Annotated in this window: 55 protein-coding genes (2 of these 55 running past the window's edge); 37 read left to right on the top strand and 18 right to left on the bottom strand. The window is 44.9% G+C overall.

Annotation, left to right across the window (positions count from 1 at the left end; genetic code table 11):
• The 3 genes from groL to KYS23_RS13930 form a co-directional block, all read right to left on the bottom strand.
• Window positions 1–1,048: the 5' portion of a chaperonin GroEL gene (groL, locus tag KYS23_RS13940; protein WP_159533993.1), read on the bottom strand. Its footprint begins 593 nt before the window's first position; 1,048 of the gene's 1,641 nt are visible here — the first part of the coding sequence; the start codon lies at window positions 1,046–1,048; its stop codon lies off the left edge, out of view.
• Window positions 1,049–1,088: 40 nt separating this feature from the next.
• On the bottom strand, window positions 1,089–1,379 hold the full coding sequence (locus KYS23_RS13935; RefSeq protein WP_013786601.1) for a co-chaperone GroES: 291 nt from the start codon (window positions 1,377–1,379) through the stop codon (window positions 1,089–1,091).
• Window positions 1,380–1,598: 219 nt separating this feature from the next.
• Window positions 1,599–2,129 (bottom strand): FxsA family protein, encoded by a 531-nt coding sequence (locus KYS23_RS13930; RefSeq protein WP_159533995.1) that lies wholly within the window; start codon window positions 2,127–2,129, stop codon window positions 1,599–1,601.
• Window positions 2,130–2,463: 334 nt separating this feature from the next.
• Here KYS23_RS13930 and KYS23_RS13925 point away from each other — a divergent pair, with 334 nt between their 5' ends.
• From KYS23_RS13925 to KYS23_RS13895, 7 genes are all read left to right on the top strand, one after another.
• Window positions 2,464–4,218 carry a protein-disulfide reductase DsbD gene (locus tag KYS23_RS13925; protein ID WP_232370737.1) on the top strand — a complete coding sequence of 585 codons (1,755 nt, stop codon included), beginning with the start codon at window positions 2,464–2,466 and terminating at the stop codon, window positions 4,216–4,218.
• Window positions 4,219–4,267: 49 nt separating this feature from the next.
• The gene (locus KYS23_RS13920; protein WP_232370707.1) at window positions 4,268–5,119 is read left to right on the top strand and encodes a M23 family metallopeptidase; all 852 of its coding nucleotides are present in this window, start codon (window positions 4,268–4,270) and stop codon (window positions 5,117–5,119) included.
• 286 nt (window positions 5,120–5,405) lie between these two features.
• Window positions 5,406–5,852, top strand: coding sequence for a type II 3-dehydroquinate dehydratase (gene aroQ / locus KYS23_RS13915; RefSeq protein ID WP_159534001.1), 447 nt, complete (start codon window positions 5,406–5,408; stop codon window positions 5,850–5,852).
• 9 nt (window positions 5,853–5,861) lie between these two features.
• A complete protein-coding gene (gene accB / locus KYS23_RS13910; RefSeq protein WP_126872091.1) occupies window positions 5,862–6,329 on the top strand; it encodes an acetyl-CoA carboxylase biotin carboxyl carrier protein in 468 nt (155 codons plus the stop codon).
• A gap of 14 nt (window positions 6,330–6,343) precedes the next feature.
• Entirely contained in the window at window positions 6,344–7,687 is a 1,344-nt protein-coding gene (gene accC / locus KYS23_RS13905) for an acetyl-CoA carboxylase biotin carboxylase subunit (RefSeq protein ID WP_129740410.1), read from the top strand.
• A gap of 463 nt (window positions 7,688–8,150) precedes the next feature.
• On the top strand, window positions 8,151–9,089 hold the full coding sequence (locus KYS23_RS13900; RefSeq protein ID WP_218419114.1) for a hypothetical protein: 939 nt from the start codon (window positions 8,151–8,153) through the stop codon (window positions 9,087–9,089).
• Between the two features lie 250 nt (window positions 9,090–9,339).
• A complete protein-coding gene (locus KYS23_RS13895; RefSeq protein WP_218419112.1) occupies window positions 9,340–9,783 on the top strand; it encodes a hypothetical protein in 444 nt (147 codons plus the stop codon).
• Window positions 9,784–9,787: 4 nt separating this feature from the next.
• Here KYS23_RS13895 and KYS23_RS13890 read toward each other — a convergent pair whose 3' ends face one another.
• A complete protein-coding gene (locus KYS23_RS13890) occupies window positions 9,788–10,018 on the bottom strand; it encodes a TIGR03643 family protein (RefSeq protein ID WP_269748502.1) in 231 nt (76 codons plus the stop codon).
• Between the two features lie 287 nt (window positions 10,019–10,305).
• Entirely contained in the window at window positions 10,306–12,438 is a 2,133-nt protein-coding gene (locus KYS23_RS13885) for an exonuclease domain-containing protein (RefSeq protein ID WP_159534007.1), read from the bottom strand.
• 202 nt (window positions 12,439–12,640) lie between these two features.
• Between KYS23_RS13885 and KYS23_RS13880 the strand changes: the two genes are divergently transcribed.
• The 3 genes from KYS23_RS13880 (at window position 12,641) to KYS23_RS13870 (ending at window position 14,059) form a co-directional block, all read left to right on the top strand.
• On the top strand, window positions 12,641–12,832 hold the full coding sequence (locus tag KYS23_RS13880; RefSeq protein ID WP_159534009.1) for a zinc ribbon domain-containing protein: 192 nt from the start codon (window positions 12,641–12,643) through the stop codon (window positions 12,830–12,832).
• Window positions 12,825–13,508 carry a flavin reductase family protein gene (locus KYS23_RS13875; protein ID WP_159534010.1) on the top strand — a complete coding sequence of 228 codons (684 nt, stop codon included), beginning with the start codon at window positions 12,825–12,827 and terminating at the stop codon, window positions 13,506–13,508. The genes KYS23_RS13880 and KYS23_RS13875 overlap by 8 nt, the downstream gene beginning before the upstream one ends.
• A gap of 257 nt (window positions 13,509–13,765) precedes the next feature.
• Entirely contained in the window at window positions 13,766–14,059 is a 294-nt protein-coding gene (locus KYS23_RS13870; protein ID WP_013786614.1) for a high-potential iron-sulfur protein, read from the top strand.
• An 84-nt stretch (window positions 14,060–14,143) separates the two neighbouring features.
• On the opposite strand, the gene KYS23_RS13865 is transcribed toward KYS23_RS13870, so the two are convergent.
• Window positions 14,144–15,793, bottom strand: a complete 1,650-nt coding sequence (locus tag KYS23_RS13865) for an amidase (protein WP_159534012.1) — start codon at window positions 15,791–15,793, stop codon at window positions 14,144–14,146.
• Between the two features lie 261 nt (window positions 15,794–16,054).
• Window positions 16,055–16,747, bottom strand: coding sequence for a substrate-binding periplasmic protein (locus KYS23_RS13860; RefSeq protein WP_332310443.1), 693 nt, complete (start codon window positions 16,745–16,747; stop codon window positions 16,055–16,057).
• Window positions 16,748–17,098: 351 nt separating this feature from the next.
• Here KYS23_RS13860 and prmA point away from each other — a divergent pair, with 351 nt between their 5' ends.
• The 6 genes from prmA (at window position 17,099) to purD (ending at window position 23,973) form a co-directional block, all read left to right on the top strand.
• On the top strand, window positions 17,099–17,980 hold the full coding sequence (gene prmA, locus KYS23_RS13855; protein ID WP_159534016.1) for a 50S ribosomal protein L11 methyltransferase: 882 nt from the start codon (window positions 17,099–17,101) through the stop codon (window positions 17,978–17,980).
• Between the two features lie 235 nt (window positions 17,981–18,215).
• Complete coding sequence (gene dusB / locus KYS23_RS13850) at window positions 18,216–19,214, top strand: tRNA dihydrouridine synthase DusB (RefSeq protein WP_013786628.1); 999 nt, start codon at window positions 18,216–18,218, stop codon at window positions 19,212–19,214.
• 30 nt (window positions 19,215–19,244) lie between these two features.
• Complete coding sequence (fis, locus tag KYS23_RS13845; protein WP_012520109.1) at window positions 19,245–19,538, top strand: DNA-binding transcriptional regulator Fis; 294 nt, start codon at window positions 19,245–19,247, stop codon at window positions 19,536–19,538.
• Window positions 19,539–19,619: 81 nt separating this feature from the next.
• Complete coding sequence (gene purH / locus KYS23_RS13840; RefSeq protein WP_159534018.1) at window positions 19,620–21,218, top strand: bifunctional phosphoribosylaminoimidazolecarboxamide formyltransferase/IMP cyclohydrolase; 1,599 nt, start codon at window positions 19,620–19,622, stop codon at window positions 21,216–21,218.
• 605 nt (window positions 21,219–21,823) lie between these two features.
• On the top strand, window positions 21,824–22,639 hold the full coding sequence (locus tag KYS23_RS13835; protein ID WP_218419110.1) for a class I SAM-dependent methyltransferase: 816 nt from the start codon (window positions 21,824–21,826) through the stop codon (window positions 22,637–22,639).
• Window positions 22,640–22,680: 41 nt separating this feature from the next.
• The gene (purD, locus tag KYS23_RS13830) at window positions 22,681–23,973 is read left to right on the top strand and encodes a phosphoribosylamine--glycine ligase (protein ID WP_159534022.1); all 1,293 of its coding nucleotides are present in this window, start codon (window positions 22,681–22,683) and stop codon (window positions 23,971–23,973) included.
• A gap of 140 nt (window positions 23,974–24,113) precedes the next feature.
• Here purD and KYS23_RS13825 read toward each other — a convergent pair whose 3' ends face one another.
• Window positions 24,114–24,860 (bottom strand): sugar-binding protein, encoded by a 747-nt coding sequence (locus KYS23_RS13825; protein WP_159534024.1) that lies wholly within the window; start codon window positions 24,858–24,860, stop codon window positions 24,114–24,116.
• A 90-nt stretch (window positions 24,861–24,950) separates the two neighbouring features.
• Here KYS23_RS13825 and KYS23_RS13820 point away from each other — a divergent pair, with 90 nt between their 5' ends.
• Window positions 24,951–25,922: an ion transporter gene (locus KYS23_RS13820; RefSeq protein ID WP_159534026.1), complete on the top strand. Its 972-nt coding sequence runs from the start codon at window positions 24,951–24,953 to the stop codon at window positions 25,920–25,922.
• A gap of 13 nt (window positions 25,923–25,935) precedes the next feature.
• Here the strand turns inward: KYS23_RS13820 and KYS23_RS13815 are convergent, their stop codons facing one another.
• Window positions 25,936–28,596 (bottom strand): DUF2339 domain-containing protein, encoded by a 2,661-nt coding sequence (locus KYS23_RS13815; RefSeq protein WP_218419108.1) that lies wholly within the window; start codon window positions 28,594–28,596, stop codon window positions 25,936–25,938.
• Between the two features lie 150 nt (window positions 28,597–28,746).
• On the opposite strand from KYS23_RS13815, the gene KYS23_RS13810 reads away from it, so the two are divergent.
• From KYS23_RS13810 to envZ, 4 genes are all read left to right on the top strand, one after another.
• Entirely contained in the window at window positions 28,747–29,655 is a 909-nt protein-coding gene (locus tag KYS23_RS13810; protein ID WP_159534032.1) for a phosphoribulokinase, read from the top strand.
• Window positions 29,656–29,793: 138 nt separating this feature from the next.
• Window positions 29,794–30,891: a DUF2855 family protein gene (locus KYS23_RS13805; protein ID WP_218419107.1), complete on the top strand. Its 1,098-nt coding sequence runs from the start codon at window positions 29,794–29,796 to the stop codon at window positions 30,889–30,891.
• Between the two features lie 111 nt (window positions 30,892–31,002).
• Window positions 31,003–31,725 carry an osmolarity response regulator transcription factor OmpR gene (gene ompR / locus KYS23_RS13800; RefSeq protein ID WP_159534036.1) on the top strand — a complete coding sequence of 241 codons (723 nt, stop codon included), beginning with the start codon at window positions 31,003–31,005 and terminating at the stop codon, window positions 31,723–31,725.
• 44 nt (window positions 31,726–31,769) lie between these two features.
• Window positions 31,770–33,086 carry a two-component system sensor histidine kinase EnvZ gene (gene envZ / locus KYS23_RS13795; RefSeq protein ID WP_159534038.1) on the top strand — a complete coding sequence of 439 codons (1,317 nt, stop codon included), beginning with the start codon at window positions 31,770–31,772 and terminating at the stop codon, window positions 33,084–33,086.
• Here envZ and KYS23_RS13790 read toward each other — a convergent pair.
• Window positions 33,077–34,252 (bottom strand): MFS transporter, encoded by a 1,176-nt coding sequence (locus KYS23_RS13790; protein ID WP_159534040.1) that lies wholly within the window; start codon window positions 34,250–34,252, stop codon window positions 33,077–33,079. The genes envZ and KYS23_RS13790 overlap by 10 nt on opposite strands.
• Before the next feature lie 541 nt (window positions 34,253–34,793).
• On the opposite strand from KYS23_RS13790, the gene KYS23_RS13785 reads away from it, so the two are divergent.
• Window positions 34,794–35,288 carry a hypothetical protein gene (locus KYS23_RS13785; protein WP_218419105.1) on the top strand — a complete coding sequence of 165 codons (495 nt, stop codon included), beginning with the start codon at window positions 34,794–34,796 and terminating at the stop codon, window positions 35,286–35,288.
• Window positions 35,289–35,426: 138 nt separating this feature from the next.
• Here the strand turns inward: KYS23_RS13785 and KYS23_RS13780 are convergent, their stop codons facing one another.
• The 3 genes from KYS23_RS13780 to hslR form a co-directional block, all read right to left on the bottom strand.
• Window positions 35,427–36,989 carry a phosphoenolpyruvate carboxykinase gene (locus KYS23_RS13780; RefSeq protein WP_218419104.1) on the bottom strand — a complete coding sequence of 521 codons (1,563 nt, stop codon included), beginning with the start codon at window positions 36,987–36,989 and terminating at the stop codon, window positions 35,427–35,429.
• A gap of 287 nt (window positions 36,990–37,276) precedes the next feature.
• Window positions 37,277–38,176, bottom strand: coding sequence for an Hsp33 family molecular chaperone HslO (gene hslO / locus KYS23_RS13775; protein ID WP_159534064.1), 900 nt, complete (start codon window positions 38,174–38,176; stop codon window positions 37,277–37,279).
• Window positions 38,177–38,203: 27 nt separating this feature from the next.
• Window positions 38,204–38,599 carry a ribosome-associated heat shock protein Hsp15 gene (gene hslR / locus KYS23_RS13770; protein ID WP_013786664.1) on the bottom strand — a complete coding sequence of 132 codons (396 nt, stop codon included), beginning with the start codon at window positions 38,597–38,599 and terminating at the stop codon, window positions 38,204–38,206.
• Window positions 38,600–38,735: 136 nt separating this feature from the next.
• Here hslR and gspC point away from each other — a divergent pair, with 136 nt between their 5' ends.
• Genes gspC through KYS23_RS13710 form a run of 12 tightly spaced genes read left to right on the top strand, consistent with a single transcriptional unit; the run spans window position 38,736 to window position 50,099 of the window.
• Window positions 38,736–39,674 carry a type II secretion system protein GspC gene (gspC, locus tag KYS23_RS13765; RefSeq protein ID WP_218397508.1) on the top strand — a complete coding sequence of 313 codons (939 nt, stop codon included), beginning with the start codon at window positions 38,736–38,738 and terminating at the stop codon, window positions 39,672–39,674.
• Between the two features lie 18 nt (window positions 39,675–39,692).
• The gene (gene gspD, locus KYS23_RS13760; RefSeq protein WP_159534068.1) at window positions 39,693–41,735 is read left to right on the top strand and encodes a type II secretion system secretin GspD; all 2,043 of its coding nucleotides are present in this window, start codon (window positions 39,693–39,695) and stop codon (window positions 41,733–41,735) included.
• Between the two features lies 1 nt (window position 41,736).
• Window positions 41,737–43,302 (top strand): type II secretion system ATPase GspE, encoded by a 1,566-nt coding sequence (gspE, locus tag KYS23_RS13755; RefSeq protein WP_013786667.1) that lies wholly within the window; start codon window positions 41,737–41,739, stop codon window positions 43,300–43,302.
• Between the two features lies 1 nt (window position 43,303).
• Window positions 43,304–44,530: a type II secretion system inner membrane protein GspF gene (gspF, locus tag KYS23_RS13750; RefSeq protein ID WP_126872108.1), complete on the top strand. Its 1,227-nt coding sequence runs from the start codon at window positions 43,304–43,306 to the stop codon at window positions 44,528–44,530.
• Entirely contained in the window at window positions 44,530–44,967 is a 438-nt protein-coding gene (gene gspG, locus KYS23_RS13745; RefSeq protein WP_013786669.1) for a type II secretion system major pseudopilin GspG, read from the top strand. The genes gspF and gspG overlap by 1 nt, the downstream gene beginning before the upstream one ends.
• An 8-nt stretch (window positions 44,968–44,975) precedes the next feature.
• Window positions 44,976–45,605 carry a type II secretion system minor pseudopilin GspH gene (gspH, locus tag KYS23_RS13740; protein WP_013786670.1) on the top strand — a complete coding sequence of 210 codons (630 nt, stop codon included), beginning with the start codon at window positions 44,976–44,978 and terminating at the stop codon, window positions 45,603–45,605.
• The gene (gene gspI / locus KYS23_RS13735; protein ID WP_309475339.1) at window positions 45,602–46,006 is read left to right on the top strand and encodes a type II secretion system minor pseudopilin GspI; all 405 of its coding nucleotides are present in this window, start codon (window positions 45,602–45,604) and stop codon (window positions 46,004–46,006) included. Before gspH ends, gspI begins: the two co-directional genes overlap by 4 nt.
• Window positions 46,006–46,626, top strand: a complete 621-nt coding sequence (gene gspJ / locus KYS23_RS13730; RefSeq protein ID WP_013786672.1) for a type II secretion system minor pseudopilin GspJ — start codon at window positions 46,006–46,008, stop codon at window positions 46,624–46,626. The genes gspI and gspJ overlap by 1 nt, the downstream gene beginning before the upstream one ends.
• On the top strand, window positions 46,626–47,669 hold the full coding sequence (gspK, locus tag KYS23_RS13725) for a type II secretion system minor pseudopilin GspK (RefSeq protein ID WP_218397512.1): 1,044 nt from the start codon (window positions 46,626–46,628) through the stop codon (window positions 47,667–47,669). Before gspJ ends, gspK begins: the two co-directional genes overlap by 1 nt.
• A complete protein-coding gene (gspL, locus tag KYS23_RS13720) occupies window positions 47,669–48,868 on the top strand; it encodes a type II secretion system protein GspL (RefSeq protein WP_013786674.1) in 1,200 nt (399 codons plus the stop codon). Before gspK ends, gspL begins: the two co-directional genes overlap by 1 nt.
• On the top strand, window positions 48,865–49,344 hold the full coding sequence (gene gspM / locus KYS23_RS13715) for a type II secretion system protein GspM (protein ID WP_013786675.1): 480 nt from the start codon (window positions 48,865–48,867) through the stop codon (window positions 49,342–49,344). Before gspL ends, gspM begins: the two co-directional genes overlap by 4 nt.
• Window positions 49,341–50,099 carry a type II secretion system protein N gene (locus KYS23_RS13710; RefSeq protein ID WP_013786676.1) on the top strand — a complete coding sequence of 253 codons (759 nt, stop codon included), beginning with the start codon at window positions 49,341–49,343 and terminating at the stop codon, window positions 50,097–50,099. Before gspM ends, KYS23_RS13710 begins: the two co-directional genes overlap by 4 nt.
• Window positions 50,100–50,116: 17 nt before the next feature.
• Here the strand turns inward: KYS23_RS13710 and KYS23_RS13705 are convergent, their stop codons facing one another.
• The 4 genes from KYS23_RS13705 to yrfG form a co-directional block, all read right to left on the bottom strand.
• Window positions 50,117–51,238 (bottom strand): MBL fold metallo-hydrolase, encoded by a 1,122-nt coding sequence (locus KYS23_RS13705; RefSeq protein WP_159534072.1) that lies wholly within the window; start codon window positions 51,236–51,238, stop codon window positions 50,117–50,119.
• Between the two features lie 69 nt (window positions 51,239–51,307).
• Window positions 51,308–52,696 (bottom strand): NAD-dependent succinate-semialdehyde dehydrogenase, encoded by a 1,389-nt coding sequence (locus KYS23_RS13700; RefSeq protein WP_211070247.1) that lies wholly within the window; start codon window positions 52,694–52,696, stop codon window positions 51,308–51,310.
• Between the two features lie 257 nt (window positions 52,697–52,953).
• Window positions 52,954–53,496, bottom strand: a complete 543-nt coding sequence (gene yjjX, locus KYS23_RS13695) for an inosine/xanthosine triphosphatase (protein ID WP_218397516.1) — start codon at window positions 53,494–53,496, stop codon at window positions 52,954–52,956.
• The gene (gene yrfG / locus KYS23_RS13690; RefSeq protein ID WP_218397518.1) at window positions 53,486–54,193 is read right to left on the bottom strand and encodes a GMP/IMP nucleotidase; all 708 of its coding nucleotides are present in this window, start codon (window positions 54,191–54,193) and stop codon (window positions 53,486–53,488) included. The genes yjjX and yrfG overlap by 11 nt, the downstream gene beginning before the upstream one ends.
• Window positions 54,194–54,259: 66 nt before the next feature.
• Between yrfG and nudE the strand changes: the two genes are divergently transcribed.
• From nudE to KYS23_RS13675, 3 genes are all read left to right on the top strand, one after another.
• Window positions 54,260–54,823 carry an ADP compounds hydrolase NudE gene (gene nudE, locus KYS23_RS13685; protein ID WP_159534078.1) on the top strand — a complete coding sequence of 188 codons (564 nt, stop codon included), beginning with the start codon at window positions 54,260–54,262 and terminating at the stop codon, window positions 54,821–54,823.
• 3 nt (window positions 54,824–54,826) lie between these two features.
• Window positions 54,827–55,675, top strand: a complete 849-nt coding sequence (gene cysQ, locus KYS23_RS13680) for a 3'(2'),5'-bisphosphate nucleotidase CysQ (RefSeq protein WP_159534080.1) — start codon at window positions 54,827–54,829, stop codon at window positions 55,673–55,675.
• A 76-nt stretch (window positions 55,676–55,751) separates the two neighbouring features.
• Entirely contained in the window at window positions 55,752–56,336 is a 585-nt protein-coding gene (locus KYS23_RS13675) for a YceI family protein (protein WP_218419102.1), read from the top strand.
• A 188-nt stretch (window positions 56,337–56,524) separates the two neighbouring features.
• Here the strand turns inward: KYS23_RS13675 and mdoH are convergent, their stop codons facing one another.
• A protein-coding gene (mdoH, locus tag KYS23_RS13670) for a glucans biosynthesis glucosyltransferase MdoH (protein WP_218419100.1) crosses the window boundary here: on the bottom strand, window positions 56,525–57,671 show its 3' portion. It continues 806 nt past the right edge of the window; only the last 1,147 of its 1,953 coding nucleotides appear in the window; its start codon lies beyond the right edge, outside the window — the gene reads right to left on this strand; its stop codon occupies window positions 56,525–56,527.

The following is a 57,671-nucleotide window of genomic DNA, read 5'->3' as shown; positions in this document are numbered from 1 at the left end:
TAATTTGAGCACAACGGCCTTCAATCGCTTCTTCGTCGCCGTTACCATCAACAATAGTAGTATTGTCTTTGTTGATAACAACGCGCTTAGCAGTACCAAGGTCTTCTAGCTCAACTTTTTCAAGGTCTAGACCAATCTCTTCTGAGATAACCGTACCACCAGTAAGAATAGCGATGTCTTGTAGCATTGCTTTACGACGGTCGCCAAAGCCAGGTGCTTTAACAGCAGCTACTTTAACAATACCGCGCATGTTGTTTACTACTAGTGTAGCTAAGGCTTCGCCTTCAACATCTTCAGCAATAATCATCAGTGGCTTACCCGCTTTTGCTACGCCTTCAAGGGTAGGAAGCAACTCACGGATGTTAGAAATTTTCTTATCAACCAATAGGATGAAAGGGCTGTCTAGTTCAACAGTGCCGTTCTCTTGGTTGTTAATGAAGTAAGGAGATAGGTAACCGCGGTCGAACTGCATACCTTCAACAACGTCAAGTTCGTTTTGAAGTGCTTGACCTTCTTCAACGGTAATTACGCCTTCTTTACCTACTTTTTCCATTGCTTGAGCAATGATGTCGCCCACTTCTGAATCAGAGTTTGCAGAGATAGTACCAACCTGAGCAATTGACTTGCTGTCGGCACAATCAGTAGATAGTGCTTTAAGCTCTTCAACCGCAGCAATAACTGCTTTGTCGATACCGCGCTTAAGATCCATTGGGTTCATGCCTGCAGCAACAGACTTGTGACCTTCAGTTACGATAGCTTGTGCAAGCACGGTAGCAGTAGTAGTACCGTCACCCGCTTCGTCATTCGCTTTAGACGCAACTTCTTTCACCATCTGTGCGCCCATGTTCTCAAACTTGTCTTCAAGTTCGATTTCTTTCGCTACAGATACACCATCTTTAGTGATGGTAGGAGCGCCGAAAGACTTATCTAGCACTACGTTACGGCCTTTAGGACCTAGTGTAACTTTTACTGCGTTTGCTAGCGTATTAACGCCTTTAAGCATTTTTGTACGAGCGTCGTTACCAAAACGTACTTCTTTAGCTGCCATGATTAAATTCCTCTCTTAATTCGTTTAACGTTAGTTGTCATTACTCAACAATCGCAAGAATGTCGCTTTCGCTTAGGATCAGAACTTCTTCACCATCCAGCTTTTCAGTTTTAACGCCGTAGCCTTCGCTAAAAATAACGGTGTCGCCAACTTTAACGTCTAGCGCTTTAACATCGCCATTTTCTAGGATGCGGCCGTTACCTACAGCGATAATCTCGCCACGTGTAGATTTTTCTGCTGCTGAACCAGTCAGAACGATACCGCCTGCAGATTTGCTTTCTTGCTCTGCGCGTTTAAGGATTACGCGGTCGTGTAAAGGACGAATTGCCATTTTCAAGTCTCCTGAAAATTTCACTATTCAAGTTAATGATTGTCGACACACAATTATTTGCATGTCGTATGCTTGGGTTGCTCGTTACCGAGCAGTTAAAATCGTGTCTGCGAGGATAAATGGGGGAGTAGCCATGTAAGTTCAAGGGTTTTTGAGCAAAAAAATGTAAAAAAAGTGATTTTAATGCTCAAAGCCTGCACTTAAGGCCAAAAGCACACACTACTTCAGGCGTCTATCTGTATCATTTTGGGTTTTGTCTGAAAATTCACCTTCAAACACATCGCCATTATCTGAGCTGCCCGACTGACCAGACTGTTGCTGATTGAATGGGTTTTCAAACGGGTTGTACTGGCCGCCGCCAGTTTGTTGGTTAAACCCGCCCGCTTGGGTCACTACCCGTAGTTTCATGTGTTTACTTAGCTGCGAAGCAATAAGGTGGCGTGAGCCTGGCAAGGCAAACATAAAGCCAAGAACGTCAGTGATTAGGCCTGGGGTAACCAATAAAATACCTGCAACTACCAGCATTAGGCCTTCTACCATCTCTTTGCCTGGCAGTTCATTACGCTGCATTTTAGCCTGTGCGGTTTGTAATGTTGCTATACCTTCGCGCTTAACAAAATAAGCACCAATGAATGCCGTTAATATCACTAGCCCAATAGTATTCCAGCCACCAATTATGCCGCCCACTTGAACTAATAGGGCAATCTCTACTATGGGTAATATGGCAAACAATAAAAATAAAAACCGCACAACATTTCCTCTTTCATCTAGTCATAGAATAGTATTGGGGTAAACACCATAATAACAAGCGAAGGTGCAACGCTTTGGGTTAAGTGGCAAACTCAAGCGACCGACGGTAGCTGTGTTAAACTGGGTTTGTGAAAGAATAGTGTATGCACCTCGGTCTTACTTTTTTATAGGCCAATAGCTTTAGGATAAAGAAAGTCGTTATATGAAGTACATCACCCGTTTGTTTTCTTTTGTCGCATTTTGTCTATTTGTAGCATCGCTTGCGCTGCCTGGCTATACGCAAACTAATGCGCAAACTTCGACTCAATCCTCAGATCAGCCATCAAGTCAGATCATGGGTGGGTTCGACGATGTGTTCAGCAACCAAGAAGAATTCCTAAAAGTAGACCAAGCCTTTGTATTCGACTTCAATCAGACAGACGACACCTTAAGCCTTTCCTTTACCATCGCAGATGGCTATTACCTTTATAAAAAGCAATTCAAGTTAGTGGCAAAGCACGCCGCCATTGGTGAACCTCATTATCCTAAAGGCGTTATCATTGAAGATGAATACTTTGGCGAATCGGAAGTATTTTATGATGAAGTCACGTTAACTGTTCCTATTACTCAAGCCACCAACGACGGTATAGTAAAAATACGCTACCAAGGCTGCGCCGATGCGGGCCTTTGTTACGCACCGAATATTAAAACCGTCTATTTGAATGCCCTTGCCAGCGCCATGAACAGCGGAGCCTCAAAGAACGGCACTGACACCGCGTCGACAGATGAACAGAGTCTCTCGCAAACCAACCCGAGTAGCTCGCAAGCGTCTCAATATTCTCTGGCCGATAAGCTCATCAACAAAGAAAACCTAGCCCTTACCTTGGTGCTATTCTTTGCATTAGGGATAGGCCTTGCCTTTACCCCCTGCGTGTTCCCTATGTACCCCATTGTGTCGGGTATTGTGATTGGTCAAGGTAAACAGGCCAAAGCCAGCCACGCATTTTGGTTAACGTTCATTTATGTACAAGGCATGGCCATTACCTATTCGATATTAGGGTTAATAGTGGCGTCGGCGGGTATGCAGTTTCAGGCGGCACTTCAACATCCGCTCATTCTGGGTATTTTTATTGGTATTTTTGTTTTGCTGGCCTTAGCCATGTTTGGCAGATACGAGCTTCAACTTCCTGCGAAATGGCAAACCCGCTTAACCAATTTAAGTAATAACCAAACGCCTGGCAGCATGGCGGGGGTATTCGCCATGGGAGCATTGTCGGGGCTAATCGCCTCACCGTGTACTACGGCGCCGTTAACCGGCATTTTATTGTTTATTGCACAAAGCGGCGACTTAACCCTTGGTTTTGTTTCCCTATATATATTGAGCATTGGCATGGGCGTTCCCCTTATAATATTTGGGATCACCGGTTCTAAATTGCTACCTAAAGCGGGTCAGTGGATGAACGTGGTAAAAGTATCGTTTGGGTTTATGATGCTGTCGGTGGCCATTGTTTTTGTAGAGCGTTTATGGCCAAAAGCATGGCCTAGCGATTACATTAACCTGCTGTGGGCAACCCTTGGTTTAGGGGCATTTGGCTATTATTTTGTAGTAAACGAAGCGAGTAAAAAAGGCATTGCGAAATACGTGCGAACGTTAGTTATTGCGGCAGGCTTGTTCGCCAGTGCGCTGCTAGCGTATAACACTCTGACTTCATCTGAAGACACTGCCACGCAGCATAGTCAGCTTGCTCACCCAACGTTTATCGTTGTTAAAAACTTAGATGATTTACGCCAACAAATTGCGGCGGCGAATTCACAAGGCAAAACGGTGATGGTGGATTTGTACGCCGATTGGTGTGTGGCTTGTAAAGAGTTTGAAAAATACACCTTCTCTGATCCTAATGTCATTAATGCGCTTAATAATACCGTGTGGATGCAGATAGATTTAACCGATACCTCTGCCACCAACACAGCTTTTCAAGAGGAGTTTTCTATTCTTGGGCTGCCGACCATTTTGTTTTTCGATGAAAGCGGTAATGAGCTAACGCAGTCTCGGGTAACCGGATTTATGAAAGCGCCGGCCTTTGCTGAACATGTTGAGAATACGTTTTAACGTTATGATGGGTGAGTGACTACACTTCACCGTAATGCAAGGGTGAGCTATGCCCCTAATGTCTCAGTTTTCACTCACACTATTTTTTGTTTTTACCTTGTGTGTGCCACTAAAAACGCTATTGGCGCAAGAGGTCGTAAACCAAAACCTGTCTACCCAAGCGCCCAGTTGCTACGATGCTAATCGATTTTGTATCAGTATTTTAGCGCCAACGAATGGGAAGTATGAAGTCTATGCTCAGCGAAAAGTACCACTTCCCCTTGTGCTTACGCTATCAGCCAGTGGGCTTACGTCTACTTTACCACCCAGTGGGCTTCCTCCCAAGTCAACATCCAACGTATTTTTAAACGATGACACTCCCGTTTTAATGGGGGTAATAAAAAGCCCTCGACGGTTTTGGCATTCAATGAAAGTAAGCTGGACCTCAGGAAAGCTGAACGCGGTGCATAATGACAACGTGACTTATTTGCCGCCGCTACGCCCCGCAGGTAACTACCCCATAGTGCAAGGCTTTGGTGGGGGCTATAGCCATACAGGTGCCTCTCGCTATGCTTTAGATTTTGCTGCCCCCGTGGGTACACCCGTGCTCGCGGCTCGCGATGGTGTGGTCATCGATACGAAAGATGATGGCCAATTAGGCGGCGCTTCCAAACAGTTTGCTAAGCACGCGAATTTTGTTGCAATTTTGCACGACGATGGCACCACAGGCGAATATTATCATTTGAAATATAAGGGTGTGGTGGTAACACGAGAGCAAAAGGTAATAGCCGGAGAGCTCATTGGTTATTCTGGTAATACAGGGTTTTCATCACTGCCCCATTTGCACTTCGCCGTATACAGGGCGAAGTACGAAGGAAGGTACATGTCGGTGCCTTTTACGCTAAAAAATGAACCCGAATGAACTCCACTATTTACATAATCAGCACATAAACATCACATAAGAACTACATAAGCACTTCCTTATGCACCGCCACACACCTGTGATAACGCATAGACTGGAAAGAGAACTTTGCGTCGAAAACACCTGATTAGACCAGTATTTTGCTGCGAAATCTTTCACTATCTCTATAATCAACGTTTAAATGAATAAACGACCGGATTAATTGTCTTTTTTTCGTGCAACTGTCATGAAAGTTTGCTGAAATAGCAAATACACTGACTTTTTCCCGAAGATAGCAGCAACTTTAATGAATATTTTGTTACTGAACGGCCCTAACTTAAATATGTTAGGACAACGTGAACCCGATAAGTATGGCACACAAACGTTACAGGACATCGTTGATGATCTGAGCGCGCAGGCACAATCGTCTGATGCCACCCTTACCCATTTTCAGTCGAACGCAGAACATGCCCTTATCGACCGTATTCATCAATCCATGGGTAATATCGACGCAATCATTATTAATCCCGCTGCTTTCACTCATACCAGCGTTGCACTTCGCGACGCCTTATTGAGTGTCAATATCCCGTTTATTGAAGTTCACCTGTCGAATGTTCATGCCCGTGAATCATTTCGACATCACTCATATTTCTCAGATGTTGCGGCAGGCGTCATTGTTGGCCTTGGTGCCATAGGTTATTCACTAGCACTGACCGCCGCCATCAATTTACCGCAATCAAAAAAATTAACGTAGAGACTGAACATGGATATTAGAAAAATCAAAAAACTCATCGAATTAGTGGAAGAGTCTGGCATTGCCGAACTTGAGATCACTGAAGGCGAAGAGTCTGTTCGAATTCATCGCGGCCCAACTGGTGTTCAAGCGCCAATGAACTATAGCTTTGCTGCACCGGCTCATGCGGCACCAGCTCCGGCTCCAGCAGCGCCTGTTGCGGCGGCTGAACCTGCGCAAGCAGCGGCACCTGCAGCACCAGAAGGCCATGTGGTTAAGTCTCCGATGGTAGGAACCTTCTATCGCGCATCTTCACCTACAGCAAAACCGTTTGCTGAAGTGGGTCAAACGGTAAATGCTGGCGACACACTTTGTATTATTGAAGCAATGAAGATGATGAACCAAATTGAATCAGACAAATCTGGTGTGGTTAAAGCAATACTGGTAGATAACCAAGACCCAGTAGAGTTTGATCAACCCATGTTCATCATTGAATAAGCAGGCTTCGTACTATGCTAGATAAAGTACTCATTGCAAACCGTGGTGAAATTGCCCTTCGTATTTTGCGTGCCTGTAAAGAACTTGGCATCAAAACCGTTGCGGTACACTCCACGGCAGACAAAAACTTAAAGCACGTGTTGCTGGCAGACGAGTCGATTTGTATCGGTAAAGCCTCAGCGACCGAAAGCTACTTGAATATTCCTCGCATTATTGCGGCGGCAGAAGTCACAAACTCTATTGCTATTCACCCAGGGTACGGCTTTTTAGCAGAAAACGCCGACTTTGCTGAAGCAGTTGAAAAAAGTGGCTTTATCTTCATTGGCCCAACGGCAGACACCATTAACCTGATGGGTGATAAAGTGTCAGCAATTAGTGCTATGAAGAAAGCTGGCGTTCCATGTGTACCTGGCTCAGATGGCCCGCTTACTGGCGACAATGATAAGAATAAAACCATTGCTAAACGCATTGGCTATCCAATTATTGTTAAAGCAGCTGGCGGCGGCGGTGGTCGTGGTATGCGTGTGGTTCGCAGTGAAGCGGAACTTATTAGTGCTATTGAAACTACGCAAGCTGAAGCGGGCGCGGCTTTTGGTAACGCCACCGTGTACATGGAGAAATTCTTAGAAAATCCACGTCACGTGGAAATTCAAATTTTAGCCGATGGCCAAGGCAATGCTATTCACTTAGGCGAGCGTGACTGTTCTATGCAGCGCCGCCACCAAAAAGTGGTAGAAGAAGCACCTGCACCAGGTATTTCTGAGCAAATGCGTAACAAGATTGGCGATCGTTGTCGTCGTGCTTGTGTCGAAATTGGTTATCGCGGCGCTGGTACGTTCGAGTTCTTATACGAAAACGGTGAGTTCTATTTCATTGAAATGAATACCCGTATTCAGGTTGAACACCCAGTATCTGAAATGATTACCGGCGTTGACTTAATCAAAGAGCAACTTCGCATAGCAGCTGGTCAGCCTCTGTCTATCGACCAATCGCAAATTCAAATTCGTGGCCATGCTATTGAATGTCGAATTAACGCAGAAGATCCTAAAACCTTTATCCCAAGCCCGGGTACGATTGATATTTTCCATTCACCTGGTGGCTTAGGTATTCGTTGGGAATCTCACATTTATGCTGGCTACACGGTGCCGCCTTTCTACGACTCCATGATTGGTAAGTTAATTACCTTCGGTGAAAGTCGTGACGAAGCCATTGCCAGAATGCGCCATGCATTAGATGAGTTAGTTATTGAAGGAATAAAAACTAACATTCCTTTACAGCGCGCTATTATGGCTGATGAAAACTTCTTTGCTGGTGGAACAAATATTCACTACCTTGAGAAGAAATTAGGCATAGCCTAACAGCATAAAAATTTGGTGCCGTGTTTTGCACGGCACTGATTTTATCTCCCCTTTTTTACTTCTGTTACATCCCTTCTTTTTCTACAACATATTTCCAAGCTACTTAAATTATTCGCTACTATCTGTACCGTTTTGCGATGCGGTTTACTGCCCATGCTTAAGCGATTAAAAGTTCACATAGTTCATTCAGTTTTTGCGATTAAAACAATCAAATTTTAAGGTTTTTCAAATGAAGGGGGTGGGCATATAATCCCCATCAGTTTCCTAGCCCTCCCTGCTATTGAAACTTTAGTTGTGTTTTATGTGTTTACCCTCATTGGAGTCCACCTCCAGTTTTTAGCCGGTGTCTTTCACCGGCTTTTTTTTCAGTTTTTTCCATCACAAATAGTTACCCTAGTCGCACTTTTTTTCGTATAAGCTGGTTAGGCTTAATTAACTTATTGATGAATTGGACTCTACTGAAATGAAAAGGGTAGATAACGCAGCTGTATTTGTTGTTCTCTTATTTTCTGTATGCACCAATGCCTTTGGCGAGCGCTTAAGCTTTTCACAAAAGCTTGATATGCAATTTCGTTTTGACGAACGCTCAGACCGAGATCATAGAAATCAGTATAGAGTGCGATACTACCCTTCTGTTTCCCTATCCTCTGACGATGCGTGGTCGTTAAATAGCTTTGTGATTACCGGAGAATCTTTTGCATCAAGCCACAATACCTTTGGCAGTGATACGTCAGATTACCTTTACGCTAGGCGTTTATATTTACGCTATGCATTCTCTGATGGAAAAATGGAGGCGGGGATCATACCTACCTATAAGGGCCGAGTTTCTTCGTCAGGGCTGTCTAAAGATGGGTGGATTAAAGGCATGCGTAATGTTTATGCCTTGCAAGAGAACAGCGAAATAGAATTGGTTATTGGCGAGCTTGACGATACCAACGCTAACAGCGCGTTTGATAGCTTCCACCAGCTCAATTATGTTGAATTAGAATACTCGGCAAAAATGGGGCAACCCCATAGCTACGAAGTGAGTATTGAGCGTATGACTGACAACAACTTTATTCGGGGTGAATATCGCTTTCAATACACGCAAAACCACACGTTGTTCGTTGAATCGGTGCAGCAGCTGTCATCTTCAAGCTCAAAGTTTGTTATTGGTTTGAGCGGAAAAACGAGCATGGGTAATTACCCTTTATCCTATTTTTCTCACTATTCTTATGTAAGTGAAGGCTTTGGCCCTAGGGCTGAGCTGACTGAAGATTTTTTGGGTACCGGGCACGGTGCTTCAGCTGAATTAAGCGGTGATATTACCCTTGTTGATGATACTGAGTGGTTTATTCGTGCCGATGTGGTAGACAGCGTTAGTAGGCTGCTTGCAGGTATAAAGGTGTCATTTCAACAATAAAAAAGGCCCATCAAAATGATGGGCCAAACAGCAAGAACGCGTACGCACTTTGACAGTGCACCCTTTAATACGTTGGTTCCCCACGCGAAAGTTCAGCGATGAATAGTTACGTTTATTTAATGATTACAACTGCTTGTGCGTACTGCCATTTACTAAAAAAACTGAGTGAAGTATGGTAGTGTTTACTAACTCAAACGCTAAGAAATAAAAGTTTTTCAATCTTTACCACTTAGGTAAAAAGGTTTACAAGGTGCCCAAACGTTACGAAGAACTAAAATCTCAACTCCCTGTTTCACGCCTGTCTATCGACGTATTGCTTGCCCTGCGCGTGCTTTACGACAAGCCCGAAAGCGAAGTGGAATTACGCCAACAAATTGCTGAGCTTTCTCGCGACCCTAGCAAGCTAGAACTAGGTTATCGTTCTGAATGGGAAGCCTATGTTTTGCGTGAATTGGTGTTAGATTTAAAGCAGTACACGCAGCGTAGCCCCGCTGCCTTTATCGACTCGGTGTTAAGTCGCATTGAAAGTCTGAAAAATAACAACCCTGACTATAAAGCCTATAAGCAACAAGTTTCAGAAACCATGTCTGCGCATGACCGCACCACACCGTTATTCCCCACGCCTTGGCGCCAGCAACTTATGATGCTGCTATTGCCTGTCACTACCGTGAAACCGTTGAAACCCGCGGAATAGCAGATTACTTATTTGCACTTTGAGGTTTATATTGAGAAGGACAATACGCTCTTTCTACACCTGCTGGGCGTAAACTTTTGTGTTTAGTTTTGCGTCCTGACACCCTTGCACGCCAATTTTTGAATGTCTTGTGCTTTAAATTCTGACGCATCAGCTTTATAACTTCTTTTTCAGGCAAGCCATACAAATTTTCGATAGCCTCAAAAGGGGTTCTATCTTCCCAGGCCATTTCAATGACGCGCGATTGCTCAACCTCGGTGAGATACCCTTTAGTACAACGCGCTAAGGGATAAAGCTCTGATGGATAATCTTTAGAAGAGTGCTCTTTTGAAAGATGACCTTTTGAAACATAGCCATTTGACGAATTCCCCTCAAAAAAATGTTCTTTTTCGAAGTTGCGCTGTTCAGTGTACTGCTCTTCTGTATGTTGCTCTTCTCTATATCGCATGCTGCTGGCTCTTGTTATTAAACACTACTACTACGCCGATATAGAAAAAATGTTCACCTTACCTAACCTTACATTTATTTAACCGTTTCAGCCGACATTGTTAGAACGATATCAAGCAGTGCAGCGGCCGCTTTGGCGTCAGAGAGCGCGCGGTGATGCTGCTCCATTTTTATGTCGAAATGCCGAGTAAGGTTAGCCAATGAATATGAAGGTAGCCCAGGGTTTACCCTACGCATTTCTCGCACCGTACACAGCTTAGGTCGTTTAAAAGGAAGCTCTAATCGTGCAAATTCCTGTTTAATGAAGCCATAATCGAAGTTAACGTTATGGGCCACAAATACCGCCTCGTCGGTAAAGCTAGCAATACGTTCAGCCACCTCAACAAATAATGGAGCATCAGCCACCATATCATCAGAAATACCAGTAAGACGTGTGATGGTAGCCGGAATTCGTCGCTGCGGATTAATTAAAGTTTGATAGGTATCGACCACCTCGCCCGCAACAATTTTCACCATGCCAATTTCAGTAATCCGGTTGTAGCTGTTGTTGCCCCCAGTGGTTTCAATATCAACCACAACATACGGCTGATTAGGGTCGCGATGCCAATTTACCGTAGTAACGGCAACCTCAAACCCTGCACGTTGCAACCTCTGAATAGACACCAACTGATTGCGTCTTAACTGATCGCCTGGCGCTTTCACTTCTTCAAAGCGTAACTTTTCATCAAAAATCATGATGTCAGGGAAGCCGTCGCTTAAAGAGGCAAAATCTTCGCTCATCATTCGAAGCAAGTTAACAATGGCGCTAAGCTCGCCGTGCTTGATTAGGGCATCGATAGGTTCAAGCAAATGGCTGCTCCACATGAATAAGCTATTCACCTTGCCATAGTGGGCTGTCGCCATTTTGTGAACGTGGTGGCGAAACTTATCTTTGCTATCTAACCTTTCAAATAAGGCTTCAATACTGCTGTCAAAACGAGCGTAGAAGTTGTTTTGCTTAAGCGATAGAGGCCGTCTATCAAACTCAGTGACTAGCGTATCTTCTTCATATAGCTGTGCCCAAAAGGTTAGCCCAAACAAGCTGCGCCATAATCGGTTCTCGGTGCGCCAACCGGCAATACCTAAGCGTTTATAATGGGCTAACACGCCACGCTCTACCTGTTGATTTTGGCTAACATCAATATCAATAGTACGGCTTGCATTTCTTAACATATCCGTCACCGCACTGGTGCGCTTTTTGTGGTATTTCCTCGCATAGAAATCTTCAGCAAAGGCCAGCAGCGTATCGGAAGGTGGTGAGTCGATAATGTGCTCTAGTACTTCTTTAACACTATCGGTGTTGCCGTCTTTATAGCTTTCTCTTATCCATTTCTCTTTCGCTTTGTCGCTTTGGGCTTGGTATAGCAAAAGAAGGGCCTGCTCTCGGTGCTCGCCTAGTAATTTTAACGCTAGTGCATAAAGAAACTGATCGCGATAAAACATGGCTGATACGCCATCGCTATTGGGGAACGCCTCTTGAGCTAATGCATTTGCTTGCACTAAAGAAAGAAAAGGGATCTTTTCTAATTGGCTGGCATAAAACCAGGCTGCTTCAGCATCTGCTTTACTGTCGAAACGAGTAATATCTGATACGGAATCGCCGCGGGTACGCATGACGCCTAAGTCGCGCATAGAGAACTGATTCAGCCTGCCTTTGGTATTACCAAAATAAAGGAATAATAAAAATTTTAGAGGTGCATCAAACAAACACACTAAGTAAGTATGCTCATTTAGCCCTTCAGGCCAGCCATGCTGATTAATGTATGCTTCTAAACGCGATACAAGCACGGGCTTGGTTAATGATGCCAAACCTTGAGTGGCACCGTATTCACTTAACAGCCTTAAAATTGCGTCTTTAGTAAGTACGCCTGCAATATCTTGTAGCGAAGCATGGTGCAAATCACCGAACCACTTAGCTTCAATCAGCTCATCAATTTGCTGTTGAGGGTTCGCTATTTCTGCGTAACTAAACTGCGACCTATCAATCACTGCATATTTACGATTAGCCGCACGCACGATGATGCATTGTTTATCAGCATCTAGCTGGTTAAAGCTTTCTATAAAACCATTAGCGTCATCACTTAACAACGCAGCATTCGCCCCTTTAAAGAACGCTAAGAACTCAAAAAAGTGGGCTAAGTAATATCGTGGTGGCAAATCTTTTCGCATTATAAAACCAAACTATTGTATACTTGATTAGTGTATATTTATACAGCCCTATTGTTCAACCTTTTCCCTTTTTATTTCATGCGTGGGTGCACGAGCGTTTGCGTAGTAGCTTGTAATGTCATGCTGGCTTAATTGGCAGTCAATCCAGTTTTCTACTTTACTCGTAATAACTATCACGACGTAATTCACATACGAGGAAATCATGAGCTTAACGCGATCGATAGAGTTCTCTTGCCCATATTGCATGGCAGCCAATGATGTAGAAATTGACGAGGTTAATGATGTTGGTCAAGTGCAGGTGCTTGATTGCCAAGTATGTTGCCAACCTATAGAACTTGGTGTTTATCAGCAAGGCGAAGACTTAAATATTATTGTGGAGCAGGAAAATGGCTGATAGCGGTACCCATTTTTCGTTGCAGGATATCAATGCTTTGCCGCAACGATATCGCGCCAACTTTGTGAATAGTTTATCTGGCTTTAAATCTTCCTCACTGCTTGGCTCCACCGATGGCCGAGTTAACAACCTCGCCATTATTAGCTCTGTGGTTCATGTGGGTGCCAACCCACCATTGCTGGGCATTATTATGCGTCCGCACACTGTGCAGCGAGATTCTTTGTCTAATATTAAGCAGCAAGGTGTGTTCACGCTAAATCATGTTCATACAAGTTGGACTGATAAAGCACATCAAACGTCGGCGCGATACGATAATGGGGTGAGTGAGTTTGAGGAGGTTGGACTAACGCCTTGGTTTAGCAACACGTTCAGCGCGCCTTATGTAAAAGAAAGCGCAGTAAAAATGGGGTTAAAAGTAGAACAGCATTTTACGTTGTGTAATCAGACCGAAATGATTATAGGTAAGATTCAAGAGGTCTTTATTGCGGGCAGCAGCACTGCAGGAGATGACATTGCAAAAAGTGCTATTGCCGAAGATGGGTATATAGATCTTGAATCACTACAAACCTCATGTATCTCGGGTCTGGACACTTATCATAGTACGCAAAAGATAGCCCAATATGCTTACGCAAAACCCGATGTGCCTTTAACAAAGGCGAGCATAACTAAAAAATAATTCATATTTTGCCAGTGGCGCACAAACTAATGTTGCGTCAATGCTATAGGACATTGATTTTGCTAGCCGTTCAGGCGTTGTTCAGGTGGCAACCGTTAATCTATATCAACAAATCTTTATTGCTTTGTGTTAGATCCAAACGCCACGGGTTATAGTATAATTATTAATATTCAAAACCTGCCTTGCGGCAGGTTTTTGCGTTTTAGGCGCTGAGTAAAAAAGAATCATTATCGTTATTATCTCAATTGGAGAGAATTATGAAGTCTGTAAACCGTCGTGACTTTCTGAAATTGTCAGGTACATCTTTGATAGGCCTAACGTTAGGAAGCGTTGCGTTACGTGCTAATGCGCAAGAACAACTACAAGCAGATGATCCAAGCGCAAAAGCATTAAACTACACTGCGGCGTCTACTGTAGACGGTGCTAAATGTAACAACTGCATGTACATTCAAGGTGCCGACGGCGAACAACACCGCCCTTGCGCCATCTTCCCTAACAAATTGGTTAACGCCAATGGTTGGTGTAGTGCATGGGTTAAACGCCCAGGCTAGTAACTCGAATTATCAAAAAAGCCCCAGTCTCGCTCATGCGTGCTGGGGCTTTTTTATGCATTTGAGATAAGGGTCTATAACGAGTTACAGCCCCTTCACAGCGTCTAACAATGCGGGGTTATGTAGTCGGCTCGGTAACAAACCAGGCTTTATATAGGCCCCATGCTTTGCTTGAAATATACTGCCAATGCGTAGCACTTTTTCATCGTCCCATTGCTTGCCAATAAAGCTAATTCCCACCGGAAGGTTTTTCACTTCTCCCGCTGGTACAGTAAGGTGCGGATAACCTGCAATGGCCGCTAAATACCCAATTCCAATAAAACCCATTGGGGAATGATCGCCATACACGCCATCAATCAGAAAAGCCGGGCTATTTGAGGGTGCCACAAGTACATCAACTTTATGTTGTGCCATTAGGGCATCAATACCCTTGTCTCTCGCAGTTTCTCTTACCAAGGCTAGAGCCGAAGCGTATTCTGGGCTATTAATGTCATCTGTATTCACTGCTTTTTCGAATATATCTTGATTAAAGAGCGCAAGTTCTCGAGTGCTAGCTTGATTGTAAGTGATAAGTTCCGACAAGCTGCGTACAGGAATGTCCGCTGGACTGCCTTCTAAGTATTCGTTTAATGTGTAATGAAACTCGCTAAGTAACACTTGATAAGAGTCGGCCCAAAAACTTTCAGGTTGTTTGAAGTCGCTAATTTCCACCAGTTCAGCGCCTGCGGCAGTTAGGCTATTTAAGGCTTTTTCATAAGTAGCAAGCACATGAGGGTTATCCCCTTGACGGTAACGCACAACGCCTACGCGCACGCCTTTTAAATCGGTCGCCAACATACTTTGCTGTGGTGCATTAAGCATGTGTTTGCTAGCCTCTAGCGTTGCGCTGTCTTTTGTATCTACACCTGCCATGATTGATGCCATTAACCATGCATCGTTAACGTTTGCGGTCATAGGACCTGCGGTATCTTGAGTATATGAGATAGGGACAATGTGCGTACGAGATAACAGCCCAACTGTAGGTTTGAAACCTACAATTCCGTTCATTGAAGAAGGGCAAATAATAGAACCATTGGTTTCAGTGCCCACGGCTAACGACGCTAAACGCAATGCCATAGCAGCACCAGAACCCGACGAAGAACCACAAGCACTACGAGATAACATATGCGGGTTTCGGGTTAACCCACCTACGGCGCTCCAACCACTAATAGAAGATTCAGACCGAAAGTTAGCCCATTCAGATAAATTAGTTTTACCTAACACAATGGCACCCGCGGCTTTTAGGCGAGCTACAATGGGGGCATCTCGTTTTGTGTCATTATTAACAAGTGCCATCGCGCCTGCGGTAGTAGGTAGCTCACTGGTTTCAATATTGTCTTTCAGTAACACTGGAATACCAAACAGCGGCCCTTTACGCATTCTATTTTTACGTGCTATATCAGCCGCTCTGGCTTCTTCAATGGCATTGGGGTTAAGTGCCAAAATACTATTTACATCACCATCAAGCTTTTCGATTCTAGCGAGATAGCCTTTTACTAACGCCTCGGATGACAACTCACCTGCTGCTATAGCCTGCGCTTGTTCTAGTGCAGATTTATCTAACCAAGACTCAACAGCTACTGAAAAAGCACTGTCGTCTGAACGTTCAACAGACGCATTTTTTGTGTTCGGTTTAGATGGTGCACACGCGGTGCAAATTAAAATAACGGTGGCGTAAAAAAGTGTAGCCCTCATGTGGTTCGTCCCCAAGTTTCTAAGATATCTACATTTTAATTTTAAATATCTTAGTAGTGCGTTGAAACGATTACTACGCAACATGTAAGTAACTAGGTTCAAAGTGTCATTTTATTCGGTAAACACGACCCATGAAGACACACAAAAAGTGATAAGCGCTAGAAATCAGCGTTTAGAGCAGAGACTTTGGATTAAAAAATTTGGGGTAGAGGGTAGTACGTTAGAAGTGATAAGCCACGAGAATCAATAACTCATCTTAGCTTAATTCAACTTTTTAGCAGGTTGCATGGGCTGATCTTCAATAAAATTAAATAGACCAAATTTATCAAGTAAAGATTGGTACCGGCCGTCTTTTATAAATAGCGCCAATACTTCATTAAACTGGTTTCTTAGTTGCTCGTCAGAAATAGCCGCACTGTAGGCGGAAACAGGAAACAACTCGTGTATTTTTGTGTCGTGTTGCTTTTCGACAGGCAGCTGATGTTTAACGTATTCAAAAATGTTTCTATCAAGTACAACAACATCCACACTGCCAAGCAGTAGCAAACTAACCTGCCTGTCTTGTTGCGCAAGCTCCATATAGTTTTTTTGATGGGCTAGCGTGTTTTTAAACTCTTCACCCAAAACCGATATTGCCGTTTGAAAAGCAATCACGCTATGGCCGAGTAAGTCTTGTATTTCGTTAATTTCAAAGTTTCTGTCCGTACGGCTTACCGCTACATTTTGATAATAAACGTATGCATCAGTCAGAATAGCGGGGTCAATATCGTGACCTGGATTTAAGGTTAGTCCAATATCCATCCCGCCCTTTTTCATTATGCTGGCGGTGCGCCCAAAAGGAACGTAAATCGGCGCCATGTCATGCCCCATTTCAAGCAATATTGCCCGCACGAGTTCTAACTCAAAGCCTGAATCTTGCTCTGAGATAACATAGGGAGGTTTTGTCCAGCCCACGACCACCTCAATTTGCTTTGCAAATGCGGCGTTGGAAGAGAACAAAATAATAAAAAGTACGACAATATAGTGCATAAGGTGAAATAGTAATGGAACACTTATTAACTATAAACACTTGCCAATAAATTACCATTCACCAAAAGACTTAACTATTACAAAAACCCTTTAAAAACAAAGGCTAATAAAAGTTAAATTTAGACTTAAGTTTGATGAAAAAAATCACTATTACATGAAACTATTGCATAAAGCGGTAAAACGAACGGGGAATTGACGGGTTACTACCAGCATTATGATTTCGCTTTAACTAGCCAAGCGGTACAATATAGCCAAACCCTTTAAACTTGTGTGAATATGGCCTGGCTACAGTTACGAATAAATACCTCCTCTGAATACGCTGAATCAATTGGCGAAATGCTAAGCGCTAACGGTTCGCAAGCGGTAACCTATGTAGATGCGAAAGACACGCCTATGTACGAGCCTAAGCCTGGAGAAATTATGCTGTGGCCCGACACGCAAGTGGTGGGCTTGTTTGAAGCTACCGATGACATGAAAGCCATAATCAAACGATTGGGCAAAGCGCGCATTCTAGGTTCAGATTTTAAATACAAACTAGAACCACTTGAAGACAAAGACTGGGAACGTGAGTGGATGGATAATTTCCACCCTATGCAATTTGGTACCCGCTTATGGATTTGCCCGAGTTGGCGTGATGTGCCCGACCCTAATGCTGTTAACGTGATGCTAGACCCGGGTCTTGCCTTTGGAACGGGTACTCACCCTACAACAGCCCTGTGCTTGCGTTGGTTAGACGGTATAGACGTTGCCGATAAAGTGGTAGTAGATTTTGGTTGTGGTTCAGGTATTTTGGCCCTCGCAGCGCTTAAATTAGGTGCAAAGCGGGTAGTTGGTATTGATATTGACCCCCAAGCCCTTCAAGCCACACAAGAAAATGCCCGCCGTAACGGCGTTGAAGACAGGCTTGATGTTTACCTGCCGGCTGACCAACCCACGCTAGAGGCCGATGTAGTGATGGCGAATATATTATCTGGCCCACTTCTAGAGCTTCAAGATGTTATTTCATCTTACTGTAAACCATCTGGTTTACTCGCCCTTTCCGGCATTCTTGCTGAACAAGTAACCAAAATCGAAGCTGCCTATACCCGCGATTTTGCCCTTGATGAGAGTGCGATTGATGGAGAATGGGCGCGAGTGTCTGGTAAAAAACTCGTCTAAATGTAAATTTTTTGTCTTTCAATGCCTTTCAATTCGCGGCCTTTGAGAGATTTGATTAAAATTCACTCTGCAAAACGGTGATAGATGGCTAATGTTACAGTTTTTTTTCACTGTCAAGCCCATAGAGTGAAATTTTGTGTGATTTTTAGCCTTTTCAAGTATTGCGAAAACACGTACACTTAGCGCCCCGTTTTAGCCGGGTGTATAAATTCTGTGCAGTTCTAGATGGCGAAATATGCGAATTGGTTCCTATACGTTAGATAACAATTTGATGCTGGCTCCAATGGCTGGCGTGACTGACCGTCCGTTTCGTCAACTATGTAAACGTATGGGTGCGGGGCTTGTGGTGTCGGAAATGCTTTCTAGCAATCCAAAGGTATGGAATACCGCAAAATCACAAGCACGAATGAATCATGAGGGCGAAGAAGGTATTCGTTCTGTACAGATTGCAGGTGCTGATCCAGAGCTTATGGCCCAAGCGGCACAATTTAATGTTGAGAACGGTGCGCAAATCATCGACATCAACATGGGTTGTCCTGCCAAAAAGGTGAATAAGAAACTGGCAGGTTCCGCGTTGCTTCAGTACCCGAGTACGGTGGAATCGATCATTAAAGCGGTAGTTAACGCTGTAGATGTTCCTGTAACACTTAAAATTCGTACCGGCTGGAATACCGATAACCGCAATGGGGTTGAGATAGCCCGCATTGCTGAGCAAAACGGCATACAGTCACTGGCTGTTCACGGTAGAACGCGAGCATGTATGTACAAAGGAGAGGCGGAGTTCGACACTATCCGTCGTATAAAGGAGGCAATTTCGATACCCGTAATTGCCAACGGAGACATTACCTCTCCTGAAAAAGCACAACAGGTACTGAATTGTACCGGTGCAGATGGTGTGATGATAGGTCGCGGTGCTCAAGGCAATCCTTGGATCTTTAAAGAGATCCTGCATTACCTAGAAACTGGCGAGAACCTTAAGCCACCACCATTGTCTGAACAGTATGAGATTTTGCACGAGCACGTTGCTAATGTACAAAGCTTTTACGGTGAAGTCGCCGGTGTAAGAATTGCCCGCAAGCATGTGGGCTGGTATCTCTCGGAACACGATACGGATCGTCAATTTCGTAAATCGTTCAACGCTATCGAGGATGCGTCAGCGCAACTTGAAGCACTAAACGCTTATTTTGAAGCGCTGCAGAATCGAGAAACCCGACAGATTTCTCCTGCAGCATAGTAATGACTAACTTAAGAGCAAGACAGTATTATGTTCGATCAAAACGTGACTTCACCTTTTACTACTACAGTAACTACGCCTTCTCAAACGCAAGCACAAAAGCCACTTCGTGACTCAGTAAAGCAAGCGGTTAATAAATACCTGAAGCAACTGGACAACGCCAACATCGATAATCTGTACGAAATGGTACTGGCCGAAGTTGAGGCCCCGCTGCTGGAAGAAGTTATGACTTACACCCGCGGCAATCAAACCCGCGCTGCCATCATGATGGGAATCAACCGTGGCACGCTTCGCAAAAAGCTGAAGCAGTACGGCATGAACTAAAATCACCGGGCCTAGCCCACCGAAGAGCACCTACAGGTGCTCTTTTTGTTTCACCACTCTTAACTTTGAAGCTTATATTTTATGCAAACACCAAAACCCATTAAACGTGCTCTATTAAGTGTCTCTGATAAAACCGGTATCCTCGATTTCGCCACCGCGCTGCATAACGCTGGGGTGGAACTTCTGTCGACGGGCGGTACTGCTAAACTCATCGCTGAAGCTGGTTTGCCAGTAACAGAAGTGTCTGACCACACAGGTCACCCAGAAATTATGGCTGGCCGCGTAAAAACCCTTCACCCTAAAATTCATGGCGGCATTTTAGCTCGTCGTGGAATTGATGAAGCGGTTATGGACGAAAACAATATTGCGCCAATCGATTTGGTGGTAGTGAACCTTTATCCATTTGCAGCAACTGTAGCTAACGACGATTGCACGTTAGAAGACGCTATTGAGAACATCGATATTGGCGGCCCTACTATGGTTCGTGCTGCGGCTAAAAACCATAAAGATGTAACCATTGTAGTTAAAGCTGCCGACTACGGTCGCGTTTTAGCTGAAATGGAAGCAAACGAAGGTTCACTGACTTACAAAACCCGCTTCGACCTAGCGATTAAAGCGTTTGAGCATACTGCTGAATACGACGGCATGATTGCTAACTACTTCGGCGCACGTATTGATGCTACCGATTGCGAAGACGACTGCGGACATGAGCACAGCGAATTCCCACGTACGTTCAACGTTCAAGTTAGCAAGAAGCAAGATTTGCGTTACGGTGAAAACAGCCACCAAAGCGCTGCTTTCTACGTTGAAAACGATATTCAAGAAGCGTCAGTGTCTACGGCCACTCAGCTTCAAGGTAAAGAATTGTCGTTCAATAACATTGCCGACACCGACTCTGCCCTAGAATGCGTTAAAGAATTCGAAGAGCCAGCTTGCGTTATTGTTAAGCACGCTAACCCTTGTGGTGTAGCTATTGGGGAAGACATTTTATCTGCCTACGATCGCGCGTTTAAAACCGACCCTACCTCTGCGTTTGGCGGCATTATTGCGTTCAACCGTGAGTTAGATGCGAAAACAGCGCAAGCGATTGTGGATCGTCAGTTCGTAGAGGTGATTATTGCACCAACGGTTAGCGACGAAGCAAAAGAGATTGTTAGCGCGAAGAAAAACGTGCGCTTATTGGCATGTGGCGATTGGGCTGGCCAACTTACCGACGGTTACGATTTCAAACGCGTTAACGGCGGTCTGTTAGTACAAGAGCGCGACTTCGGCATGGTTGAAATGGAAGATCTTCAAGTAGTCACCAAGCTTAAGCCTTCTGAAGACGAACTTCGTGATTTGATGTTCTGCTGGAAAGTAGCCAAATACGTGAAATCGAACGCCATTGTATATTGCAAAGACGGCATGACAGTAGGTGTGGGCGCAGGTCAAATGAGCCGCGTGTATTCTGCTAAAATTGCAGGTATTAAAGCCGCTGATGAAAACCTTGAAGTTGCAGGTTCTGTAATGGCATCTGACGCATTCTTCCCATTCCGCGATGGCATTGATGCTGCCGCAGAAGCAGGTATTAAAGCTGTTATTCAGCCTGGTGGCTCTATGCGCGACCAAGAAGTGATTGATGCAGCTGACGAACACGGCATCGCCATGGTGTTCACTGGCATGCGCCACTTCCGCCATTAAAATAGATGATGCAGTAAGCGAGTACGAGTTTGGAGCACGCCGTAAACCCGTCCATGGGGGCTGTGCCACGGCATCCTTGCCGTGGAGGGCTCCACCCTCGTACTCACTCACTACATCTTGCTAGCTTATTGCGTGCCGTGCTTTGGAAACAAATGGCTGGTTAGAGATAGGTGAAGGGTTCCCTGTGGTATCCATGCCATAGAGGGTTTAGTACTGGCATTCACTTCCCCTCTTTTGATATCTAGGCTCTACAGTTGCAATTGAATAAAAGCGCGGAACACGCTAAAACTCACAATCCAATAGGCATGACGCCGGCTGATAGGAGTGAGAGCAGAAGGCATTCAAAACCTTCCACAGCATGGATGCTGTGGCAGAGCGCCCATGGATGGGTTTACCGCGTGTTTTGAATGCCTTCTGCTCTCGCTCTTAGCTTTGAGCTCTTAACTCTGAAGCAAGAAAAAGCAAAGCGGCAGAGTACAGATTTAGCATGTTGGGTGTCGGGTAGGTGTAATAGTTTGTTGTTAAGCTTAATCTGAAACTGGTGTTTATCAGTATTAGCAGTTAACGTAATCGCCGTTACCCTCGATGATAATAAGGAAATAACAATGAAGAAGTTAGCCAAATTAGTACTCGTAGCCACGCTTGGCATGTCAGCAACCTATGCAAGCGCCGATGCTATCTCGGATGCAGCCATGAGCGAACATCGCTCAGCACAAGCTAAAGTACGTGACGAATTCCGTAACCCTCAGCAAACATTACGATTCTTTGGTGTTAAACCAGATATGACCGTGGTTGAAATTGCACCGGGTGGCGGCTGGTATGCCGACATTATTGCGCCTTTGGTTCAAAAAGAGGGCCAGTACATTGCTGCTCACTTCTTCGTTGACGAATCAACCAACGATTATTACCGTAAGTCGCTAGAAAAATTCAATCAAAAAGTAAAAGACAGCGCGCCTTATCAAGGTGTAAAAGTCACGGCTTTCCACCCAACCAAAGCTCTTGATATTGCTGAAGCAGGCAGTGCCGATGTAGTGCTTACCTTCCGCAACATTCATAACTGGTACATGGGTCAAGGTACTGAAGGCATCGACAACGCATTTGGCGCTTTCTTTAAAGCCCTTAAACCTGGTGGCATACTAGGTGTGGTAGAACATGAACTACCTGAATCTGCTGACGACTCAGCGATGGAGAAAAGTGGCTATATGAAGCGTTCTTTCGTTGTTGCTGCAGCCGAGAAAGCGGGCTTTGAGCTTGAAGAAGCTAGTGACATCAACGCAAACTCTAAAGATACAGCCGACCACCCGCGCGGTGTATGGACGCTTCCTCCTAGCCTAAGATTAAAAGATCAAGATCGTGAGAAGTACCTTGCCATTGGCGAGAGTAATCGCATGACGCTTAAGTTTAAAAAGCCTAGTTTATAAAACCTAAGTCGTAAAACCAAAACCTTAAAACGGAATAGTTAATGAACGTACTTGTAATTGGCGGCGGTGGCCGCGAGCATGCGCTAGCTTACAAAGCAGCGCAATCTTCTGATGTTTCAACAGTGTTTGTTGCCCCTGGTAATGCAGGAACCGCAATAGAACCTAAGCTAGAAAACGTAGCAATTGATGTAAACGATATCCTTGGTTTACTGTCTTTTGCTAAAGGTAACGATGTTGAATTAACCATTGTTGGCCCAGAAGCGCCGTTGGTTGCAGGTGTAGTAGATGCGTTCACTAACGAAGGCTTAATGATATTTGGCCCTACACAAGCTGCAGCGCAGCTTGAAGGGTCAAAAGCCTTTACTAAAGATTTTCTAGCTCGCCATAATATTCCTACCGCAGAATATCAAAACTTTACTGACATTGATCCTGCCATCGCTTACGTGCGTGAAAAAGGCGCACCTATTGTAATTAAGGCAGACGGCCTAGCAGCAGGTAAAGGCGTGATTGTAGCGATGACGTTGCAAGAAGCGGAAGATGCCATTCGCGACATGCTAGCAGGTAATGCCTTTGGTGAAGCTGGTAGCCGTGTTGTAGTAGAAGAATTCCTAGATGGTGAAGAAGCCTCGTTTATCGTTATGGTAGACGGCAAAAGCGTGCTCCCTTTTGCCACCAGTCAAGACCATAAGCGCGCCGCAAATGGCGACAAAGGCCCTAATACAGGCGGCATGGGTGCATACTCTCCTGCGCCAGTGGTAACACAAGAAATTCACGACCGCGTGATGAAAGAAGTGATTATGCCTACCGTTGAAGGCATGGCGGCAGAAGGTAACCCTTACATGGGTTTCTTGTACGCTGGCCTTATGATCATGGCCGATGGTACGCCAAAAGTAATTGAATATAATTGCCGCTTTGGCGACCCTGAAACCCAGCCTATTATGCTGCGTTTACAATCTGATATTGTCGCTTTGTGCCAAGCAGCCTGTAAGGGTGAACTTGGCAATCAAACTATTGAGTTTGATGAACGTGCCGCCATCGGCGTGGTTCTTGCGGCAGGTGGTTACCCTGGAAGCTATGACAAGGGCGATGAAATTACTGGCTTTGAACAAGCTGCCGATTTAGATGGCAAAGTGTTTCACGCTGGTACTTCACTAGAAGATGGCAAAGTGGTCACAAATGGTGGCCGCGTACTATGCGCCACTGCCATGGGTAATAACGTCACTGAAGCCCAGCAAAAAGCGTATGAGCTTGTAAATGCAATTCAGTTTAAAGACGCGTACTTTAGAACTGACATTGGCTACCGTGCCATTGCCCGTGAATCTAGTGCCGACTAGGCGCTTATAGATGTCATGTGGATGTCTTATTTAGCCTCTTATTTAATCTCTTGTTAAGAGGAGCGCTGAGTAAAAGCTCATGTAAACGCCGCCTAAGCTAATAATACTTAGGCGGCGTTTTTGTTTGTATTAACCCGTGCTTACTTTAACTCAAGCACATCAAATACAGACGCATCTTTGTATCCTTGGTTTTTATCCCCGTTGATTGGGGTAATAGGGTGCGACCCCATAAAATGTTCTCTATCGCCTCCGTCCGAATCACAGTAAGCCAGCATAAAGCCTAGCTTCATACCCTTTTTCAACGTTAAAGGGGTGTTAGACTCACCGTGAACATAATCATCAGCAAACACTTTTATTGCGGTTTCCCAATGCACCACAAACGGGGCGTCTGATTGGCGTTTCCACGCACTATCAACATGGTCGTTATAAAGCTGAGGCACAGCTTCACCCTTATTTTCTGTTGCCATGCTTGGGCCGATATCCGCCACTTGGTTGTCTAACGCTAAGTGGTATGCAAAAGCATTGTAGTTGTTGAAGTGGTCGCCACCTGAGCCGTCTGCATCAATGAATATCTCTAAACAATCGTCATCCCAATAACGCTCTATGGGCGAGGCATAAGTGTCAGATAAATGGTCATCTCGAATTTCAGCCAACAAATACAGGGCATCTTCGTTCCAGCGAAGTTTATACTTTCCTGTAAAATCACTGGCAGCGGGCGTATCACCAATGATCACTTCATTCATAGGATACCATTCATCCCCTTGCCAAAGTGCCTCGTTCGCTACCCCATCAATCGTGGGTGCAGCTTCGGTATGCAGTGCTTCATCTGCATTTACACTTAACGTAGCTGTACACATTACTACTGCCAGCCAATGACATGCTTTCATAGTTAATCCTTATTTTATTAACGGTGTATTTTTGCTTACCTGCCGATTCTTGGTAGAGTATTAAACTGCACCTTTAACGCAAAGGCATTTATGTCACTTCAGACCACTTGCTACAATATTTTAGCTTCTTATAAAGATGCTCAATCACATCACAAAGCAAGTAAGTACTTTGATGTGATACTCGTGATTGTCATTGTGATTAATATCGCTACTATGATGCTATCTACCGTGCCGGGTACCTCTTCACAATGGGGTACAGAGTTACACATTATTGAAGTGATTTCTGTCTGCCTTTTTACCCTTGAGTACATACTTCGTATTTGGAGTAGTGGCGCAGCACCGCCTTCGGCACTAGCATCGTCAAAAGACGTTCAATTGCATACGCCTTGGCAAAAGCGCTGGTACTATCTTAAAAGTCCTATGGCGCTGATTGATTTGCTTGCCATATTACCTTTCTACCTAAGCATGTTTGTTACCCTAGATTTACGGATATTACGGGTATTCAGAGTGCTGCGAATATTAAAACTTGGGCGCTACTCGCGCTCGATGCAAACGCTGATTACTGCCATAAGAAACGAGTCTCATGCATTAATTGCCGCACTCAGCGTGCTGATGTTGTTTACCGTTATTGCTGCCACCTGCATTTATTACATTGAACACACTGCGCAGCCTGAGGCATTCAGCAGTATACCTGCTTCACTATGGTGGGCAGTGGTAACACTCACTACTGTGGGCTATGGTGACATTGTTCCCATCACGCCTGGGGGCAAACTTTTTGGTGGTTTAATCACCATTTTAGGCATCTGCTTTTATGCCCTTCCAGCAGGTATTTTGTCGTCTAGTTTTACCGCTCAAATGCAGTTAAAAAGAGACCGCTTTAAAGAAACCGTTCGTACGGCATTGGAAGATGGGAAATTTAGCGAGCACGATAAAGGGCACATTGAACGTGTTCGCGATTTGTTAGACCTAGATGAAGAAGAAGCTCAGCTAATAGTGCGGCTTCTTCAGCACCACCATAGCACGTCTCAAAAACCTAACGCCGACAAGAAGCCGCATACATAGACGCCATTCTCCACTACGTCACTGGGCTTACTTGATCACGAGGCCTATCCGATTCCATATTAAATTTCTGAAATAGCCATCCTATTCCCACCAAGCTTAACCCCAAGCCAATGAAGGACAGGGCACGATATAAACCTTCAAGGCTAGACATGTCGATAACAAAGGCTTTCAGTAGCACAACCGTTAACAGGCCAAAGCCTAACTTCACGGCTCTATCTTTATGCATGTATTGGCCGAGGAAAATCGTTAAGGTCGCCAAAATAAGCCATACCACCGAGTAGGTGTATTGCTCAGCTTGACCTATTCCTAAACCAAACTCAACGTGTCCATGATGGAAAAGACGCCGAATGATGCTATTGATATAAAGCACCAAAAACAGACCGATAATCACCACAACACCTTTTAAGCATGGCCCTGAAATGAGCGCTTTTATCTGTGAAGCGCTGCTTGGCAATACCTTAAACCAAGGTGGCAACCACAATGTACTAAGCAGTAACGCTGGAGCTAACCATTGTAAAGCCATATAATTCAGTACTGCATTACCCCCCGTATTTTGTGGGAACACAAAGGGGTTATTCACCACTGATATATCTAAGTGAAGCCAAAAAGCCCCTATCATTAAGATAAAGCCCGCCACACGATAGAGTTTAGCCAACTGTTGAGCAACACAAGCACGGTGCCAATAGGTTACCGCGAGCGCAACCCATCCCAAGGCTAAAAAGACTTTTTCCGTGTATGAAGCGAGGAATAGCTCTGGGTAGGCCCCCATTAACCAATAACTAGGCTCGGTAGTAATAAACAGTGCAACAACATGCAATAACGCGCCTTCCAGCCACACCTTTAATGTCGGCGACGGGTTGTATTTTCGTGCTAACCATAAACTTAAAAACACCGCCGGATAGACAACAGCCGTCCAATGTATGCTGAAAATATGTTCGTCAGCATAATCCGCTAACCATGGCGCGCCAGTGAGTCTTAACAACACGGCAAGCAATAAGGCTTTAAACAACCAGTCTGGTAGCGCTACGCGATACTTTGCACTTTGTATACTCACCATAGCCACTTGAATAGCCAACGCCAGTGATAATATTGCGGCATCAAGTACCATGGTAAAACACAATGTTAAACACGCATTGGCAAGCACGGAAAAAGAGAGCTTTTCTATATGGGGGTTAACTCTCCACGTGACTAAAGCACTTATTAGTGCAATCAGCGCAAGTTCAAGCGCCCAAATACCGTAGAGTACGCCGGTGACCTTGCTAGGTGCTAGCGCATAACTTACCCCATACAACGCCACTGGGCTTACCACCATATAGAGCCAAAACGCCGGTCGCGCGGTGTCATGGGTATTGTGTTTTCTCGCTAAAATACCCCCGTACACGCAAAGCCCTACCGCGAGCATCTGAGAAAATAGATACTTTCCACTAAGAATAAAGCTAAGATCTATTGGCCCTTCAGCTGGCCTTAACATAGCAAAATGCGTCAAACCAGTAACCAACATAAGTGCAGGCCACATATTAAAGGCACTGTGTCGAATAGGCGCAACAAGCAGTAAAGCGGCCAAGGTGAAGGCGCTAATCCATATTTTTTCATTGCTGCCGTATTGAATCAGAAACCCATGAATGACGATTAAAACCAGTGAAATTGCCGCGAGTTGTTGTCGTTGAGAAAATAAGCTTCTCAGTGACATTCCCTGATGTTGCGTAGCCATTAATGACCACCCCAATGTACGAACCAACGCAAACAAGTATGTTGAAAATACACTAAAACATAACCAAGCAACAAAGTGGCTCGCCTCTGTACTTGATAGCCCCATTAACGCCCATAAAAATTGCCCTAAAAAGCTCACTCGCCACAACCAAACCGCGGCGACCTTTTGCGCCACCCACACGCCAGATAAAGAAACAAGACTAACAAACGCCAAAAGCAAAGGAATATTATTCGACCCCGTGTTAACGAGCGCTGGAATGGCAAATGCCCCCAGTATCCCAATAAACGCTAGCAATGGGCCAAATCGGAGCGACAATGAAACCGCGCCTAAAGCAATAAGCGCTAACGTTGCAAAAGCAATCAAAGGCGATAAAAAACCATAATAATTGAAGGCCACTAGCGTAATGGCGTAACACGTGACCACACCACCTGAGGCAAGTGCCGCACATACCGCCGGTGAATAAATAGAAAAGCGAATGCGATGGCGAGCTAAAAATTCTGAGGCCACCACCAGAGAAACACCAAATACGCCACCGAGTATCACGCGAAGTTCGGCTGAAACGAAACCCGACTCAATGGCGTAGTTTGCGAGAAAAATGCCTCCCACCGCCAAAACTAAGCCGCCAAGCCATAATAACCCGTTACCCTTAATGGCGTTAACGAGCCCCTGCTGGTGCTTTTCAACATAGGAAATAAGCGTAGGAGGACTTGACGGGTTGCTCGATGCACGAGGTTTAGAGGCGCCCCCTAAATGGCTAGCCGAGGCGTCGCGTTTAGGAGCGGTTATGCTTTCAACGCGAGGAGAGGGCTTTGAAGACGTAGATTTTTGCTCAAATGCCCTTAAGCGTCTTTCCAATTGATCAATATGAGTTTGCATGCGTGACAGCTTGCCCACATGTTTAAAAGATAGCATGGCACCAGCTACGGTTACTAAAGCCAGTATACCCAGTAGAAAAGATTCCATCGCCACTTCCTCATTGTGCTTTTTGTAATTTATTTTCGCCAAGTTAGCGCTAATTCGTGCTTGTAGTCAATTTCTCAGTAAGAGGGTGGTCTTGATTCTTAACCCACATCAGCTTATAACTAGTACCCGTCATTTCTCAAACGAATTTCTATGTCTGTAAAACATCCAATTATTGCTATAACAGGTTCTTCTGGTGCGGGCACCACCACAACAACCAATGCTATACGCCACATTTTCAGAAACTTAAATGTGAACGCAGCAGTGGTTGGTGGCGACAGTTTCCACCGATTTACTCGCCCGGAAATGGAAGTGGAAATTCGCAAAGCCCAAGAACAGGGCCGACATATTAGTTACTTTGGCCCGAAGGCCAACGATTTCGAATTACTCGAAACCCTCTTTAGAGAATACGGAAGCTCGGGTTCAGGTCAGTTCCGCCAGTACCTGCACACCTTTGATGAAGCCGTGCCTTTTAATCAAATGCCGGGCACCTTTACCCCATGGCAAGATTTACCACAAAATACCGACTTACTGTTTTATGAAGGCTTACATGGCGGCGTTAAAACCGAAGAAAATGATGTAGCCAAGCATGTGGATTTATTGGTAGGCATGGTACCTATTGTAAACCTTGAGTGGATTCAAAAAATTGTGCGCGACACTACCGACCGAGGCCATTCTCGTGAAGCGGTAATGAGTAGCATCGTGCGTGGGCTAGATGATTATTTCCAATACATCACGCCTCAGTTCTCTCAAACCCATGTTAACTTTCAACGTGTACCTACTGTAGACACCTCAAACCCGTTTAGTGCCCGTGAAATACCTACGCAAGACGAAAGTTTTGTTGTGGTTCGCTTCAGGCGTGAAATGAAGCATGTTGACTACCCTTATTTGCTACAAATGATTGATGGCGCGTTTATGTCGCGTATAAACACACTCGTAGTACCAGGTGGCAAAATGGGGTTAGCGATGGAGCTCATTCTTACTCCACTATTGGAAGATATTTTAAATAGAAAGCGTCGTGCAGGCCACCAAATGGATTGGTTGAATACCCAAGACGAGTAATATTAGCCATCATCTCAAAAAAGGGTGTTAGTGACTGTATATTCGCCGCCCCTATAACAATCTATTTACAACCTGAAGTCGAAAACCCATACAAAGTACGGCATCGTAGTCTATTAAAATTAGATGAAAGGTGACGCCATGACAACCGTAACCAGTACGCAGATTTGGGTGAAAAAAGACAAAATCGACTCCACCCAAGTAGTAGACAAAACCCTGTCTACCAATGACTTAGCTGAAGATGAGGTTTTACTTAAAACTGACAGCTTTGGTTTTTCAGCCAATAATATTACTTATGCCGCGCTGGGCTTTACCATGGGCTACTGGGGGTTTTTCCCCGCTGATGAAGGTTACGGCATTGTACCTGTATGGGGATTTGCCACTGTGGTGGCGTCAAACCACGCTGACATTAAAGCAGGCGAGAAAGTGTTTGGTTACCTGCCTATGGCAAGCCACTGGATAACTAAAGCCGGAAAGGTCGCCCCCCATGGTTTTTCTGATATTCACGAAAATCGTAAAAGTATTAGCCCGGTGTACGACCAATTTCTACGCTGCGCCGTTGACCCTGGGTATGATGAAAGCCGTGAAGCTTGGCAGCTAAATTTCCGTCCGTTATATATGACCTCGTTTGTGCTGGATGATTTTGTAGATGAATTTAGCAAGGGTGAGTCATTATTGCTCTCTAGTGCATCTAGCAAAACTGCATTGGGCACCGCTCAACGGCTTAAAGATCAAAAAGTTCACAGACATGCTAATTATCAAGTCATTGGGTTAACCTCTGCGTCAAATATAGACATGGTAAAAGCGTCAGGTTGCTACGACCACGTATTTAGCTACGACGATGTAGAAACACTGCCTAAAGGTCAACAATACTGGTTGCTCGATTTTGCTGCCAACGGTGCTCTGATCACATCACTTGGCGACGCCCTTGGTGATAATCTTTCCAAAGTAACGCTTATTGGTGCCACCGATTGGAAGGCCGAGCAAAAACCAAATAAGAAAGCCTTAGATGCAGAGATATTTTTTGCCCCTGCACGAGTTAAACAACGCCAACAAGAATGGGGTCATGAGGCATTTTTAGCAAAATACGCAAAGGCCTGGCATGGGTTTGCAGGTAAAGTTCAAGATACCTTTTTTGAGCAAGAACACACAGGCTCGCAACAAATTATTGCTTTGTATTCAGACACCCTAAATGGCACTGCCGACACCAAAGCACTTAATGTCGTTCGCTTTGACTAGTTGCTAACAGACACTATTTGTAACAAAGAGAGGAAGGCTTTCATGCATTCCTCTCTTTTGTATTCGCCAGCGAATAGTTATAGTGAGGAAAACTATTACTAAAGGCATGTCATGGGTCAGGAAACGTCTAAAATTCTCGTTGTCGATGACGACATGCGCCTTCGTAGCCTACTGGAACGCTATTTAGTGGAGCAAGGCTATCAGGTGCGAGGCGCTGGAAATGCAGAGCAAATGGACAGATTGCTGGAGCGCGAGAACTTCCACCTTATGGTGTTAGATTTAATGCTTCCTGGCGAAGATGGCTTGTCTATTTGTCGTCGTTTACGCCAAGTAGGTAGCGAACTTCCTATCATCATGCTTACTGCAAAAGGCGATGAAGTAGACAGAATTATTGGCCTTGAAATGGGTGCCGATGACTACTTGCCTAAGCCATTCAATCCCCGAGAGTTACTTGCTCGAGCAAAGGCAGTATTACGTCGACGCAGTAGTGAAGCCCCTGGCGCACCTTCTAAAGACGTACAAGTTATCGAATTTGGCGAATACAAACTGAATTTGGCGACTCGCGAAATGACGGCTGGCACCACCCCTCTTACGCTAACAAGTGGTGAGTTTGCAGTGTTGAAGTCTTTAGTCACCCATCCTAGAGAGCCCCTATCACGAGACAAGCTTATGAACCTTGCCCGTGGACGAGACTACAGTGCGCTAGAACGCAGTATAGATGTTCAGGTATCGCGATTGCGTAGAATGCTAGAGAAAGACCCTGCAAATCCAAGATACATTCAAACCGTATGGGGCCTAGGCTATGTCTTTATTCCTGATGGTGAGCAGGCATAAGTAACCATGGCCAAAACAGGTTGTTTACGTAGGTTGTCTAAGTAGTGCGTTTGTTACCCCAAAGTGCATTTGGTCAAACAGTGTTACTGATTGGTGTACTGTTGCTTATTAACCAAGTCGTTTCCTATCTGTCGGTTACCTATTATTTTATTCAACCTAGTTATCAGCAAATAAACAGCTTACTTGCCACACAAGTAAAATCGGTATTAGCGGAAGATTTGTTAGTTAGTAATGACGACAGCAGAGCTCGTTATTTCGCCAAAACCGACATTCAGATACTCGATGCCAGCAAAGCGCGAACCAAAGGGTTAGAAAGTGCGGTTTATTACGGGTTCATGTCGTCGCAGGTAAGCAAGCAACTTGAGCAACTAGCTGATGTTCGTATTAGTACGGTTTCACAGAAAACCGACGCTAATGCCCCCTATACGGTGTGGGTCTCATTGTCTCGCTACCCCGACACCTGGATTGCTATTCCCATAACCGGTTTAAACGAAGCGAATATTTCACCGTTAACCATGTATTTAATGGTGATAGGTATATTAAGTGTAGCGGGTGGTTGGCTATTCGTACGACGCATGACCATGCCACTGTCTTCTTTGCAAAAAGCAGCATTAGCGGTAGGTAAAGGCGAACATCCAGTGCCGCTTAAAGAGCAAGGTAGCACGGAAATGATTCAAGTTACCCGCGCCTTCAACCGTATGAATCAAGGTATTAAGCAGCTAGAACATGACCGGACTTTGATGACGGCAGGTATATCTCATGATTTACGCACCCCGCTGACGCGCATTCGCCTTGCATCTGAAATGCTGCCCGAATCGCAAAACTGGATAAAAGATGGCATTGTTAATGATATTGAAGATATGAATGCGATTATCGATCAATTCATCGACTACGCCCGCTACGACACAGAAGAGATAAAAGAAAATACCGACCTAAACAGCCTTATTATCGAATTGGCACAAGCTCGGCATATTGAAGAGAAGCATCGTATCGCGTTGAAGCTTAACGATATTCCTTTATTAGATTTACGCCGTGTGGCCATGAAGCGGGTTATTGATAATATTATCGAGAACGCCTTTCGTTACGGCTCAAATAATATTGTTATCTCCACATTTTATAACCGTAATGAAAAACGGGTTTACTGTAAAATACGCGACTTTGGCCCTGGTATTCCCGCAGCAGAATTAGAGCATGTGTTCATGCCCTTCGCGCAAGGTGACAAAGCCCGAAGTACATCGGGCTCTGGTTTAGGCTTATCAATTATAAGACGTATTGTGGAAGCACATGATGGTGGTGTAGAGCTACGCAATCACCCGCAACAAGGTTTAATCGCAGAGTTCTATTTACCCCTTCATAAGTAACCGTGCTGTTTCACCATTCGGCTGTACGCCCACGCAGCAACCCACAACAAGCAACCACCTATAGGTATTACCCAAAACGCAGTAGTTAGAGGAACATAATTTGCCCATAACCCCGTTGAAAAAGAGGCCACTTGTACGCCGGTTGAGTTGCCAATAATACAAATGCCAGATAATACGGGGCCATTGTCACTATCAATATTCATGGCTGCCGACAACATAAGTGGAAATAACCCACCTAATCCAAGCCCTAACAGTAAGTTACCTGCGCCCATACTGTACAGGTCAGTGGTAAGCTTAATGGCAAATACGCCGCACAACGACGCTGTAGCCAATATAACAATAAGCCGATGCACTGACATAAATCGCAATAAGAAAGGAAAAGCCAACCGACTGATAACCATACCCGCTGTAAAACACGCGAGTAGGTTTCGAGATTGCTCTCCGGTAAACCCAATGCCGTTTTGCGCATAACTTACAAACCAATTAGCGTTACCAAACTCTACCGCGCCGTATCCGAAACTAAGTAACGCCATAAAAATAAAAATAGGTTGTTTTATTACCGCGCCAAAGTTGAGGGTTTTACGCTGCGCTTTGGGTTGGCCTCGGAGTAATTTGGCTTGAGAGTGCGCTGCCATAAAGGTATACGCCGACAGGGCTAGCATAAAGAGTGCAAGCACTTGAATTGGCCTACGCCAGTTTTCTTCTTGAAGATAAAGCAAGGTAACAAAAAACGAAGCGGCAAATGTGCCTAGGCTGAACATAAAGTCCATTAGCCCCATCATGGTAAAGCGCTTTTCTTCATACAAGCGGGCAATTAAGGTGTGCCCAATAGTAAAAATTGAGGAACTGACTATGCCTATAACGACGGCTACCACCAATACCCATTGCCACCCGTGTAATGACGATATAAGCAATAATAAAACAGCGTTTATACCCAATAGCGATGCTAACAATGGCATGTAATCAAAGCGACTAACGTACTTTCCGCCTACTACGGCTCCCACCATCATACCCAATGAGAAAAGCGAGAAGAACAAACCACTTACTAACTCTGACATACGCAGGTCGACCGCAATATCTGGAAGTAAAATACCCCATAATATAAACAACATACCCAGTAAGAAAAAACCGGAAAATATAACAACAGTAATAGGACGACGGCTCATCCATGCTCCTTTACAAACAGGGTTCTAAACGAAATAGTGCAATATATTGGTGTAGCAGGGCATGATTTGTAGTTAAGAGACTTACTACAACGTTTTTTGATTTTTTGTTTGGAGCGAATTTTAACGTGAGAACGTTATCGACTACCAAGGACGCTACAGTACGCCTTTAGTATAACTCGCGCAAGATAGGAAACGAAAAAAGCCCGCGGCTAAGCGCGGGCAAAATATTATTTGGTTTAATCTTTGGTAACTCCCCAAGCCCAAGACTCTTGATTTACCAATCATCAAAAGACTGTGCAATAGTTCCCGGATCTTCCTTTAGTCTGCCAAGACTGAGTGGATTCTGCTGCCATAGTATCGTCAAAAGAAACGGCTATATCGTAAATTCAGGTCCGGTGAAAGCGACATTTTAAAATAAGGTTGGGAGTAACACTGGCGTTGAGGTAAGATTTTGGCAAGATGGCGTCAAAGATTCAAGTTTTCATCAAATCGCACCGGGTGAGAGTACATTTTTCGAAGTTAATTATGAGACAGTTTTGTAATGAAGTGGATAATATTTATCGTCAGCTCAACGTTAATTGGGTTCTATTGTTTCTTTAAATTGTTCCAACCCAGAGTATTTATTCATGTTGGAGATAATAACGTCGCCTTGGCCAAAGTGTATATAGACGCCAGTTGGCGCTTACAAAGATACCCATTTAGTAACGAGAAATTGTCTGAAATTTCCAAATTTCACAAGCTTCCACAAGGCATCACTGTTATTCAAATCCCTGTTATATACAACTCTGAAAATAAAAAAGTACCAGCACCAAACAATAAGGACAGAGAAGTTCAAATTTTTGACACTTCAATTCGAACTGAAAAAGGGCCACTCGACCCATTTAGCGTATCTTACACCCTAAGACTTATTTCCATAGATGATCGGAAGTATTGGTTTCCAGAAAGGGAGGTGGACAGCAAGCTTCTTCAATATAAAAACAATATCAATTTTACTCCTCTGCCCCAAAATTGGTTTGGATCCACATCTTTACATTAAACAGTAAGCAAATCGAAACGAAAAAAGCCCGCGGCTAAGCGCGGGCAAAACATCAATCACGTTGAGTGTGATGAAGGTTGGGAAGGGAAGGGTTGCCTCCCCTAACATCTAACTGCGCCCTAAAAAACGCAGCAAGAATTAGTTGCCAGGACCTGCCTTAACAATGGCATCGCTAACATCGTATTTCTCAAAGTTTTGCTTAAAGCTATCTACTAGGTTCTGCGCATATTCTTCGTATTTTTCTGCATCATTCCAGGTTTGCTTAGGCACTAATAAATTATCGTTAACGCCTGATACTGCGTTGGGTACATCAAGGTTTAAGCCTTCAATATGTTGGGTTTCAACATCGGCTAAATCACCCGATACAATGGCATCGATAATAGCTCTAGTGGTAGGGATATCAAACCGCTGACCTGTACCATAAGGCCCGCCAGTCCAACCGGTATTCACCAAGTACACTTTGGCATTAAACGCTTTTACGCGTTTAATTAATAACTCGGCATACACGCCTGCTGGGCGTGGGAAGAAGGGTGCGCCAAAACAGGTAGAAAATGTTGATTCAATATCTGAGGTTGAACCAATCTCTGTCGAGCCTACCTTTGCGGTGTAACCACTTAAGAAATGATAGGCCGCCGCTTCTTCACTTAGTACTGATACAGGCGGTAACACACCACTTACATCACAGGTTAAAAATACGACAGAGCGAGGCTCGCCGCCACGGTTTGCTTCAACCCGCTTTTCAATGTGGCTTAATGGATAAGCCGCCCGTGAATTTTGGGTTAGCGACGTATCTTTGTAATCTGGGGTGCGAGTATCGTCTAGCACAACGTTTTCTAAAATAGTGCCAAACTTAATGGCGTCCCAAATAACCGGTTCGTTCTTTTGCGAAAGGTCGATACATTTTGCGTAGCAGCCGCCCTCAATATTAAACACACTGCCTTCGCCCCAACCGTGTTCATCATCGCCAATTAAAAAGCGTTTAGGATCGGCAGATAACGTGGTTTTACCTGTACCCGATAAACCAAAGAACAAAGTGACATCGCCTTGCTCGCCTACGTTGGCAGAGCAGTGCATGGGTAATATGTCTTTCGCAGGAAGTAAGAAATTCTGAACCGAGAACATGGCTTTTTTCATTTCACCGGCGTATCTCATGCCGGCAATAAGCACACGTTTTTTAGCAAAATTAATCACTACCACGCCATCACTGTGGGTGCCGTCACGCTCTGGGTCACACACGAACCCAGGAACATTTAATACTTGCCACGGGCTTTCGTTATTGACGTTCCATTTGTCTGGCACGATAAAAAGATTACGCGCAAAAACGTGCTGCCACGCAGTTTGCGTTCTTACTTCTAAAGGGAGTGCATGCGCAGGATCTGAGCCCACTTGAAGGTGAGATAGAAAATGCTCTTGAGTATTTAGGTAGGCCTCTACTTTGTTCCACAAGGCATCGAATTTAGTAGCATCAAATGGCTTATTAACCTTGCCCCAATCGATTTCATTCTCAGTGGAAGGCTCTTTTACGATGAACCTATCATTTGGTGAGCGACCAGTTCTTTCGCCGGTTTCAACGACCAAAGCCCCGTTAGTATCTAACACACCCTCGCCCCGCTTAATCGCGCGTTCGATTAATTCGGCGCTAGGCAAATCAACCAATGGAGAGATTTTTAAATCCGTTTTTAAAGACGCTGCCACACTCATAACCGTAACCCTTAATGTAATCTTTCAATAGCACTTTCAAAAAGTATCATTTAACTGAGTCTAAAGTAAATAAGGGCATAGCGTTATTTCTATAAAGAATACTGATTATTAATCTGGATCAACTTTCGAAAAAAACGTAATAAAATTACATTTTTTATTTTGAGGAGGGATACAAAACGGGATACGTGGTTTTTTATCAACTTCCCCTTACAACATATGCTGTAAAGGGAAAGTGAATTAAGAGGTTTTCTTTTTTGTTTTCTTATTTTAGGGGCGGGAGTGTACCCTTATTGATTAGTATCAGGAGAGGGTGCATTACCATTGTGAATCGCCTCAATATCAATGCTATCGAAACGATATTCTGCATGGCAGTACTGACAATTCATTTTAATGTCGCCATCTTCTTTCACTATCGATAAAAGCTCAGCTTTATCGATATTACGAAGTGCTTCTGCGCTACGTTCTTTAGAACACGTACACGCAAAACTAACCGCTTTCGCAGGGTATACTTCCACTTCTTCTTGGTGATACAAACGATAAAGAATGTCTTCAACCGACAACGAGAACATTTCTTTTTCCGTTAACGTTTCGGTTAACGTAGCAATATGATCAAACCCTGTTGCTTGGGTGATGTCAGTGGCGCTTGCATCTGTTGGTAATACTTGAAGCAGCATACCCGCCGCTCTGGCATTGTTTTCATCTTGCAAGTCAGTCATTAAGTGCACGCGAGTGGCTAACTGTTCAGACTGAGCGAAGTATTCTTCTAAACACTCAGCTAATGTTGGCTTATCTAATGCCACAATACCTTGATAACGCTCGCCTTCATCAGGAGTGATGGTCATCACCAACACCGCTTCGGTAAGTAACTCATCAAATGCTTCTGGCAGCGTTTCTAGGCTTTCATCCCAGCGGGCAACGCCACGAAATGTTTGTTCATGGGTGGCATTAATAACCGCGTAACTTACCGGCCCTTTACTTTGAATTTGTAGGGCAATTTCGCCTTTAAATTTAAGCGTAGCCGTAAGTAAAGACGTTGCCGCTGCCAATTGCCCCAACAAACGCTGAATTTGTACGGGGTATTCGTAGCTGTGCACAATTTGCTTTAGGCTTTCATCTAAACGAACTAATTCGCCGCGAACGTTCGCTTGGGTAAATAAAAATCGATGTAATTTATCAAAATCACTCATAAACTCGTCCTGTTAGGCAGCGTGCTTTTACTGCTGCTTAAATTTAATAATTTGTCTGCGCTGTTTTTTATCTGGCCGATGTTCTGGCTTAGGACTATGAAAAGCGTTCAATTTTCGTGCAACTTGGTTTTCTTCACGTTTTGTTACACTTGTCTCAGTTTCTTCATATAAGTCTTGAGCAAGTGCTGCACTGAGTCGTTTATCACTGAGCCCTCGAACAATAACATCGCGATTATCCCAACCTGAGGGAACTTTTATCACTGCGCCAAGCTCTACATTCTTGCCGGGCTTAGTGCGCTGTCCGTTGTAGTGAACTTTTCCTGACTGAACCATGTCTCTGGCAATGGCGCGGGTTTTGAAAAACCTTGCAGCCCATAGCCACTTGTCTAGCCTCACATTTTGTGATGTATTGTTCGTTTCCATAAGACCTTTGTAATAATTTCGTAACGGTGCGGCTTTAGTGTTGTGAGCCCCACCTCGACTAGGCTATGATGGGTCGGACAAAGCGCGGTTAACCAAATTTTCACTTTAATAATAAGCAGTACCATCAAGTGGCGACATGACATTCGATAAACTCAATCCACAGTCTCTGGTTGTTTTTGTAAACCAGAACCAAAAACAACTTCACACGTTAATTGTGGTGCTGCTGAGCCTATATTTAATAGCCTTTGCCGCCAAGCTACTATGGCGAATTATACCTGAACCTCAATTATCTGCGACTCCCGCAGTGAGTTTTGCGCCCATACCTTCTACGGCTTCAGGGCAAAGTGGGGTCAACATACGCAAAATACAACAATTAAATTTGTTTGGTAACGCGGCTGCCGCGCCTGCAAAGGTAGAAGAAGCGCCAGTTACCGATGCGCCTGAAACGCGTCTTAACCTTACGCTTACCGGTGTGGTAGCAAGTTCGGATGAAGACTCTAGCACCGCGATTATTGAAAATCGCAATAGCCAAGCCGTGTATGGCTTAGGTGAAAAAATTGAAGGTACTAACGCCACCCTAAAACAAGTATTCCGCGACAGGGTTATCATTAAAAATGGGGTTAGAAACGAAACCTTGATGTTAGATGGCATTGATTACGACGAAGCGAATAAGCGTCGCCAACAACAAGCTAAACGTCGTCCACAGCCAGTGCATGATGAACGAGACGAACCCAATACAAGGCAGTTAAGTGAAGAAGCCATTGAAGCAACTGCTTCATTGCGAGAGCGTCCAGCAAGCTTTACCGACTTCATTTCTATTTCGCCAAAAACCGAAGAAGGTCAGCTTGTCGGTTATCAAGTTAGCCCAGGTAAAGAACCCGCATTATTTAAATCGGCGGGGCTTCAAGCCGGCGATGTGATTGCACAAATTAACGGATTGGATCTGACAGACATGCAGCAATCCCAAGAAGCACTATCTGAACTTCGCAATGCTCAGAATATTGAACTTACAATCATTCGTGATGGCAGTTTTGTCACGCTGTATCTCGATTTGCCTGAGCCATCAGCAGAATAAGAATTAAAGGAAGACAGAATGAAAAGGCGCACTAGCCACAAATTGTTATCTCGCCTAAGCACAGCGCTGTGTACGGCCCTTCTTTGTTTCTCGGTAACAGCCGCTGAATATATGCCTAATTTTAAAGACACTGATATTAGTGAGTTCATTAATATTGTGGGTAAAAACTTAGAGCGCACCATTATTGTCGACCCAAATGTTCGCGGTAAAATTAGTGTTCGAAGCTACGATATGCTGACTGAAGATCAGTATTATCAGTTCTTTTTAAACGTGCTTCAGGTTTACGACTTTGCTGTAGTTGAAATGCCTAGCGGTATTTTAAAAGTAGTGCGCTCAAAAGATGCTAAAACATCAAATATTCCCGTAGTAGAAGGTTCAGCGAAAGACGGTGATGAAATGATCACCCGTGTAGTACCTGTTTATAACGTACCGGTAAGAGAATTAGCCCCTATTTTACGTCAGCTTAACGACCAAGCAGGCGGTGGTAACGTAGTAAGCCACGACCCTTCAAATGTAATGATGATTACTGGCCGTGCGGCCGTAGTAAACCGCTTGGTTGAAATTATTGAGCGTGTAGACCGTGCAGGTGACGAAGAAGTTGAAATTGTGAAGCTACGTTTCGCTTCAGCATCTGAAATGGTGCGTATTATCGACAGCATTAATAAATCTCAAGGTAAAACGAATACCGGTGCAAAATCTGACCCTCGCGTAGTTGCCGACGATCGCACTAACTCAGTGATTGTGAGCGGTGATATTAAAGCCCGCCAACGTTTAATTAACCTTATTGAGCGCATGGATCAAGAATTAGAAACCAGCGGTAACACCCGCGTCCTGTTTCTTAACTACGCCAAAGCCGACGACCTAGTTAAAGTGCTTCAAGGGGTTTCTGCCAGTATTCAAGCCGAAGAGAAAAGTGGCAGCACCAATAGCCGTGGCTCGTCAAATCGTGACGTGAGTATTGATGCTCATGAAGATTCAAACGCGTTAGTCATTACCGCTGAGCCTGACATGATGCGCTCGCTGGAAGAAGTGGTACGTCAGCTCGATATTCGCCGCGCACAGGTTCAAGTTGAAGCCATTATTGTTGAAGTATTTGAAAGCGACGGTACTACTTTGGGTGTTCAGTGGGTATCTGAAAGTGGCGGTGGTACACAGTTTAGCAACGGTGTAATTCCTGTAGGTTCATTGGCTGTAGCGGTTAAAGAAGCAGAAGATACTACCGAAACGGAAACTTATGTATCAGATGATGGTTCTCCTTATACGGTAACCAATACAGATGAGGGTGACTATACGTCATTAGCCAGCTTACTTGGCAGTGCCAATGGCTTAATCGCCGGTATTATTGATAATGGCTGGGGCGCAGTTGTGCAAGCGGTTAGCACCGATACTAACTCAAACGTATTGGCCACGCCGCACCTTACGACCATGGACAACGAAGAAGCTTATTTCATTGTAGGGCAAGAAGTACCGATTATTACTGGTACATCTACAGGCTCGAATAACTCGAACCCTTTCCAAACGGTCGATCGCCAAGAAGTAGGCATTAAACTTAAAGTCACGCCTCAAATAAATGAAGGCGATGCAGTTCAGTTATTAATTGAACAAGAAGTATCTAGCGTGAGTGGTGCCACCTCGGTAGATATCTCTATTAATAAACGTGAAATTAAAACTACGGTTATTGTGGATGATGGCGGCACGATAGTATTAGGCGGCTTGATAGACGAAGACGTGCAAGAAAGCGTATCTAAAGTGCCTTTATTAGGCGATATTCCTATTCTTGGTAACTTGTTTAAGTCGACGTCTACCAGTAAGCGTAAACGTAACCTAATGGTGTTTTTGAAGCCTACTATTGTACGTGACGGCGCTACCATGAACTCTATTAGCCATCGTAAGTACAACTATATTCGAGCGTTACAGCTTAAGCGTCAGCAAGAAGGTATTTCACTAATGCCAAACGCTGAAAGCCCTAGTATGCCTAATTGGGATGATGAACTTTCTTTGCCGCCTTCATTTGAAGAATACCTGACTGAGAAAGACAACCTTGATGAAGGTAACGAGTAATATGGCAGGTCAAGACGAGCAACTCACCCTTGCGGTAGAGGCACAGGAAGAAGCGCTCGAAGCAATGGTTGATGAAGAAGGCTTACCAGAAGCCGTGGCTGGCCCTCGCCAGCTTTCGTTCAGCTTTGCTAAGCGTAATCAGGTATTGCTTGAAACCAATGTCACTCCTGCTGTGCTGTATTTTACGGAAAACACCCCTTTTGAAGTGTTTGCCGAAGTACGCCGCTTTTACGGCGAGCCTTTTGTACCTAAAACTATTGCTGCTGATGAGTTCGAAAGCTTTCTAACCAGTGCATTCCAGCGTGATAGTTCTGCAGCAAAGCAGTTAATGGAAGACTTAGGTAACGAGAGCGATTTGTTTGCCCTTGCGGAAGATTTACCTGATACCGAAGATTTATTAGATAACGAAGACGACGCCCCTATCATCAAGCTGATTAATGCCATGTTAGGTGAAGCGATTAAAGAAGGCGCGTCGGATATTCACATTGAAACCTTTGAAAACCAGTTAGTGGTTCGGTTTCGTGTAGATGGTGTATTACGAGAGATTTTACGCCCCAATCGTAAGCTCTCTTCCATGCTGGTTTCTCGTATTAAGGTAATGGCGAAACTTGATATTGCTGAAAAACGGGTACCGCAAGATGGCCGTATTACCCTACGCATTGCAGGCCGCGCAGTAGATGTACGTGTGTCTACTATGCCGTCTAGCCATGGTGAGCGTGTGGTGCTGCGTTTATTAGATAAAAACAACGCACGGTTAAACCTAAAAGACTTAGGCATGACCCAGCAAAACCGCGACCATTTTTCTTCATTAATTAGAAAGCCTCACGGTATTATTTTGGTTACCGGCCCCACAGGCTCTGGTAAAAGTACCACCTTGTATGCAGGCCTTAGCGAAATTAACTCTCGCGACCGCAATATTTTAACCGTAGAAGATCCTATTGAATTTGACTTACCCGGTATTGGTCAAACACAGGTAAATCCCCGTGTAGATATGACCTTCGCCCGCGGCCTACGAGCAATTTTGCGACAAGATCCCGATGTGGTGATGGTAGGTGAAATTCGAGACGTTGAAACGGCACAAATTGCGGTTCAAGCCAGTTTAACCGGCCACTTAGTATTATCGACCCTTCACACCAATACCGCCGCTGGCGCTATTACCCGTTTAGAAGATATGGGTATTGAACCCTTTTTGCTTTCTTCAAGCTTACTGGCGGTATTATCGCAGCGCTTAGTGCGCACACTGTGTAAAGAGTGTAAAACCCCTCACACGCCCGATCCTCAAGAGTGTGAAGCCCTTAATATTGATGCCGATAGCAACTTTACCATTTACCAACCTCACGGCTGCGCTGCCTGTAACCAAACCGGTTACAGAGGTCGTACGGGTATTCACGAGTTATTGCTGGTGAATGAGAAAGTGCGCGAAATGATGCATGAAGGCGTGGGTGAACAGGCCATTGAAAAATATATCAGGCACTCTACCCCCAGTATTCGGGATGACGGGTGTCGTAAGGTACTTGCAGGTGTTACCTCTTTAGAAGAAGTCCTGCGTGTAACCAAGGAGGATTAGTATGGCCGCCTTCGCTTATAAAGCGGTAAATAACCGTGGCCGTAACGCAAATGGTGTACTGGAAGGCGATAATGCTCGCCAAGTACGCCAGCAATTGCGTGAAAAGGGCCTCATTCCTTTAGAAGTAGAACAAGTTACCGAGCGCGGAAAAAGTGACGGTAAAAGTGGTGGTTTCTCGTTTTTTAAACCGAGAATTTCAGCCTCAGATCTGGCCCTGTTAACCCGTCAAATGGCCACCTTGGTAGAATCTGCCTTACCGGTAGAAGAAGCCTTACTGGCGGTTGCCGAGCAGTGTGAAAAGCCCCGTCAAAAGAACATGATGATGGCTGTTCGAAGCAAAGTGGTTGAAGGTCATGGTTTAGCCGATGCCTTGTCTGAATTTCCTAGTGTATTTGACGACTTATACCGCGCCATGGTGGCGGCAGGTGAAAAATCCGGTCACTTAGATACGGTACTTAATCGCCTTGCCGACTACACCGAACGACGCCAGCAAACTCGCAGTCAAATTACCCAAGCACTTATTTACCCATCGCTCATGCTGTTTTTCGCTTTCGGCATTGTGATGTTATTGCTGACGGTGGTTGTGCCTAAAATCGTCGGTCAATTCGACCATATGGGGCAAGACCTTCCAGGTATTACCCAAGTACTTATTTCGGTGAGTACTTGGCTACAAAATTACGGCCTTATCTTGCTGGTAGTAGTGGCTATTCTGGCGGTAATTGTTCAGCGTGTGCTTCAGCAGAAAAAGATGAAGCTAAGGTTTCACAAAGTTATTTTGAAACTTCCGCTTATTGGTAAAGTGTCCCGCGGGCTTAATACCGCTCGCTTTGCACGTACCTTAAGTATATTAAGTGCCAGCGCCGTGCCTTTACTTGAATCTATGCGCATTTCTGGCGATGTACTTGAAAACCAGCATATAAAGAATCAGGTAGCCGATGCTGCCATTAATGTAAAAGAAGGGAGCAGCTTGCGCGCTGCGCTCGACAATACAAAAATTTTCCCGCCAATGATGATGCACATGATTGCATCGGGTGAAAAGTCTGGCGAATTACAGCAAATGCTTGGTCGCGCCGCCGATAACCAAGATAGGGAATTTGAAGCCCTTGTTGGTGTCTCACTAAAAGTATTTGAACCTCTACTTATCGTGTCGATGGCTGGCATAGTGCTGTTTATCGTAATGGCAATTTTGCAGCCTATTTTGGCCTTAAACAATATGGTGAATATCTGATGAAAACCTTAAAACGTAGTTCTGGATTTAGTTTGATTGAAGTAATGGTGGTGCTACTTATCATCGGCATTATGGCATCGATGGTAGCGCCGCAAATTTTGGGTAACCAAGAAGTGGCACAACTTAAAAAAGCCGCCGTTGATATTCAGCAAATGGAAAGCGCGCTTGAAATGTATAAGCTTCGAAACAATAAGTTCCCAACGACTGAGCAAGGGCTAGAAGCGTTAGTAACCGCTCCAACCCTTGATCCCATTCCAAGAAACTACCCAGAAGGCGGTTTCATCAAGCGTTTGCCAGAAGACCCTTGGGGCAATCCTTATGCGCTAATTAGCCCAGGAGAATTAGGCGTAGTAGACATTTTTTCAAATGGCCCAGACGGTGAACCAGGTACCGATGACGATATTGGTAACTGGAACATTAACGAATACTTAAACTAAGTTATTTTATGCTTGGCCGCTTTCATCCTCACAACAAGCACACTGGCTTCACGCTATTAGAAGTGATGCTGGTACTGTTGCTTATGGGGTTAGCGGCTGGGTACGTGATGTTCAATGCCTTTGGCGCCAGTAAAGCAGACTTGCTAAAAAGCCAAGCCCAACGACTACAAGTACTGGTCGATATGGCAAGCGATTATGCTGTGCTAAACCAGCAGCAACTTGGCATTCGTATAGAGCAAAAAGACAACGAATACTACTTCGTTTTTTTAGATGAAAATGATGAGTGGCAACGTATTGAGGGCGAGAAATATTATGAACCTCACACATTACCTGAAGACTTCTCATTTACGCTAAATTTAGACGACTTGCCTTGGACCAAAGAAGACCAACTTTTTGACCGAGGCATATTCGACGAAACCTTAAGCGTGTCTGAAGATGGTGTTGAAATAGGCAGCGAAGAAGAAAAGAAACTGCCACCGCCGCAAATATTAATCATGTCTAGCGGCGATATTACCCCCTTCAGCCTTAGTTTTGCCTATGAAGGCGACTTTAACGACGAACCCGTTTATTTTGCGCTAAACAATGAAGAGTTTCCGCCACTAGAATTGGCTGGCCCCTTTGAGAGCCCAGATCAGTGAAAAGCCCTTTTTCGCATTCGCCCAACAATCAAAAAGGCATGACACTGCTTGAAGTCATGGTGGCACTGCTTATTTTTGCCTTAACCGGTACGGCTATTTTAAAGGCCGCAGGGGATCACTTAAATAACGTAGGGCAAATTGAAGCGGTAACCTTTGCCAGCTATGTTGCCAGTAACCGGCTAAACCAGTTACAGCTTGATGATACTTGGCCACCTAAGAACAATTTAAAAGGCAGCATGGAAATGGCTGATCGTACTTGGTATTGGCAGCAAAAAGTAACCAAAACCAACGACGATGAACTTCGCTCGGTAAGTATCAGCGTAGGCTTAGATTCAGATTATTCTGGCAGTGTCACGTCAGTAACTACCTTTGTGGCCAAGCCCACCAGCGCAGGCACTTAATGAAGCAGCGCGGATTTACTCTCATTGAAATTCTGATTGCCATGGCTATTTTTACGCTCATTGGTTTGGCATCTACAGGCCTGCTAACCACGGTAATTGATAGCAACGACTTATCTAGCGAGCGCTTTGAGAAGTTACAACAACTGCAACGTGCCATGGTCATCATAGAGCGTGATATTCAACAAGCGGTGCCACGGCCAGTTCGCGCTGAAGGGGAAACCCAAACCGTAGTAATGGCTGGCGGCGAGGTAGATGATAGTGACGGCGATGGTATTGGCTTTGTGCGCGGCGGTTGGCACAACCCTCAACTCATGTTGCCCCGAAGCACCCTACAATACGTGGCATATCGCCTTGATGAAGACCGACTAGAACGCCTTTATAGCAACTACGTCGATAATGTTATTGGCTATGAACCTAAGACTCGTACCCTGCTTGAAAATATAGAAAGTTTTACCGTTGAATTCATTAGCGCTGAAAGTAGTACTGATGACAGCGACGATCTAAGTTGGAGTGAAAGTTACCAAGGTGAAGCGTTACCCACTGCGGTGGCGATTGAGTTTGTGAGTAAAGATTTTGGTTTAGTACGTCGTGAGTTTGCCTTAACAGGAGGTTCGGCGTAATGGGCATTCTTATTAAAACGGCTATCAAAGCTCCTACAAAAACACCCCGTTCGCTGCCTTCTCGCCAACAAGGCGTGGCGCTTATGATTGTGCTAATGATTGTGGCGCTGGTGTCTGTATTGGCCACTGAAATGGGTACCCGCTTGCAGTTGCAAGTTCAGCGCACCATGAATATTAAAGACAGTAATCAAGCGTACTGGTATGCCTTGGGAGCCGAGGCCTTTGCAAGAAAGTCACTTCAAACCTTGATGGAAGAGACCGGTGATAAAATTTCGCTAGACCAGCCTTGGGCACAGGAATTTATGTACCCATTAGACAATGGCGGTTTACAAGCGAACCTTACCGACCTTCAAGCATGCTTTAACTTAAACGCTATTCTACAAGGCAGCGCTAGCGCAAACGTGAATAGTGGTGATGGCGCTACCGAAGCGATGGATGCCTTTCACACTATGCTTTTGGCGCTTGAAATAGACGATCTAAACAGCTTTACCGCTGATACCGTGCGGGACAGTTTGGCCGACTGGGTAGATGAAGATGACAACATGCGCCCCTATGGCGCAGAAGATAGCGAATATGAGTCGAGAGAGTTTCCTTACTTAGCAGCAAACGGATTACTGGCATCGACAAGCGAATTGCGTATTATTAACGGTGTCTCTGCGGTTTGGTTGAATGAAATTCTCCCTCTGGTTTGCGTAATTCCCGACAACGACGCCTTAGCCATTAATGTGAATACCATTGATGAAGAACATGCTGCGCTATTAGCCGGCTTAACGGGGTTAGATTTACAACAAGCCACTAGCTTGCTGGGTAACCGCCCACAAGATGGCTGGGAAGACGTAAGCGAATTTCTGGCCGAGCCGAGTGTTGAAGCATTAAGTTTATCTGATAGCCGAAAAGAATGGTTTACGGTAACCACTGAGTATTTTATTTTGCACACTAAGACCCGTTACAATAAAGCAACGTTTCAACTTTCTACCGTATTTAACGCAAGTAGTGACGCGGGCGTAAAAATAATAAAGCGCGAGTTTGGAGGCGTAAAATAATGGAACAACTCCTGATTAGGTTAGGTGCCACCGAGGCCGACCCAATTAGCTGGCTAGTATGGTCTACAGCCGAAGAAGAAATTATCGCTTCTGGTGAACTTCCCAATGCCGACGCCCTTTCTACCTTAGCGGAACGTGCTGGGCAGCGTGCGGTAATCGCATTGGCACCTAGCAGCGAAATATTACTTAAATGGGTAGCGTTACCGCCAAGAGCGGGCAGAAAGGTACTTTCTGCTTTGCCCTTCATGCTTGAAGATGAATTAGCCACTGATATTAGCGAACAGTTTTTTGCTATAGGCCCTAAAGTAGGCGATAGCCAAGCCGTTGCCGTGGTAAGTCATGCAAAACTTCAAATGTGGCAGCAATGGTTAGCTGATGCAGGCTTGTTCTGTAACCATTTAATTCCTGATGTACTCGCCGTACCGGTAACTGAAAACGGTTGGTCTGTACTCACCCTAGGCGAGCAAATGTTGGTACGCCAAGATACCTTTCAAGGTATACAGGGCGAGCAAGCGTGGTTGTTACCCACCCTAGGCCATTTCACCAGCCAACAAGAAGCCCCGGTTGTCATTACCAACTATGCGGGTATTGATTTAAGTGGTGTGCCGAATATTACGGTAAATGACGCCCCTCTTGAGCTACCTATGCATGTGCTAGCCAAAGAGGCGTTGTCGAGCAGTTTCAACTTGCTTCAGGGCGAGTATAAAGTAAAGCGTACTCGCAACAATGCGTGGGCACAATGGCGTGTCGCGGCTGTATTAGCGGTACTGGTGTTATGTACCAGCCTGGTTGATAAAACCGTTACCCTGTACCAGCTGAAATCTGATAACGCGGCGCTCTCCAGTGAAATAGATCAAGCGGTAAAATCTGGGTTCCCCAATATTGGCGTTTATCGTAACGTGAAGCTTAAGCTGCAATATGAGCTTGATAAATTATCAAAAAGTGGCGGCGATGCCTCTATGTTAGTGATGCTAGATCAGCTTTCAGAAGCCTTTGCTAGCACACAAGTAAAACCACAAACTTTACGGTTTGATGCCACCCGCACCGAAATTCGTATTCAAGCGCAAGGTAAAAGCTTTGAGGCATTAGAGCAATTTCGCCGACAGGCGGAAGGTGCTGGATTTACCGTAGAGCAAGGGGCTATCAATAACCGTGATGACAATGTGATTGGCACGGTATCAATTAGGAGTGTGTTGTGAACGCACTAGTCAGCAAATTTAAAGCGCTTACCGAGCGCGAGCAAATACTGGTAATGATCTCTGCTGTGGTAGTGGTTATTGGTTTATTTTATTTTTTGATTTGGTCGCCCCTTAATGCAGCTTTGCATCAGCAAAAGCAATTGCTAGATAACCAACAAAGCTTGCTGGTATGGGTAAAAGACAGTGCCGTTCGCGCTCAACAACTCAGAAAAAGCAGCAACCGCGCTACGCCTTTTCGAGGTTCACTACCTCAAGCCGTTAACCGCACTACGTCAAGTCACAGCATCGCCATTTCGCGTATGCAACCGCAAGATGATGAGTTACAAGTTTGGATAGACCAAGCCCCTTTTAATGATGTGCTGGAATGGTTAAAAACCCTTGAAGGCATGGGCATTGTCATCATTCAGGCCGATATTGCTGAAGCTGATGATCCAGGTTACATCAAAGTTCGCCGTTTACAGTTAGGAAAAGCATGAAGTCTAAGTTTGGTTGGCTAGTGGGTGGCATTGTTGCCTTTCTAATTTTTGCAATTGCTTACATGCCTGCTATTCAGGTGATTGGCAGAGTAGACTTGCCAAAAAATGTATCGATTAGTGGTGTCAGTGGCACATTATGGACGGGTAAGGCGCAAACCATCGTGGTGAACGGACTCCCTATTAATAACGTTAATTGGGAGCTTAGCCCCCTTGCGTTGCTGATTGGAAAGGTAAGTGCGCATGTAAAAGCGGGTAACATTCGCGATGTAAACGACATTGCTTTTGAAGGGCCATTTAAAACCAGTTTGTTTAATACAAACAAAGTAGAAACCACAAACTTTTCGGTTTACCTACCCGTCGACCGCGTGTTGGCGCAAGTGAATTTGCCTCTGCCAGTGAATGCCAGCGGGCGATTTAAAGTGAAGCTCGACGAACTTACTTTTGGCCCTCAGTGTGTGGCGCTACAAGGCACCGGTGATTGGTTGAATGCCGCAGTTGCAGGTACACAAGGCCCTATCGACTTTGGCACTTATTCTGCCAAACTTCGCTGTGTGGGTGATGACATTGGTATTGTGGTCAGCGAGCCAAACCTACTTGGCCTTTCTATTGATGCTGTAGTTAGCCCAGACATGAAAAAAGTTAAAGTAGACGGGAAATTTAAGCCAGATGATAGCCTTCCTCAAGAGGTACATCAGGCGTCTAAATTCTTCGGACAACCCGACGCGAATGGTTATATCGCCATTAAATTACAATAGGCGCAATGCTATATAAGTTAGCGGCCTTCTTCACGAGTAAGGTCGCTAACCAATGGAATATTCATTAGGTCTTGCGCGGCAAACACCCGTCCGGGGGCAATAACCGCAATAGCCTCAGTAAGCCCATCTAGCCCTGCTTCGCTGCGCTTCATTATATGAGAAAGCACAATACGTTTTGCTTTTGACTCTTTTGCAATTTCAATAATTTGCTCAGGCGTCATATGCAAATTGGTTGCAGCGCTACCCGCCCCCTTTTCAATATCTTCAATAGCATTATGCAACACAAGCACATCAGCATGCTTAGCAAAGTTGGCTAATGTTCCATCCGCATTGTTGGTGTCGCCTGAAAATACAGCAACACATTTATCAATAGTAACTTTCCACGCCAACGCCGGGATTGGCCCATGGTGCACCGATATAGCCTCTATGCTGATATCATCACTAATGGATGTGGAAAAAGTGGTATCTGCAACCGTGTGTGCAGACACCTTATAATCATCTTCACCTTCTTGGGTATAAGAAGACAGGTATTTAAATGCCCCTTCTTTACCTATCAGCGCATCAAGATACGCTTGAGTACTTGGCATAAGGTCGTTACCGGCAGGGCCATACACGGTTAAATCTGTATCTCGACGTGTGAAATAGCTTCCCTTGATAAAACTAGGTAGGTCGGCGGCATGATCAGTATGCAAATGAGATAATAAGATGATGTCTACATCGGTAAAATCAGCACCCGACGCGCCAAATTGAACGCTACTGCCACTCCCTGCATCTACCAGCACTTTGGCCTTTTCGTCTTTCCAAAGAAGGTAGGATGCAGAAGCTCGACCATCGTCGAGTTCTGGGCCACCAGATCCAAGCACTTGTAATGACACCCCTTGGCATACGGTGGTGGCGCTTTTATCCGTTGATGCATGCTGAGCAGGCGACTGTTCAATGGAATCTCCAGCCGCTGCGATAGGGAAAGGGGTAGGCTCAGCACAAACAAAAAAGGCTGAGGTAAATAACCCCAGCCCAAGACTTAGTTTTGTGCCCAGTCCTAATTTAACACCTAAGTGTGCGCCTAAATTTGAACCTACGTTTGAACCGTGCGGCTTCGCAATACGGGCTGAACTAGATTTCATGGATGTGACTAACATACTACTTACTCCTATTCAGCGCCTTGTTGCAGATTAGCCCAACACCGTGGGCTAACCGCATTGGTACGCTTAGCTGTTTTGTTGCTCTGCAATCATGATGGTTTTGATATTTACGAATTCTCGCATACCGTAACCACCATGCTCACGACCGTAACCACTGTCTTTAACACCGCCGAATGGCAAGTTAGGCTGAGCTAACGAGTAACCGTTGATATTCACCATACCCGTATCGAACTCGTTTTTAGCAAGGGCGATAGCATTGTCTGTATCAGTACTAAAGATACCACCACCAAGGCCGTAACGTGAATCATTTGCTACTGTCATGGCTTCCTTATCATCACGAACGCGAATTAACGAAGCCACTGGGCCGAATAATTCATCGTCGTACGCCGGCATGCCTGGTGAGACATTTTCTAATACAGTGATAGGGTAAAAATAACCACTACTATCTGGTACTTCGCCGCCTAACGATAGCGTTGCACCCGCTTCAAGTGACGCTTTAACTTGGTCATGTAATTCATCACGTAAATCTTCACGTGCCATAGGGCCTAGGTCGGTATTTTCGTCGGCAGGGTCGCCTACTTTAAGTTTTTTGCACTGGGCAACAAACTTATCTCTGAATTCGTCATAAATACTATCGACGATAACAAAGCGCTTAGCTGCTACACAGGTTTCACCGTTATTGATAACACGGCCCATAATGCAGGTTTCAACCGCTTGGTCGATATCGGCATCTGCAAGTACGATGAAAGCATCGTTACTACCTAGCTCCATCACCGTCTTTTTAGACAAACTTGCAGCTTCTTTAGCAACTTGCTTGCCCACTTCATCACTGCCTGTAAACGTTACGCCGCGAACGTGCTTATGCTTAATTAAGTCACTCGCCGTACCGCCATCAATCAATAGCGACTGATAGACGTTTTTAGGGAAGCCTGCATCTTCATACATTTGTTGGATAGCTACGGCCATACCAAATACGTTTTTAGCATGCTTAAGTACGGTGGTATTACCCGCCATAATGTTTGACACACTGTAGCGGATAACCTGATAAAGCGGGAAGTTCCAAGGCTGAATACCTAGGATCACGCCGATAGGTTGGTAACTGATAATGGCACGACCGCCTTCAAAAATGCGGTGTTCATCTTCTAGAATTTCGGCACCATGTTCTGCCGTATAACGACAGATATTTGCACATAGCTGCACTTCTTGCTTACCTTGCTCGGTTACCTTACCCATTTCTCGGGTCATCAGGCTGGTTAAGTCGTCAATGCGCTCTTCCATTAAATCAGCAAGGTTATTAAATAATTGGGCACGGGCATCGAAAGAAGTTCTGCGCCAGTTTAAGTAGGCTTCTTGCGAGCGGGTTACCGCTTGCTCTGCATCATCCGCTGACATCAAATGATAATGATCTAACTTCTCACCCGTTGCAGGGTTATATGTGTTGATTGTCTCGCTCATTGTCACACTCCTTAATCCGTTTGTGATGGGAAGCAGTGCAACTACAACGCCAAAACAGCCAGCCTCAGACTTTCAACTACATATCAACAACATAGACTAAAGTCTAAACAATGAGTGCGATATTTTAAAAAAGCTCGATAAGAAATAATTACGGAAGTCCGTGACCATTTCGGTAGAGCTTACAGAGTGCTTTTAAGTAAAACACAGCTATTTACCTTGCCATTTTCAATGGCAGTTAGCAGCGTGTATTTTGTATATCAATCGGTATACAAATCGGGAAAATGAAACTTTGCCATGGCTAGCGTAAGCGCGACTTCATAAACACTTTGTCTAGAAGCGTGGTTAAGAGTAAGCAAGCCAATCGCGCCCCCTTTTTGCTTCACATTAGTAGTATTGAATAACTTATCCATTACTGGGCCTAGTTCTTCGCCCCGTTGTAATGCTTGATACACACTAACCGGTAACGGCAAGTTGGCACTTCGGCCTATCGACATACGCCCGCCGTTATAAATAGCCACGTAAGCAAAGGTAGCAGGGCCGTCTTCGAACACATCAACACCACCTTCAATAGCCACATACCATGAATCGTTGGTGTCGTCTTGGTGCATATCAATAAGTGCTTTTACACGGTTCACCGCGCCTAGCCGAGTTTCCTCTTCGCTCATTGGCTGCTCAGATACCCCACTAGGCACGCCAACTTCGTACACATCGAAATCTTGCTCTAAGGTAATGGATAACGTGATGTGCGCCGCATTTACCTTGACGGGGTTTTTAGACCCTACAAATAATTTACTCAGCATGTTTACCGCCTTCGTCGCTAGAGACAGGGTTTGCCAAGATTTCCTCAATCATTAGGCGATAGTCGGTAACAGCAGGAAATTCGGAAATATTACGATGAGGCAACGTGTGATCTGGATTATCAACCGCAAGAAGGTGCTGTATGCCAAACTCTTTTGCCGCATCTAAAATTCGTATGGTGTCGTCTACAAACAAGGTTCGCGCTGGATTAAAGTTTAAGCGTGCACGCAGCTTCTGCCACAGCAACTGCGACTCCTTCGTGACACCAAACTCGTGCGTGGAAATCAATTTATCGATATGCGCGTCTAACTGTGTACGCTCTATTTTTAACGATAAACTACCAGGGTGGGCGTTAGTGACTAACACCACCTCGCGACCAGATTGATGCAACGCCTTCAAGAAGGGAACGGTATCGGGGCGAATTTCGATAAGATGCGCCAGTTCACGCTTAATTGGCATAATATCGATATCCAGTGTTTCTGCCCAATAATCGAGACAATACCACTGAATTTGGCCGTGCACCTTTTCATAATGCGAGGCCATCATGTCTCGACATTCTTGTTCTGGAATGCCTTTGATTTCAGCCAAACGTATTGGCAAATGGTCTAGCCAAAACCGGTTGTCGTAGTGCAAATCCAGTAGGGTGCCGTCCATATCCAACAACACCGTATCAATTTCATTCCAGGGCAGAAAGGGCAAGCGATTTTCCTTATAATGAAGTAAGCTAGTTACAGTAGGTATGATAACAAAGTTGTAGCAAGAGACATGCGAAAAATTGACCCGAACAAGCCATTACCGCAAATTCACAATCGGGAAATTGTTGCCCAAAGTAAGCTTTTTCGCGTAGAGCGCCTAGACTTAGAGTTTTCTAATGGCGCAACGCGGGAGTTTGAACGGATGGCAGGAGGCAATCGTGGCGCCGTCATGATTGTTCCCATGATTGATAAAGATACCATGGTATTGATTCGCGAATATGCCGCAGGTACTCACACCTATCAACTTGGCTTTCCAAAAGGCCTTATCGACCCTGGCGAATCCGCCCTTGAAGCCGCCGATAGAGAATTAAAAGAAGAAGCAGGTTTTGGTGCGAACGACCTGATTGAATTACACAAAGTTAGCATGGCACCTACCTTTTTTAATGCCAACATGACCATTGTAATAGCAAGAGATTTATACCCTGAACGACTAGAGGGTGATGAACCAGAGCCATTGGAAGTGATTCACTGGCCCCTTGCTGAGGCAGACGCGTTACTGGCTCGTGAAGATTTTATTGAAGCTCGCTGTATCGCTGCGCTGTTGCTTGCTCAAAAATGGTTGAAGGACCAATAGATTATGCCCGATGAACACCCCCACAGCGAACTATTAGAGCTCGCAAAAACCGTTGCCGTTGAAGCCGGCGAAGCTGTGCTTAAAGTGTATGATAAAGGCGATTTTGACGCTTACCAAAAAGAAGACGATTCTCCGGTTACTAGCGCCGACTACCTTGCCAACGATATTATTGTTAAACGCTTAAGCGACGCCACCCCCAACATTCCTATTCTGTCTGAAGAAAATAAGCATGCCAGCTTGGAAGAGCGAAAAGATTGGCCGCGTTATTGGCTTATCGATCCTATCGACGGCACCCAAGAGTTTATCGCCAGAAGTGGTGACTTTGCGGTGAACATTGCGCTTATTGAAAATAATCAGCCTAAGATTGGTGTTATTTTCTGGCCCCCTGGCCAATCGCTCTATTTTGCAGAAAAGGGTAAAGGGGCATTTAAATCGTCACCCGACGGGGAAGAGAAGATTGCCGTCCGTAAGCTTGATGATCCTAAAAACAGCGTGGTTATGATTGCGATTAGTCGTAGGCAAAGCCGCGAGAAAGTATTAGGTCGTATGTGTGCAAAGCGGGTTTATCAAACCCTACCATTGGGAAGCTGCTCACTGAAAGCCTGCTTTATTGCAGAAGGTAAAGCCGATGTATTTATGCGAATTGGCGTAACGGGTGAGTGGGATACAGGTGCATCACAGTGCATTGTATCTGAAGCCGGGGGCAGTATTGCTGCCGCGAACTTCGAACCACTTACTTACAACCAGCGCCATTCGCTAGAGAACCCAGATTTTGTGGTAATGGGCGATCAAAGAGTGCCATGGAAAGATGTTGTCCAGTATAATGACTTTGTAAACCCTCATCGTAATTAGTGCGTTAGGTTATTTGGTCTATGCCATCTTCGAGTAATCTCGAGTGGACATTATTATTATTTAAAGGAGTAATATTATGGTGACGACACGTATTCGTAAGGTAACAACTGCCTTGCTTGCATTCGGTCTTGCGTTTCCTGCACTTGCTGACTGGAAGATAGATGGCGACACCAGTGCTTTGCATTTCCTTTCTACTAAGAATTCACAGATTACCGAAGTGCATAAATTCGATAGTTTTGAAGGCAGTTTATCGAATGCCGGAAAACTGCATGTTACGGTTAATTTGGCGTCGGTAAATACGTCAATTGATATCCGTAATACACGTATGCAAGACATGCTATTCAATGTAACTGAATTTGCTGAAGCCACCTTTGACGCAACCCTACCTGAGTCAATGCTAAATTTAGCCGATGGCGAAGTGGTTAGCGGTAGAGTCGACGGTATTTTAACGCTGCATGGTATGGCAGTACCTACAAGCTTCTCAGTGATGGCGAGTAAAGTAGACACAGATACTTTAACGGTTTCAACAATAGCGCCTACGCTAATTAAAGCAGCGTCTTTCGGGTTAGCGGCAGGTGTTGAAGCACTTCAAAAAATTGCAGGGCTTAAAAGTATTACGACCACGGTTCCGGTTTCTTTCTCCGTAACTTTCACGCAGTAAATATACGCTCTATAAAAAAAGCCGGGGCTTTACCTGTGAAGTAAAGCGACCCGGCTTTTTTGTGTCTAGTAGTTTATTTTCAGCGTGTTAGCGCTATATAGCCGCGTAGTGCTGGGGAGCTAGCGGCGAGGTAAGAACACCTCATCTTTAGCTGTTACTACTAGGTATGCGCTAACACAAACAAGGCTCTACGCGTTATTGACCAATGCTGGGCGCATAGGCAGCGGCTTTTCACTTAATACCTGTTCAGGCATGGTTACCCACAAGCTTTCAGGCAGTGCTGGCTCTTCTGCCTTGTACTGAGACAACGCGAAGTAATTCATAGCCACCCGCAAACGCTTAAGGGCGGTACATTCATTCACTTCTTGGTCAATAACAAACACGCCCCATTTACGCATTTTTATACCTAAATTATCACTGCTAGTAATACGAATAACCGGCGCGGCGAGCACCATTCCAATTAAAACCGGTAGCAACCACATAAATAAAGAGGGTGTGAAGTGGAAGGTCGTTACGCCCCATATTACCGCCAAGCAACTCATAAGCTGCGTATGTTTAAAGGCAACGCTCCATGGCACTTTTTTACCTTCACGCTCTTGTGCTTCCCATTTAACCGAGTGCCCAACAAACACACTTATTACGAAGAAACTATGATAAAACATCATGAGCGGCGCAATAAGAATCGCCATGGTAATTTCTGCCACTGCGCTTTTCAGTAACGACATGGCGCCACCAAACTCTTCCCTGCGCTTAATTAGCGCAAGCACGATACCCAGCATTTTTGGCAAGAAGAGTAGCGCAGCAGTTCCCCACATGGTAACCATCATCATATCTTGACGGGCTACCTGCCAGCTTGGGAATAACTGGTATTCAGATACAAAGAAGTCAGGCACTGATGTGGCGCGAATAAGGGCATCGGCTGTACCTAACGCTAGCATGCAAAATAAGACCAGCGATGAAATATACGCAAACGCGCCAAATAAAAAGTGAAGACGGTTAGCCGCTTTCAGGCCTTTCACGTTCAGCAAACCTAAATGCTGGATGTTACCTTGCACCCAACGACGGTCACGAATAGCGTAATCAACAACGTTGCTAGGGACTTCTTCATAGCTGCCCGTGGTATCTGTCAGTAAATAGGCCTGCCAGCCTGCACGGCGAAGCAGCGCGGCTTCAACAAAGTCATGACTTAGAATTTCACCACCAAACGGTGCGCTGCCTTCCAATTTAGGTAAACCGCAGTGCTGCATAAAGGGCGCAATGCGAATAATCGCGTTGTGGCCCCAATAGTTGGCGCTGTCTGTTTGCCAAAACGACAAACCAGTTGCCAGCATAGGG

Source organism: Alteromonas lipotrueae (assembly GCF_019249255.1).
Classification (GTDB): domain Bacteria; phylum Pseudomonadota; class Gammaproteobacteria; order Enterobacterales; family Alteromonadaceae; genus Alteromonas; species Alteromonas lipotrueae.
Note: the sequence above shows the minus strand (reverse complement) of the source record. Positions and strands in the feature narration are given on the sequence as shown.

Bases quoted from the DNA above. Each gene is read 5' to 3' on its own strand.
- gspL (WP_013786674.1), top strand. From the start codon at position 47,669: ATGGAACAACTCCTGATTAGGTTAGGTGCCACCGAGGCCGACCCAATT.
- KYS23_RS13780 (WP_218419104.1), bottom strand. From the start codon at position 36,989: ATGAGTGTGGCAGCGTCTTTAAAAACGGATTTAAAAATCTCTCCATTG.
- KYS23_RS13875 (WP_159534010.1), top strand. From the start codon at position 12,825: ATGGCTGATAGCGGTACCCATTTTTCGTTGCAGGATATCAATGCTTTG.
- prmA (WP_159534016.1), top strand. From the start codon at position 17,099: ATGGCCTGGCTACAGTTACGAATAAATACCTCCTCTGAATACGCTGAA.
- KYS23_RS13790 (WP_159534040.1), bottom strand. From the start codon at position 34,252: ATGAGCCGTCGTCCTATTACTGTTGTTATATTTTCCGGTTTTTTCTTA.
- KYS23_RS13805 (WP_218419107.1), top strand. From the start codon at position 29,794: ATGACAACCGTAACCAGTACGCAGATTTGGGTGAAAAAAGACAAAATC.
- KYS23_RS13920 (WP_232370707.1), top strand. From the start codon at position 4,268: ATGCCCCTAATGTCTCAGTTTTCACTCACACTATTTTTTGTTTTTACC.
- ompR (WP_159534036.1), top strand. From the start codon at position 31,003: ATGGGTCAGGAAACGTCTAAAATTCTCGTTGTCGATGACGACATGCGC.
- accB (WP_126872091.1), top strand. From the start codon at position 5,862: ATGGATATTAGAAAAATCAAAAAACTCATCGAATTAGTGGAAGAGTCT.
- KYS23_RS13900 (WP_218419114.1), top strand. From the start codon at position 8,151: ATGAAAAGGGTAGATAACGCAGCTGTATTTGTTGTTCTCTTATTTTCT.
- KYS23_RS13810 (WP_159534032.1), top strand. From the start codon at position 28,747: ATGTCTGTAAAACATCCAATTATTGCTATAACAGGTTCTTCTGGTGCG.
- gspC (WP_218397508.1), top strand. From the start codon at position 38,736: ATGACATTCGATAAACTCAATCCACAGTCTCTGGTTGTTTTTGTAAAC.
- KYS23_RS13935 (WP_013786601.1), bottom strand. From the start codon at position 1,379: ATGGCAATTCGTCCTTTACACGACCGCGTAATCCTTAAACGCGCAGAG.
- KYS23_RS13885 (WP_159534007.1), bottom strand. From the start codon at position 12,438: ATGCGAAAAGATTTGCCACCACGATATTACTTAGCCCACTTTTTTGAG.
- gspK (WP_218397512.1), top strand. From the start codon at position 46,626: ATGGGCATTCTTATTAAAACGGCTATCAAAGCTCCTACAAAAACACCC.
- cysQ (WP_159534080.1), top strand. From the start codon at position 54,827: ATGCCCGATGAACACCCCCACAGCGAACTATTAGAGCTCGCAAAAACC.
- KYS23_RS13865 (WP_159534012.1), bottom strand. From the start codon at position 15,793: ATGAGGGCTACACTTTTTTACGCCACCGTTATTTTAATTTGCACCGCG.
- KYS23_RS13705 (WP_159534072.1), bottom strand. From the start codon at position 51,238: ATGTTAGTCACATCCATGAAATCTAGTTCAGCCCGTATTGCGAAGCCG.
- KYS23_RS13815 (WP_218419108.1), bottom strand. From the start codon at position 28,596: ATGGAATCTTTTCTACTGGGTATACTGGCTTTAGTAACCGTAGCTGGT.
- accC (WP_129740410.1), top strand. From the start codon at position 6,344: ATGCTAGATAAAGTACTCATTGCAAACCGTGGTGAAATTGCCCTTCGT.
- KYS23_RS13825 (WP_159534024.1), bottom strand. From the start codon at position 24,860: ATGAAAGCATGTCATTGGCTGGCAGTAGTAATGTGTACAGCTACGTTA.
- KYS23_RS13870 (WP_013786614.1), top strand. From the start codon at position 13,766: ATGAAGTCTGTAAACCGTCGTGACTTTCTGAAATTGTCAGGTACATCT.
- KYS23_RS13700 (WP_211070247.1), bottom strand. From the start codon at position 52,696: ATGAGCGAGACAATCAACACATATAACCCTGCAACGGGTGAGAAGTTA.
- hslR (WP_013786664.1), bottom strand. From the start codon at position 38,599: ATGGAAACGAACAATACATCACAAAATGTGAGGCTAGACAAGTGGCTA.
- gspE (WP_013786667.1), top strand. From the start codon at position 41,737: ATGGCAGGTCAAGACGAGCAACTCACCCTTGCGGTAGAGGCACAGGAA.
- nudE (WP_159534078.1), top strand. From the start codon at position 54,260: ATGCGAAAAATTGACCCGAACAAGCCATTACCGCAAATTCACAATCGG.
- KYS23_RS13675 (WP_218419102.1), top strand. From the start codon at position 55,752: ATGGTGACGACACGTATTCGTAAGGTAACAACTGCCTTGCTTGCATTC.
- gspG (WP_013786669.1), top strand. From the start codon at position 44,530: ATGAAAACCTTAAAACGTAGTTCTGGATTTAGTTTGATTGAAGTAATG.
- gspJ (WP_013786672.1), top strand. From the start codon at position 46,006: ATGAAGCAGCGCGGATTTACTCTCATTGAAATTCTGATTGCCATGGCT.
- gspH (WP_013786670.1), top strand. From the start codon at position 44,976: ATGCTTGGCCGCTTTCATCCTCACAACAAGCACACTGGCTTCACGCTA.
- KYS23_RS13710 (WP_013786676.1), top strand. From the start codon at position 49,341: ATGAAGTCTAAGTTTGGTTGGCTAGTGGGTGGCATTGTTGCCTTTCTA.
- dusB (WP_013786628.1), top strand. From the start codon at position 18,216: ATGCGAATTGGTTCCTATACGTTAGATAACAATTTGATGCTGGCTCCA.
- KYS23_RS13820 (WP_159534026.1), top strand. From the start codon at position 24,951: ATGTCACTTCAGACCACTTGCTACAATATTTTAGCTTCTTATAAAGAT.
- hslO (WP_159534064.1), bottom strand. From the start codon at position 38,176: ATGAGTGATTTTGATAAATTACATCGATTTTTATTTACCCAAGCGAAC.
- KYS23_RS13835 (WP_218419110.1), top strand. From the start codon at position 21,824: ATGAAGAAGTTAGCCAAATTAGTACTCGTAGCCACGCTTGGCATGTCA.
- purD (WP_159534022.1), top strand. From the start codon at position 22,681: ATGAACGTACTTGTAATTGGCGGCGGTGGCCGCGAGCATGCGCTAGCT.
- fis (WP_012520109.1), top strand. From the start codon at position 19,245: ATGTTCGATCAAAACGTGACTTCACCTTTTACTACTACAGTAACTACG.
- gspD (WP_159534068.1), top strand. From the start codon at position 39,693: ATGAAAAGGCGCACTAGCCACAAATTGTTATCTCGCCTAAGCACAGCG.
- yjjX (WP_218397516.1), bottom strand. From the start codon at position 53,496: ATGCTGAGTAAATTATTTGTAGGGTCTAAAAACCCCGTCAAGGTAAAT.
- KYS23_RS13785 (WP_218419105.1), top strand. From the start codon at position 34,794: ATGAAGTGGATAATATTTATCGTCAGCTCAACGTTAATTGGGTTCTAT.
- KYS23_RS13925 (WP_232370737.1), top strand. From the start codon at position 2,464: ATGGGTGGGTTCGACGATGTGTTCAGCAACCAAGAAGAATTCCTAAAA.
- KYS23_RS13880 (WP_159534009.1), top strand. From the start codon at position 12,641: ATGAGCTTAACGCGATCGATAGAGTTCTCTTGCCCATATTGCATGGCA.
- gspF (WP_126872108.1), top strand. From the start codon at position 43,304: ATGGCCGCCTTCGCTTATAAAGCGGTAAATAACCGTGGCCGTAACGCA.
- aroQ (WP_159534001.1), top strand. From the start codon at position 5,406: ATGAATATTTTGTTACTGAACGGCCCTAACTTAAATATGTTAGGACAA.
- purH (WP_159534018.1), top strand. From the start codon at position 19,620: ATGCAAACACCAAAACCCATTAAACGTGCTCTATTAAGTGTCTCTGAT.